The organism is Olsenella sp. An270 (genome assembly GCF_002159735.1).
In the GTDB taxonomy this organism is placed as follows: Bacteria; Actinomycetota; Coriobacteriia; order Coriobacteriales; family Atopobiaceae; genus Thermophilibacter.
This window is the reverse complement of sequence record NZ_NFJF01000009.1, coordinates 1-57,671: the sequence shown is the minus strand read 5'-3', so window position 1 is coordinate 57,671 and position 57,671 is coordinate 1. Positions and strand designations below refer to the sequence as shown.

Annotated in this window: 50 protein-coding genes and 4 tRNA genes; 38 read left to right on the top strand and 16 right to left on the bottom strand. The window is 66.6% G+C overall.

The window, feature by feature from the left end; translation table 11 throughout:
- The first annotated feature begins 8 nt into the window (after positions 1–8).
- The 5 genes from dnaN (at position 9) to gyrA (ending at position 7,688) form a co-directional block, all read left to right on the top strand.
- Positions 9–1,109, top strand: coding sequence for a DNA polymerase III subunit beta (dnaN, locus tag B5F73_RS08895; RefSeq protein ID WP_087227886.1), 1,101 nt, complete (start codon positions 9–11; stop codon positions 1,107–1,109).
- A gap of 9 nt (positions 1,110–1,118) precedes the next feature.
- The gene (locus B5F73_RS08890; protein ID WP_087227885.1) at positions 1,119–2,210 is read left to right on the top strand and encodes a DNA replication/repair protein RecF; all 1,092 of its coding nucleotides are present in this window, start codon (positions 1,119–1,121) and stop codon (positions 2,208–2,210) included.
- The gene (locus B5F73_RS08885; RefSeq protein WP_087227884.1) at positions 2,197–2,730 is read left to right on the top strand and encodes a DciA family protein; all 534 of its coding nucleotides are present in this window, start codon (positions 2,197–2,199) and stop codon (positions 2,728–2,730) included. The genes B5F73_RS08890 and B5F73_RS08885 overlap by 14 nt, the downstream gene beginning before the upstream one ends.
- Positions 2,731–2,849: 119 nt before the next feature.
- Positions 2,850–4,889: a DNA topoisomerase (ATP-hydrolyzing) subunit B gene (gene gyrB / locus B5F73_RS08880; protein ID WP_087227883.1), complete on the top strand. Its 2,040-nt coding sequence runs from the start codon at positions 2,850–2,852 to the stop codon at positions 4,887–4,889.
- Between the two features lie 57 nt (positions 4,890–4,946).
- The gene (gyrA, locus tag B5F73_RS08875; RefSeq protein WP_087227882.1) at positions 4,947–7,688 is read left to right on the top strand and encodes a DNA gyrase subunit A; all 2,742 of its coding nucleotides are present in this window, start codon (positions 4,947–4,949) and stop codon (positions 7,686–7,688) included.
- Positions 7,689–7,756: 68 nt separating this feature from the next.
- Here the strand turns inward: gyrA and B5F73_RS08870 are convergent, their stop codons facing one another.
- Positions 7,757–8,293, bottom strand: a complete 537-nt coding sequence (locus B5F73_RS08870) for a bifunctional nuclease family protein (RefSeq protein ID WP_239379855.1) — start codon at positions 8,291–8,293, stop codon at positions 7,757–7,759.
- A 139-nt stretch (positions 8,294–8,432) separates the two neighbouring features.
- Between B5F73_RS08870 and B5F73_RS08865 the strand changes: the two genes are divergently transcribed.
- The 4 genes from B5F73_RS08865 (at position 8,433) to typA (ending at position 11,323) form a co-directional block, all read left to right on the top strand.
- Positions 8,433–8,509 (top strand) — tRNA-Ile (locus B5F73_RS08865).
- A 64-nt stretch (positions 8,510–8,573) separates the two neighbouring features.
- Positions 8,574–8,649 (top strand) — tRNA-Ala (locus tag B5F73_RS08860).
- A 343-nt stretch (positions 8,650–8,992) separates the two neighbouring features.
- A complete protein-coding gene (locus B5F73_RS08855) occupies positions 8,993–9,415 on the top strand; it encodes a hypothetical protein (protein WP_087227881.1) in 423 nt (140 codons plus the stop codon).
- A 69-nt stretch (positions 9,416–9,484) separates the two neighbouring features.
- Complete coding sequence (typA, locus tag B5F73_RS08850) at positions 9,485–11,323, top strand: translational GTPase TypA (protein WP_087227880.1); 1,839 nt, start codon at positions 9,485–9,487, stop codon at positions 11,321–11,323.
- 5 nt (positions 11,324–11,328) lie between these two features.
- Here typA and B5F73_RS08845 read toward each other — a convergent pair whose 3' ends face one another.
- Entirely contained in the window at positions 11,329–12,060 is a 732-nt protein-coding gene (locus tag B5F73_RS08845) for a TRIC cation channel family protein (protein ID WP_087227879.1), read from the bottom strand.
- A gap of 135 nt (positions 12,061–12,195) precedes the next feature.
- On the opposite strand from B5F73_RS08845, the gene B5F73_RS08840 reads away from it, so the two are divergent.
- The 16 genes from B5F73_RS08840 (at position 12,196) to B5F73_RS08765 (ending at position 27,870) form a co-directional block, all read left to right on the top strand.
- A tRNA-Ser gene (locus B5F73_RS08840) sits at positions 12,196–12,286 on the top strand.
- A 39-nt stretch (positions 12,287–12,325) separates the two neighbouring features.
- A tRNA-Ser gene (locus B5F73_RS08835) sits at positions 12,326–12,415 on the top strand.
- Positions 12,416–12,523: 108 nt separating this feature from the next.
- Positions 12,524–13,510: a DUF4013 domain-containing protein gene (locus tag B5F73_RS08830; protein ID WP_087227878.1), complete on the top strand. Its 987-nt coding sequence runs from the start codon at positions 12,524–12,526 to the stop codon at positions 13,508–13,510.
- Between the two features lie 272 nt (positions 13,511–13,782).
- Positions 13,783–14,073 (top strand): 30S ribosomal protein S6, encoded by a 291-nt coding sequence (rpsF, locus tag B5F73_RS08825; protein ID WP_087227877.1) that lies wholly within the window; start codon positions 13,783–13,785, stop codon positions 14,071–14,073.
- 42 nt (positions 14,074–14,115) lie between these two features.
- Positions 14,116–14,586, top strand: a complete 471-nt coding sequence (ssb, locus tag B5F73_RS08820) for a single-stranded DNA-binding protein (protein ID WP_087227876.1) — start codon at positions 14,116–14,118, stop codon at positions 14,584–14,586.
- Positions 14,587–14,628: 42 nt separating this feature from the next.
- Positions 14,629–14,901 carry a 30S ribosomal protein S18 gene (gene rpsR, locus B5F73_RS08815; protein WP_072373695.1) on the top strand — a complete coding sequence of 91 codons (273 nt, stop codon included), beginning with the start codon at positions 14,629–14,631 and terminating at the stop codon, positions 14,899–14,901.
- 24 nt (positions 14,902–14,925) lie between these two features.
- The gene (locus B5F73_RS08810; RefSeq protein WP_087227875.1) at positions 14,926–15,972 is read left to right on the top strand and encodes a DUF2232 domain-containing protein; all 1,047 of its coding nucleotides are present in this window, start codon (positions 14,926–14,928) and stop codon (positions 15,970–15,972) included.
- A gap of 36 nt (positions 15,973–16,008) precedes the next feature.
- Positions 16,009–16,539, top strand: coding sequence for a 50S ribosomal protein L9 (gene rplI / locus B5F73_RS08805; protein ID WP_087227874.1), 531 nt, complete (start codon positions 16,009–16,011; stop codon positions 16,537–16,539).
- Positions 16,540–17,004: 465 nt separating this feature from the next.
- Positions 17,005–18,387, top strand: coding sequence for a replicative DNA helicase (gene dnaB, locus B5F73_RS08800; RefSeq protein WP_087227873.1), 1,383 nt, complete (start codon positions 17,005–17,007; stop codon positions 18,385–18,387).
- Positions 18,388–18,515: 128 nt separating this feature from the next.
- Entirely contained in the window at positions 18,516–19,796 is a 1,281-nt protein-coding gene (locus B5F73_RS08795) for an adenylosuccinate synthase (protein ID WP_087227872.1), read from the top strand.
- 13 nt (positions 19,797–19,809) lie between these two features.
- Positions 19,810–20,739: a DegV family protein gene (locus B5F73_RS08790; RefSeq protein WP_087227871.1), complete on the top strand. Its 930-nt coding sequence runs from the start codon at positions 19,810–19,812 to the stop codon at positions 20,737–20,739.
- Positions 20,740–20,779: 40 nt separating this feature from the next.
- Entirely contained in the window at positions 20,780–22,066 is a 1,287-nt protein-coding gene (purD, locus tag B5F73_RS08785; RefSeq protein ID WP_087227870.1) for a phosphoribosylamine--glycine ligase, read from the top strand.
- Positions 22,067–22,246: 180 nt separating this feature from the next.
- Positions 22,247–22,963: an NUDIX hydrolase gene (locus tag B5F73_RS08780; RefSeq protein ID WP_087227869.1), complete on the top strand. Its 717-nt coding sequence runs from the start codon at positions 22,247–22,249 to the stop codon at positions 22,961–22,963.
- Positions 22,964–23,213: 250 nt separating this feature from the next.
- Positions 23,214–24,959 (top strand): ABC transporter ATP-binding protein, encoded by a 1,746-nt coding sequence (locus B5F73_RS08775; protein ID WP_087227868.1) that lies wholly within the window; start codon positions 23,214–23,216, stop codon positions 24,957–24,959.
- A gap of 419 nt (positions 24,960–25,378) precedes the next feature.
- On the top strand, positions 25,379–26,176 hold the full coding sequence (locus B5F73_RS08770; RefSeq protein WP_087227867.1) for a hypothetical protein: 798 nt from the start codon (positions 25,379–25,381) through the stop codon (positions 26,174–26,176).
- A gap of 107 nt (positions 26,177–26,283) precedes the next feature.
- A complete protein-coding gene (locus B5F73_RS08765; protein WP_158094791.1) occupies positions 26,284–27,870 on the top strand; it encodes a DUF6273 domain-containing protein in 1,587 nt (528 codons plus the stop codon).
- A gap of 10 nt (positions 27,871–27,880) precedes the next feature.
- Here B5F73_RS08765 and B5F73_RS08760 read toward each other — a convergent pair whose 3' ends face one another.
- Positions 27,881–28,762 (bottom strand): PfkB family carbohydrate kinase, encoded by an 882-nt coding sequence (locus B5F73_RS08760; RefSeq protein ID WP_087227865.1) that lies wholly within the window; start codon positions 28,760–28,762, stop codon positions 27,881–27,883.
- 294 nt (positions 28,763–29,056) lie between these two features.
- On the opposite strand from B5F73_RS08760, the gene B5F73_RS08755 reads away from it, so the two are divergent.
- From B5F73_RS08755 to purN, 7 genes are all read left to right on the top strand, one after another.
- The gene (locus B5F73_RS08755; protein WP_087227864.1) at positions 29,057–29,335 is read left to right on the top strand and encodes a BrnT family toxin; all 279 of its coding nucleotides are present in this window, start codon (positions 29,057–29,059) and stop codon (positions 29,333–29,335) included.
- Complete coding sequence (locus B5F73_RS08750; protein ID WP_204206306.1) at positions 29,319–29,651, top strand: CopG family antitoxin; 333 nt, start codon at positions 29,319–29,321, stop codon at positions 29,649–29,651. Before B5F73_RS08755 ends, B5F73_RS08750 begins: the two co-directional genes overlap by 17 nt.
- A 63-nt stretch (positions 29,652–29,714) precedes the next feature.
- Positions 29,715–30,176, top strand: coding sequence for a 5-(carboxyamino)imidazole ribonucleotide mutase (gene purE / locus B5F73_RS08745; protein WP_087227863.1), 462 nt, complete (start codon positions 29,715–29,717; stop codon positions 30,174–30,176).
- 21 nt (positions 30,177–30,197) lie between these two features.
- Positions 30,198–31,232 carry a class B sortase gene (locus B5F73_RS08740; protein ID WP_087227862.1) on the top strand — a complete coding sequence of 345 codons (1,035 nt, stop codon included), beginning with the start codon at positions 30,198–30,200 and terminating at the stop codon, positions 31,230–31,232.
- Positions 31,233–31,278: 46 nt separating this feature from the next.
- Positions 31,279–32,748 (top strand): amidophosphoribosyltransferase, encoded by a 1,470-nt coding sequence (gene purF, locus B5F73_RS08735; RefSeq protein ID WP_087227861.1) that lies wholly within the window; start codon positions 31,279–31,281, stop codon positions 32,746–32,748.
- 35 nt (positions 32,749–32,783) lie between these two features.
- Positions 32,784–33,863, top strand: a complete 1,080-nt coding sequence (purM, locus tag B5F73_RS08730; protein ID WP_087227860.1) for a phosphoribosylformylglycinamidine cyclo-ligase — start codon at positions 32,784–32,786, stop codon at positions 33,861–33,863.
- Entirely contained in the window at positions 33,853–34,467 is a 615-nt protein-coding gene (gene purN, locus B5F73_RS08725) for a phosphoribosylglycinamide formyltransferase (protein ID WP_087227859.1), read from the top strand. Before purM ends, purN begins: the two co-directional genes overlap by 11 nt.
- A gap of 81 nt (positions 34,468–34,548) precedes the next feature.
- Here the strand turns inward: purN and rlmD are convergent, their stop codons facing one another.
- Complete coding sequence (gene rlmD / locus B5F73_RS08720; protein WP_087227858.1) at positions 34,549–35,715, bottom strand: 23S rRNA (uracil(1939)-C(5))-methyltransferase RlmD; 1,167 nt, start codon at positions 35,713–35,715, stop codon at positions 34,549–34,551.
- Positions 35,716–35,990: 275 nt separating this feature from the next.
- Entirely contained in the window at positions 35,991–36,959 is a 969-nt protein-coding gene (locus tag B5F73_RS08715; RefSeq protein ID WP_087227857.1) for a hypothetical protein, read from the bottom strand.
- A gap of 203 nt (positions 36,960–37,162) precedes the next feature.
- Between B5F73_RS08715 and B5F73_RS08710 the strand changes: the two genes are divergently transcribed.
- Together B5F73_RS08710 and B5F73_RS08705 are read left to right on the top strand one after the other, a co-directional pair.
- Entirely contained in the window at positions 37,163–38,182 is a 1,020-nt protein-coding gene (locus B5F73_RS08710) for an SPFH domain-containing protein (RefSeq protein WP_087227856.1), read from the top strand.
- Between the two features lie 12 nt (positions 38,183–38,194).
- Entirely contained in the window at positions 38,195–38,383 is a 189-nt protein-coding gene (locus B5F73_RS08705) for an Arc family DNA binding domain-containing protein (RefSeq protein WP_087227855.1), read from the top strand.
- A 40-nt stretch (positions 38,384–38,423) separates the two neighbouring features.
- On the opposite strand, the gene B5F73_RS08700 is transcribed toward B5F73_RS08705, so the two are convergent.
- The 11 genes from B5F73_RS08700 to B5F73_RS09320 all read right to left on the bottom strand — a co-directional run bounded on the left by B5F73_RS08700 (position 38,424) and on the right by B5F73_RS09320 (position 47,362).
- Positions 38,424–39,497 (bottom strand): PilT/PilU family type 4a pilus ATPase, encoded by a 1,074-nt coding sequence (locus tag B5F73_RS08700; protein WP_087227854.1) that lies wholly within the window; start codon positions 39,495–39,497, stop codon positions 38,424–38,426.
- Positions 39,498–39,508: 11 nt separating this feature from the next.
- Complete coding sequence (locus B5F73_RS08695; protein ID WP_087227853.1) at positions 39,509–39,946, bottom strand: hypothetical protein; 438 nt, start codon at positions 39,944–39,946, stop codon at positions 39,509–39,511.
- 41 nt (positions 39,947–39,987) lie between these two features.
- A complete protein-coding gene (locus B5F73_RS08690) occupies positions 39,988–40,374 on the bottom strand; it encodes a hypothetical protein (protein ID WP_087227852.1) in 387 nt (128 codons plus the stop codon).
- The gene (locus tag B5F73_RS08685) at positions 40,371–40,904 is read right to left on the bottom strand and encodes a DUF4860 domain-containing protein (RefSeq protein WP_087227851.1); all 534 of its coding nucleotides are present in this window, start codon (positions 40,902–40,904) and stop codon (positions 40,371–40,373) included. The genes B5F73_RS08690 and B5F73_RS08685 overlap by 4 nt, the downstream gene beginning before the upstream one ends.
- Positions 40,901–41,215 carry a hypothetical protein gene (locus B5F73_RS08680; protein WP_087227850.1) on the bottom strand — a complete coding sequence of 105 codons (315 nt, stop codon included), beginning with the start codon at positions 41,213–41,215 and terminating at the stop codon, positions 40,901–40,903. The genes B5F73_RS08685 and B5F73_RS08680 overlap by 4 nt, the downstream gene beginning before the upstream one ends.
- The gene (locus B5F73_RS08675; RefSeq protein WP_087227849.1) at positions 41,216–42,301 is read right to left on the bottom strand and encodes a type II secretion system F family protein; all 1,086 of its coding nucleotides are present in this window, start codon (positions 42,299–42,301) and stop codon (positions 41,216–41,218) included.
- Between the two features lie 9 nt (positions 42,302–42,310).
- Positions 42,311–43,246 carry a transglutaminase-like domain-containing protein gene (locus tag B5F73_RS08670; RefSeq protein ID WP_143803176.1) on the bottom strand — a complete coding sequence of 312 codons (936 nt, stop codon included), beginning with the start codon at positions 43,244–43,246 and terminating at the stop codon, positions 42,311–42,313.
- 82 nt (positions 43,247–43,328) lie between these two features.
- A complete protein-coding gene (locus B5F73_RS08665; RefSeq protein ID WP_087227847.1) occupies positions 43,329–43,535 on the bottom strand; it encodes a hypothetical protein in 207 nt (68 codons plus the stop codon).
- Between the two features lie 193 nt (positions 43,536–43,728).
- Positions 43,729–45,510 carry a hypothetical protein gene (locus B5F73_RS08660; protein ID WP_087227846.1) on the bottom strand — a complete coding sequence of 594 codons (1,782 nt, stop codon included), beginning with the start codon at positions 45,508–45,510 and terminating at the stop codon, positions 43,729–43,731.
- A 34-nt stretch (positions 45,511–45,544) separates the two neighbouring features.
- Complete coding sequence (locus B5F73_RS09325; protein ID WP_143803175.1) at positions 45,545–46,363, bottom strand: hypothetical protein; 819 nt, start codon at positions 46,361–46,363, stop codon at positions 45,545–45,547.
- A gap of 645 nt (positions 46,364–47,008) precedes the next feature.
- Positions 47,009–47,362, bottom strand: a complete 354-nt coding sequence (locus B5F73_RS09320) for a hypothetical protein (RefSeq protein WP_143803174.1) — start codon at positions 47,360–47,362, stop codon at positions 47,009–47,011.
- 521 nt (positions 47,363–47,883) lie between these two features.
- On the opposite strand from B5F73_RS09320, the gene B5F73_RS08650 reads away from it, so the two are divergent.
- The 4 genes from B5F73_RS08650 to B5F73_RS08635 all read left to right on the top strand — a co-directional run bounded on the left by B5F73_RS08650 (position 47,884) and on the right by B5F73_RS08635 (position 57,614).
- Positions 47,884–52,218 carry an InlB B-repeat-containing protein gene (locus B5F73_RS08650; protein ID WP_087227844.1) on the top strand — a complete coding sequence of 1,445 codons (4,335 nt, stop codon included), beginning with the start codon at positions 47,884–47,886 and terminating at the stop codon, positions 52,216–52,218.
- A gap of 17 nt (positions 52,219–52,235) precedes the next feature.
- A complete protein-coding gene (locus B5F73_RS08645) occupies positions 52,236–52,757 on the top strand; it encodes a hypothetical protein (RefSeq protein ID WP_087227843.1) in 522 nt (173 codons plus the stop codon).
- A 410-nt stretch (positions 52,758–53,167) separates the two neighbouring features.
- Positions 53,168–54,670, top strand: a complete 1,503-nt coding sequence (locus B5F73_RS08640; protein WP_087227842.1) for an ATP-binding protein — start codon at positions 53,168–53,170, stop codon at positions 54,668–54,670.
- 427 nt (positions 54,671–55,097) lie between these two features.
- On the top strand, positions 55,098–57,614 hold the full coding sequence (locus B5F73_RS08635; protein ID WP_087227841.1) for a hybrid sensor histidine kinase/response regulator: 2,517 nt from the start codon (positions 55,098–55,100) through the stop codon (positions 57,612–57,614).
- Positions 57,615–57,671 lie beyond the last annotated feature (57 nt).

Here is a 57,671-nt window from a genome sequence, read left to right as displayed (position 1 = left end):
GGGAAGCCATGAAGTTCACCGTCAGCCAGTCGTCGCTCGAGAGGGCAATCGCGGTCGTGTCGAAGGGCATGGGCGGAAACTCCACCCTCCCCATCCTCTCCGGCGTCTACCTGAGGGCCGCCGACGGCACCCTCGAGCTGCAGACCAACAACCTCTCCATCTCGATCAGGCACCTCGTCCCCGCCAACGTGGAGGAGGAGGGCGAGACGGTGGTCTCCGGCAAGGTGCTGACCAGCATCGTCAAGACGCTCCCCGATGCGGCGGTCTCCTTCGAGGAGGCCGACCACGTGGTCACGATCTCCTGCGCGAAGTCGACCTTCCGCCTCAACACCCTGCGCGCCGCCGACTGGCCGGCCTTCCCCGAGATTCAGCCCGAGCGTACGATCGAGCTGCCGAGCGAGCTGCTCACCCGCATGGTGGACAAGGTGTACCGCGTCACGTCGAAGGAGACCACGCGCCAGTACCTGCAGGGCATCCAGCTCACCGTCGAGGACAACACCATCCGCATGGTCGCGACCGACACGATCCGCCTCGCCGTGTGCGACTCCTCCGTCGAGGCCGCGCCCGACGAGCCGTTCTGCTCGGTGATCGGTGGCCAGGTCTTCCACGACGTGCTCGCCATGCCCTCGATCACCGACACCATCTCGATCGGCACGGCAGACAACCAGGCGGTCTTCTCGTTTGGGACCACCACGTTCGTGACGCGCCTGCTCGAGGGCAACTTCCCCTCCTGGCGCCAGCTCGTCTCCTCCACGTGCTCGACCGCGGTGACGCTCGACGTCGCAGAGTTCTCCGCCGCGCTCAAGCGCGTCTCGGTCATCGCCCAGCAGAACGCGTCCATCCGCTTTGACGTGGACGCCGACGGCGGCCTGGTGAGGCTCTCCGCCCGCTCCCCCGAGCAGGGTGAGTCCTCCGAGGTGCTCTCCTGCGAGGTCGAGGGCCAGAGCCTCGCGATCGGCCTCAACTACCACTACGTCTTCGACTGCGTGAACGCCGTCGCCGACGCCGGCGAGGTCCGCCTCGAGCTCCAGGGCTCCACGCAGCCGGGCATCTTCAAGAGCAACGGCAAGGTCAACTACCTCTACCTGCTCATGCCGATCCGCCTCTAGGTACGAGGGATGGGCCTTCTCGTCACAGACGTGACGCTGCGCGACTTCCGCAACTTCGAGCGCCTCGACCTCTCGCTCTCGCCGGGGGTCACGGTGCTCGTGGGACCCAACGCCGTGGGGAAGACCAACACGGTGGAGGCGGTGCAGCTCCTGACGTCGGGCACGTCGTTCCGGCGCCCGACGCCGGTCCAGCTCGTCCGTGAGGGGGCCACGTCGGCGCGCATAGACGCGCGACTCGTCGGGGACGGCCGCGTGGTCGACCACCGCTGCGACGCAACGCCCGGCGGCCGGAGATTCTCGCGCAACGGCAAGCGGTGCCGCGCCGCCGACATGCCCGAGGAGCTGCCCTCCGTGCTCTTCTCGCCCGACGACCTCGCCCTGGTCAAGCGCGGCGCGAGCCAGCGCCGCGACGAGCTCGACCTGCTGGGCCGCCAGGTGAGCCGCGGCTACGCGCACGTGCTCGCCGAGTACCAGCGCGCCGTCGACCAGCGCAACCGGCTGCTGCGCGACGAGCGCGTCGACCTCTCCCTGCTGGATGCGTGGGACGCGTCGGTCGCGCTCGGCGGCGCCACGCTGCTCGCGGCGAGGATGCGCCTGTTCGTGAGGCTGGCCGAGAAGGTCGGAGAGGCGTACGGCGTCATCTCCGGCGGCGAGGCCCTCTCGTGCTCCTACGTCTGCACCCTGGGTGAGAACCTCGAGGAGATGGGGCGCGACGAGCTGAGGGACGTCTTCCTCGACCGCCTCGAGGCTGGGCGTGCGGAGGACCTGCGCCGGCAGCAGACCTGCGTGGGCCCGCACCGCGACGACGTGTTGTTTGTGGTGGGAGGGCGCGACGCGCGGGCCTTTGCGTCGCAGGGGCAGCAGCGCTCCGTGGTTCTTGCCCTCAAGATGGCTGAGGTCGAGCTCGCCGGGGAGATCCTGGGCAGCCGGCCGATCCTTCTGCTCGACGACGTGATGAGCGAGCTCGACGAGGCCCGCCGTGCGGCCGTGGTCCGCTTCGTCGGCGAGGGGATCCAGACGGTCGTGACGACGACGAACCTCGGGTATTTCTCGCCCGAGCTCCTGGACGCGGCTAAGGTGGTGGACTTTGGAGAGCGATGAGCTGTCGCGCGAGGTGCGGCGCAGGGAGCAGGGTGGGACGAGCCTGGGTGACCTCGTCGGCGGCGAGGTCCGGCGGATCGGCACCCGTGGCCGCCGTGGCGACGCGACGAGCGTCTGGCTGGTCTGGAACAGGGTGAACGGCGACGTCGAGCGAGCCCACACCACGGGCGTCCACGTGGGGGAGCCGCGCCGGGGCGAGCGCGACCCCGAGCTCACGGTCTACGTGGACTCCGCGGCCTACCTCACCGACTTCACGGCAAACCGCGAGGTCTACCTGGCCCGCCTTGAGACGGCGGGGCTGCGCTTCTCGCGCATCTCCTTCCGCCGGTCCAGGTCCCGGGGCACCGCGTCGCAGGTCAGGGCTGCAAGGAAGGCAGACGCCGCCCCGCTGCCCGAGCTCACGGACGCCGAGCGAGCGGAGATAGCACAGCTCTGTGCGAGCCTGCCCGAGTCCCTGCGGGACAGCGTCTCTCGGGCCATGAGCGCGTCGAAGCGCGCACAGAAGCGAGAACATAGCTAATTTGTTGAGGGCGCCCTCAGAGCGCCTCTCACAGCCTCACAAGCGCTATTATCGTTCGGTCTATGCTAGTTTTGGCTTCGGCCGAGCGAAAATACGCCCTTACAGGGGAGGATGTGAGCGTGGCAAAGAAGAACGACTACGGCGGGGAGTCCATCAAGATCCTCGAGGGTCTCGAGGCGGTCCGGAAGCGCCCGGGCATGTACATCGGCACGACGTCCACCTCCGGCCTGCACCACCTGGTGTGGGAGATCGTGGACAACTCCGTCGACGAGGCCATGGCCGGCTTCTGCACCAAGATCAAGGTGACCGTCCACCCAGACAACTCGATCACGGTCGACGACAACGGCCGCGGCATCCCCGTGGAGAAGCACCCCGTCAAGAAGATCCCGACGCTCGAGGTGGTCCTCACCATCCTCCACGCGGGCGGCAAGTTTGACAACAACGCCTACAAGGTCTCCGGCGGCCTCCACGGCGTGGGCGTCTCCGTCGTGAACGCCCTCTCCAAGAAGCTCGTCGCGCAGGTCCGCCGCGACGGCAAGGTCTACGAGATGGCCTTCGAGCGCGGCAAGACCGTCCAGAAGATGAAGGTCGTGGGCAATTCCAAGGCCACGGGCACCTCCATCACGTTCTGGCCCGACGAGGAGATCTTCGAGACCACGACCTACGACTACGACACGCTCCACGACCACCTGCAGGAGACGGCGTTCCTTAACAAGAACCTCAAGATCGTGCTGGTGGACGAGCGCGAGCTGGTGCCGCGCACCGACGAGTTCTGCTACGCCGGCGGCATCATCGACTTCGTGAAGTTCCTCAACTCCGAGAAGGACATCCTGCCCGGCCTCTCCCGCCCGATCTACATCGAGGGCCGCTCCGCCGCGGACGCGCCCGAGTCGCAGATGGGCGAGGTCGAGGTGTCCCTGCAGTGGAACACCGGCTACTCGGAGCGCACGCTCTCCTTCGCCAACGACATCTACACCGAGGAGGGCGGCATGCACCTCGAGGGCTTCCGTACCGCCCTCACCAAGGTGATCAACGACTACGGCCGTCGCCAGAACATCATCAAGGAGAAGGACCCCAACCTCGAGGGCGGCGACATCCGCGAGGGCCTCACGGCGGTCATCTCCGTCAAGCTGCCCGACCCGCAGTTCGAGGGCCAGACCAAGGCCAAGCTCGGCAGCTCCTACATGCGCACGCTCGTGAACCGCATCGTGTCGCAGGGCATGGCCGAGTACCTCGAGGAGCACCCCAACCAGGCCAAGGAGATCCTCAAGAAGGCCTCCCAGGCCGCCAAGGGCCGCCTCGCCGCGCAGAAGGCGCGCCAGGCCACCCGCCGCAAGAGCCTGCTCGAGAGCGCGGCGCTCCCCGGCAAGCTGGCCGACTGCTCCGTCCGCGACCCCGAGATGACCGAGCTCTTCATCGTCGAGGGCGACTCCGCAGGCGGCTCGGCCAAGGACGGTCGTCGTCGCGACATCCAGGCCATCCTGCCGCTGCGCGGCAAGATCTTGAACGTGGAGCGCGTGGGCGACCACCGCGCCTTCTCGTCCGACACGATCCAGGCGCTCATCACCGCCATCGGTACCGGCGTGACCACCGGCTCCGGCGACGGCGGCGACTTCGACATCACGAAGGCCCGCTACCACAAGATCATCATCATGACCGACGCCGACGTCGACGGCGCGCACATCCGCATCCTGCTGATGACCTTCTTCTACAAGTACATGCGCCCGCTGATCGACGCCGGCTACGTCTACATCGCCACGCCGCCGATCTTTGGCATCAAGGTGCGCAACAAGATCCACTACGTCTACCCCGACGGCAAGACCCCCGAGGACGAGATCCTCAACCGCTCGATCCGCGAGCTCGGGCTCAACCCCAACGAGGAGGACGAGGACGGCGCCAAGTCCCAGGCTGCGATCAAGGGCTCGGGACGCCGCCGCAAGGGCTACTCGGTCCAGCGCTACAAGGGCCTGGGCGAGATGGACCCCAAGCAGCTCGCCTCCACGACGATGGACCCCAAGACGCGCATCCTGCAGCGCGTGACCATCGAGGACGCCGCCATGGCCGACCGCGCCGTGCGCGAGCTCATGGGCAACCAGGTCGAGTACCGCCGCGACTACATCGAGAAGCACGCGCACGACGCCCGCTTCCTCGACGCCTAACCGAAATGAGACAAAGGAACCTGTCCCCTTTGTCTCACCCAAAGAGAAAGGCCACACGTGGCAGACGAGAAGAACACCAACGAGGGACTCCCCGAGGACCTGCGTCGCCTGCTCGACCGCGCCGAGGGCGAGGACGTCTACGTCGAGGACGACGCTGAGTCCGAGGACGACGCCGACGACGAGGAGCTCGAGGAGAGCTTTGGCGCCAACACGCGCGGCACCGCCGCCGGCGAGACCGACATCAACGGCGGCCAGCTCCAGGTCAGCGAGTTTGGCTCCGAGATGAAGCAGAGCTTCATCGAGTACTCCATGTCCGTCATCACCGCCCGCGCCCTGCCGGACGTCCGTGACGGCCTCAAGCCGGTCCACCGCCGCATCCTCTACGCGATGAACGAGTCCGGCATCTTCCCCAACCGTCCGCACAAGAAGAGTGCCTGGACGGTCGGCGAGGTCATCGGCAAGTACCACCCGCACGGAGACTCCGCGGTCTACGACACGATGGTTCGTCTCGCCCAGTGGTTCTCCATGCGCACGCCGCTGATCGACGGCCACGGCAACTTTGGCAACATCGACGGCGACGGCGCCGCGGCCATGCGTTACACCGAGAGCCGCCTGGCCAAGCCCGCCATGGAGCTCCTGCGCGACCTCCAGAAGGACACCGTCGACTGGCAGCCCAACTACGACGAGTCGCTCGCCGAGCCCGTCGTGCTGCCGGCGCGCTTCCCCAACCTGCTGGTCAACGGCTCCTCGGGCATCGCCGTGGGCATGGCGACCAACATCCCGCCGCACAACCTGGCCGAGACCGTCGAGGCCACCTGCGCCTTCATCGACAACCCCGACATCACGGTCGACGAGCTCATGCAGGTCATGCCCGGCCCCGACTTCCCCACGGGCGCCGTCATCATGGGCTCCGACGGCATCCGCCAGGCCTACGAGACCGGCCGCGGCTCCATCACGATCCGCGCCAAGGCGCACGTCGAGTCCACCAAGACCGGCCGCAGCCGCCTCGTCTTCACCGAGATCCCCTACCAGGTGAGCAAGGGCACGCTGCAGGAGAAGATCGCCCAGCTCGTCAACGAGAAGCGCATCGAGGGCATCTCCGACATGCGCGACGAGTCCACGAGCAAGGGCATCCGCCTCGTCATCGAGCTCAAGAAGGGCGTGGTGCCCGAGGTCGTCCTCAACAACCTCTACAAGTTCACCTCGCTGCAGACCACCTTTGGCGTGAACAACCTGGCGCTCGTCGACGGCGTGCCCAAGTGCCTGTCGCTGCGCGAGATCCTGCGCCACTACGTTGACCACCAGGTCGACGTCGTGACCCGCCGCACCCGCCACGACCTCAAGAAGGCCCAGGCGCGCGCCCACATCCTCGAGGGCTACCTCATGGCCCTCGACCACATCGACGAGGTCATCCACATCATCCGCTCCTCGCAGACCGACACCGAGGCCTCCCAGCGCCTGATCGAGCGCTTTGGCTTCTCGCCGGAGCAGACCCAGGCCATCCTCGAGATGCGCCTGCGCCGCCTCACCGGCCTCGAGCGCGACAAGATCGAGGAGGAGCTCGCGGGGCTGCGCCGCGCCATTGCCTACTACGAGGACCTTCTCGCCCACGAGGAGAAGATCCTGGGCGTCATCAAGGACGAGATGCGCGAGATCGCCGGCAAGTTTGGCGACAAGCGCCGCACCGAGATCGGCGGCGCCGTGAAGAGCCTCGACGTCGAGGACCTCATCGCCGACGAGGACATGGTCGTCACGATCACCCACACCGGCTACATCAAGCGCATCCCGGTGGCCACCTACCGCTCCCAGAAGCGCGGCGGCAAGGGCGTCCAGGGCCTCAGCCTCAAGGACAACGATTTCGTCGAGGACCTCTTCGTGGCGAGCACCCACGACTACGTGCTCTTCTTCACCAACCTCGGCAAGGTGTACCGTCTCAAGGTCCACGAGCTGCCCATCGGCAGCCGCCACGCCCGCGGCTCGGCCATCGTGAACGTGCTCTCCCTCGCCGAGGGCGAGCGCACCAAGGCCGTCATCACCTGCCGCGAGTTCCCCGCGGACGAGTACCTGATGTTCGCGACCAAGGACGGCATGGTCAAGAAGACGGCCATGAGCGAGTACGACAAGAGCCGCCGCGACGGCATCATCGCCATCAACCTGCGCGAGGGCGACGAGCTGGTCAACGTGCGCCGCGTGCGCCCGCACGACAAGGTCATGCTGGTCTCCACCGACGGCAAGGCGATCCTGTTCGACGAGTCCGAGGCGCGCGCGATGGGCCGCAACACCTCCGGCGTGCGCGGCATCACGCTCAAGAACGGTGCGCGCATGCTCGGCATGGAGATCACCAACGGCAACGGCGACCTGTTCGTCATCACCGAGAACGGCTACGGCAAGCGCACGCCCGTCTCCGAGTACCCCGAGCACAAGCGCGGCGGCCAGGGCGTCTACACGATCGCGATGACGGCCAAGAAGGGCAACCTCGTGGCCTGCCGCGTCGTGGGCCCGCAGCACGAGCTCATGATCGTGTCCGAAGAGGGTGTGGTCATCCGCGTCAAGGCCAACGACGTGAGCTGCCTCGGCCGCTCCACGCAGGGCGTCAAGGTCATGAACATGGTGGCCGGCGACCACGTGAGCGCGGTGGCCCGCATGGTGGCCCGCAAGAAGAAGGCTCCCAAGCGCGACGAGGCGCAGGGCATCCTCGACATCGACGCTGCGGGCGCGAGCGCGCCCGAGGATGCGGACAGCGTCGACATCGGCGGAGACGAGGAGCTGGACGACACGCTGCTCGACGACGAGGAGTAAGAAGGAGGGCGCCCGCGGAGAGACTCCGCGGGCGCTCTTTCTCTTGCTGGCTGGTTGTGGTGGAAGGGCTACTCGCCGTCCTTCTTGTCGGGGGCGACGTTGAAGTCCTCGGGGGAGAGGCCCTCGACGAAGGCGTGGAACTCCTCGAGCTCGTGGGCCTCCTCGTCACGCTCGACGCCGCGGAAGTCGGGCATGGCGGCCGCGTCGAGCACCGACTCGTCGGCGTAGACCGAGACTCCCGCGCGCACCGCGAGCGCGAGCGCATCGGACGGGCGGGCGTCCAGGTAGACGCGCTCGCCGTCCTCGCGCTCCAGCACGACCTGTGCGAAGAACGTGGTCCCCTGCACGGCCGTGATGCGAACGTCGACGACGCGCGCCCCGAGCTCGGAGATCGCGGAGCCGAGGAGGTCGTGCGTCATGGGGCGCCCGCCCGGGCGGCTGTGGACGCCCATCGTGATGGCGGTCGCCTCGAACGAGCCGATGCGGATGGGGAGCTGCCGCGAGGCATCGTCGCCCACCTCGCCGTGCGCACGAAGCACGACGAGCGAGGCGATCGGACCCTCGCCGACGATGACGCTCTCTATGTCCATCTTCCTCAGCGGCACGGCGCTCCTCTCCAACTTCCTTGCTCGGTTATCCTACCCAATAGTCGACGCCGCGCAACCTGTCCGACAACTTCGTCAGGAAATTGCAAAAAAAGCGTTGACCGCGTGCGGGGGGCTGTGTAATATATCTCCTTGCGTTGGGCCTGTAGCTCAGTTGGTCAGAGCGTCCGGCTGATAACCGGGAGGTCACAAGTTCGAACCTTGTCAGGCCCACCACTTCCTGACAATAGTCGCCCCAGCGTTAGCCGAGTCGCCGCTGGGGCGATTATTATTACCTGTCGGGGACGTAGCTCAGTTGGGAGAGCGCGGGCTTTGCAAGCCTGAGGTCGTGGGTTCGATCCCCATCGTCTCCACCATGCAATGGTTCCGGGGCCCGCGGGCCCCGGTTTTTGTTCCTGCAGCCCGACTTTGCATAATTTGGCCGCTCGTGCTGCATTACGCCCCATCTGAAATCAAAAACCGCGTTCGTGTAGCGTAAAAACGGGCAAAACCGAGATTGTGATTCTATAGTTGATATCGTTTCCTGCGAAAACTCAGCGCGAGGGTCCTGTGAGGGCCCTCCGAGGGGCAAAACAACGCTACACGAATGGGCATTTTGTTTTCGAAACGGGGCCTTGTGCTGCACGAGCGAGGCTTTTATGCGCCGGTCCAGCCCTCTGCGGTATCATCTCAGCAGAAATCCGGGCACGAGGAGGGGACATGGCCGAGAGTGACGAGCTGCGCGATGGCGTCTCGCCGCAGACCGACGAGCTGGCGAGCACGCTCATGGGCGACGCGCTGGACATGCTCGCCGCCGGGGACCCCTTCTGTGTTCTCCTCGCCGTGCAGGACGACTCCGGCGAGATAACGAGCTACGAGTTCTCCGACGATGGCGAGGAGGCCTGCCTGGAGGCCGCACGCGCTAAGGTGGGACAGGTCGCGGGCGCCCGTCGCTGCGCGATCGTCTACGAGGGCGCGGTCGAGGCCGAGGGAGAGGGCTTCGCCGACGCCCTGCTCCTCGAGTTTGGCGAGCGCGGCTGGCGCTCGTACTCCGCGTACTCGCTCGTGGACGGCATTGGCACTGGTGATGGTTTCACGTGGACCGACCCCGCGCCGGCCGGAGAGGTGCCCCTGCTGCTGTAAAGTACCGTATGGCGAAAATACGGAACCGCCGGCCGATGTGGGCCGGCTGAACAGAGGCGAGAGGGACCCATGCGTCAGGAGAACATCAGGAACATCGCTATCATCGCACACGTCGACCACGGCAAGACCACGCTCGTGGACCAGATGCTCAGGGCCACCGACGCCTTCCGCGAGAACCAGCAGGTCCAGGAGCGCGTGCTCGACTCCAACGACCAGGAGCGCGAGCGCGGCATCACCATCCTCGCCAAGAACATCTCGATCGAGTACCAGGGCGTGAAGATCAACGTCATCGACACCCCGGGTCACGCCGACTTTGGCGGCGAGGTCGAGCGCGTCCTGCGCATGGCCGACGGCGCCCTGCTGCTCGTCGACGCAGCCGAGGGCCCCATGCCCCAGACGCGCTTCGTCCTGCGCCACGCCATCGACGCCGGCCTCGCCATCATGATCGTGGTCAACAAGATCGACCGCGAGGGCGCCCGCCCCGAGGCCGTGGTCAACGACTCGCTCGACCTCATGGCCGACCTCGGCGCCACCGACGAGCAGCTCGAGTTCGCCATGGAGCACGTGATCTACGCCTCCGCCGTGAAAGGCTTCGCCCGCCTGGACCCCGCCGACGACAACCAGGACATGTTCCCCATGCTCGACATGATCGTGAGCGACCTGCCCGCGCCCGAGGTGGACGTGGACGGCCCGCTCGCCATGCAGTGCGTGACCATCGACCACTCCGAGTATGTGGGCCGCATCGGCATCGGCCGCATCTACTCCGGCACCATCCACGCCGGCGACAAGATTCTCGTGGTGAAGAACGACGGATCGCGCGCCATGAGCCAGGTCAAGCAGCTCTTCACCTTCGACTACCTCGGCCGCAAGGAGTGCTCCGAGGCCCAGGCCGGCGACATCGCGGCCGTCGTGGGCATCGACTCCACCGACATCGGCGACGTCTACACCGACCCCGACAACCCCGTCGAGCTGGAGCCCATCGAGATCGACCCGCCCACGCTCTCCGTCGTCTTCGAGCCGTCCACCAGCCCGCTCGTGGGCCGCGAGGGCGACATCGTGGGCGGCCGCCAGCTCAAGGAGCGCCTCATGCAGGAGCGCGAGAACAACGTGACCATGCGCATCGAGGAGCTCCCCGACAAGACCGGCGTCGAGGTGGCCGGCCGCGGCATCCTGCACCTCTCCGTTCTCATGGAGACCATGCGCCGCGAGGGCTTCGAGTTCCAGGTGGGCCGCCCGCGCGTGCTCTTCAAGAAGGACGCCAACGGCAACCTCACCGAGCCCGTCGAGCAGGCCGTGGTCGAGTGCCCTGGCGAGTACTCCGGCAAGGTCATCGAGGTCTTTGGCAACGCGGGCGGCACCATGACCAGCATGGACGCCGGCACCACCCAGACCCACCTCGAGTTCAAGATCCCCACCCGCGGCATCATGGGCCTCAAGAACCGCATCCTCAACGTCACCCACGGCGAGGCTGTCTTCTACCACACGTTCCTCGAGTACGGTCCCTACGCCGGAGAGATCGGCGTCCGCCAGAACGGCGCGATGATCTCCATGAGCACCGAGAAGGCCGTGGCCTACGCGCTCGGCACGCTCCAGGAACGCGGCGCGCTCTTCGTGGGCCCCGGCGACGAGTGCTACGAGGGGATGCTCGTGGGCGAGCGCTCCAAGCCCGGCGACATGGTCGTCAACATCGCGCGCACCAAGAGCCTGGGCAACCAACGCTCCTCCACCGCCGACATCGCCGTGCAGCTCACCCCTCCGCGCACCTTCACGCTCGAGGAGGCGCTCGAGTACATCATGGACGACGAGCTGGTGGAGGTCACGCCCAAGAGCGTCCGCATGCGCAAGCGCATCCTCAACGAGACCGAGCGCCGCAAGTGGGCGGTCCGCACCGGCAAGGTCAAGAAGTAGCGAGCCTAGCGGCGCCGCTCGGCGCGGCGCCTTGTGATGCGCACGAGGCGCGCGGCCCGGCGGACCGGCGCGCTCACGCGCGGTCCGAGGTCGACGTCGGCCGGCGTCTGCACGTCAAAGCGCAGCGACCAGCGGCGCAGGCCGATCGTCACCGAGACGCACAGCAGTCCCGCCCAGAGCTTGCTCATCGAGAGCCCCATCACGGCGGCGTAGTAGGCTGCGCTGCCGGCGAGCGCGCAGACGGCGTAGAGGTTGGAGCGCTGGAAGATGCGCGGGACCTCGCCGAGGAACACGTCGCGCAGCATGCCGCCGCCGACGCCGGTCATGATGCCCATGAGCAGGCACGATGCGAGGTGCAGGCCGTGCACCAGCGCCTTGTCGCAGCCCACGAGCGCAAAGAGCGCGACCGCGGCGATGTCCAGCCACTCGAGCAGGCTCCCGGCGCGGTCGAGCGGCTGCGGGAAGAGGAAGGCCACGAGGGCCGTCGCCACGCTCGCCGGGATCGCGAACGGCGAGTCCAGCATGTAGACGCTGCCCACCTGCATCATGACGTCGCGGATGAGGCCGCCGCCCAGCCCGCACAGGAGCGCCAGCCCCACAAAGCCCACGGCGTCAAGGTGTCGCGCCCGCGCCACGGCGACGCCGCCGGCCGAGCCCACGATCACGGATGCGAGGTCGACCCACGTGGGCAGCGAGACGGCGGCCAGCTCGGGATAGGTTGAGAACAGCTCGGGCACGGGTGCTCCTCGGTGTCTGGGAAGGGTCGGGCCCGCCCATTGTCGCGCACGCGGGAGCGTTCTGCGATGGGAATTCCGATTTCCCCCTCGCGTGCCCGCGCGACATACGCTATACTGACCGCTGCACCATTTCACGGAGAGTTGTCCGAGTGGCCGAAGGAGCACGATTGGAAATCGTGTAGGCGCCTAAAGCGTCTCCAGGGTTCAAATCCCTGACTCTCCGCCAGCACTTTCCGTGGCCCCGCAAGGGGCCACGTCACCCTTCGGAGGGGTGGCAGAGTGGTTGAATGCGGCGGTCTCGAAAACCGTTTACCCCTTCGGGGGTACGAGGGTTCGAATCCCTCCTCCTCCGCCATCGCACGCAACGACCGGTCCCACGGGGCCGGTTTTTTGTTGCCGCGGCGGCTCGGGCCCGGCGCGGCTGGGGTACCCTACAGACAGGCCAACGCGAAGGGAACACACGATGAACGACGCCGACCTCGAGGGCTTCAGGCCCGACCGCTACTTCGCCCGCTCCTGGGCCCTGCTCACGCGTGACCGCGGCTGGATCAAGCCGATCCTCGCCATGATCGCCGCCACGCTTGTCCCCATCGTGGGCCTGCTCGGCGTGATGGGCTACGTCGCGGAGTGGGCGCGCCTCACCGCGTGGGGCGTGACCTCGTCGCCCAAGCAGAAGAACGTGCGGGTGGGCGCCTGCATCGCCAGCGGCTGGCGCGTCTTCGTCGTGACGGTGGTCTGGAGCATCGCAAACTCGATCATCCTGGGCCTGCTCGCCATGGTCCCGCTTTTTGGCCCGCTGCTGGTCTTCGCGTGGACGATCTTCTCGATCGCCCTCGGCATCATGATCATGGTCGCCGCCCTGCGCGCGACCATCTACCAGAGGATCGTTGCCGGGCTGCGCGTGCCCACCATCTGGCAGATGGTGAGAAGCGACGTGGCCGGCCTCGTCCGGATCTTTGGCATGCAGATGGCCGGCGCCGCGATCTTCTGGGTGGTCAGCGCGCTGATCATGCTGCTGGCGCTCGGGACGCTCATCCCGCAGATCGTCTACTTCGCCGACTACGTGGCCGAGTTCGACGCCATCATGTCCGACTCCACCCGGATGGCCGTCTTCTTTGAGATCGTCGTCACGATCCTCGGGGCGCTCGGCCCGTGGATCGTGGTGGGGTTCGTGCTGTCCGCCGCGTACTCGGTCGTGATGATGATGCTCGGCTACACCGCGGTCGCGCTCTGGATGCGCCAGTTCAACGTGCCCGCCTGGGGCCGCGAGGAGGACCCGCTCCCCGGCACGGCGCCCACGGCGCAGCCCGCCGAGCCCTCGCCCGCGCCCGACCCGGAGCCGATGGGCCTCGCCGAGCCGGTCGAGACCACGCCCGAGGAGGCCGTCACCCCCGCCGAGCCCGAGCCCGGAGAGGCCGAGAAGGACGGCGAGGACCAGCTCCCGCAGTAGTCCCATTCGTGGAGAAACCGTGTCGCCGTGCGGCGCCGCATCAGGGATGGTGCGGCGCCGCACGCGTTATGACCTTGCCGTTGTTAGCCAGATGACAGCCCACGGCACGCCATCGAGGCAGTTGGTGTCAGGTCCTGCGCCTACCATCCCCTGCAACGGGATGTGGAAGGTTTTAGCAGGTAGCCATCATGTGCTATGATGCTTCGCCGGACCTTTCCTGCTCCGGGCGTCCTTCACGACCCGGGGCCATTAGCCCAGAGGAGGTGAAACACATGAAGGCCTATGAACTGCTGTATTTTGTCGACCCCACGTGCAACGAGGAGACTCGTGCCGCCGTCATGAAGCGCATCGAGGTTGCGCTCGGCGAGACCGGCAAGGTTGACAACGTCGAGGACTGGGGCAAGCGCAAGCTCGCCTTTGAGGTCGACGATCTCACGGAGGGCGACTACACCCTCATCAACTTCCACGCAGATCCCACGGTGATCGCCGAGCTCGACCGAGTTCTGCGCATCAACGACGCTGTCAAGCGTCACATGATCGTGCGCCGCGCCGACAAGGAGTAGGCATGGAAGTGCGGGCAAGCGCCCGCAGGAGGGAGCGAGACCATGAGCATCAACAGGGTGAACATCTCGGGCAACCTGACCCGCGACCCCGAGCTGCGCGTCACCGGCGCCGGCACGTCGATCCTCTCGTTCGGCGTCGCCGTGAACGACCGTAGGCGCAACCCGCAGAGCGGCGAGTGGGAGGACTACCCCAACTTCGTCGACTGCGTCGTCTTCGGCGCCCGCGCCGAACCGCTCTCCCGCTTCCTCTCCAAGGGCTCGAAGGTTGCCGTTGAGGGCAAGCTTCGCTACAGCTCCTGGGAGACGAAGGACGGACAGAAGCGCAGCAAGCTCGAGGTCGTCGTCGACGAGGTGGAGTTCCTCTCGTCGAGGAGCCAGCAGGGTGGCGCGCCGGCGTTCCAGCAGGACGCGCCCAGCTACGTCGCCCCCGCTGCCGCACCGCAGCCGAACTACGCCGCGCCCGTCCAGACCCCGCCGTCGGCCGAGGTCTACGACGAGGACATCCCGTTCTAACCATCCGGCGGCCCCGCGTCGCCAACAGAAAGGCAAGAAGACATGGCTCAGCAGAAGCAGGATTTTCAGCGCCAGCCGCGTCGCAAGTACTGCCAGTTCTGCAAGGAGGAGACCGAGTACATCGACTACAAGGATGTGCAGCTCCTCCGCAAGTACATGACCGACCGCGGCAAGATCAAGCCGCGTCGCGTCACTGGCGCCTGCACGCAGCACCAGCACGACATCGCGCTTGCCATCAAGCGCGCCCGTGAGATGGCGCTTCTCCCCTACACGGTCCCCGTGGTCTCCAGCCGCGGCGGTCGTAACCGCGGCTAGTTCGCGGAAGATAGAACGCAGCCAATGACCGGCTGGACCAACAACGACCGACCCCCGGTGCCGCAGGGCGTCTCGGGGGCAGCGCGCGAGGGACGGGGCGTCATGCCTCGCACCGGCGGCGAGAGGAGCGGCGCTCCGTCGCTTCTCGCCGGGATCTTCTTCTGCGCGCTCGGCGGTGCGGTGGCAAGCTCGACGCTCTCCTTCGTCGGGCCCGCCTTCGTGGGCTACGGGTACCTCTCCGTCGCCCCGACGGGTGGCCTCCGCTCCCGGGTCTCGTGTCTGGCCGCCACGCTCGTCCCCGCTGCGGCGCTGGCGCTCGCGGGTGGCGTCTCGACGGTGGTCTCCGCCGTCGCCGCCTGCCTCGTCGCCGTTGCCGTCTGCGAGCTCGTCGCGGCCCGTCGGCTGACTCCCGGCGCCCTGTGCGCCACCGTCGCCGTCGCCGCGCTCGCGCTCATCGGCGCCGACGAGCTCGTCGCCCTGGCCAGCGGAACCACGCTGTCCGCCGGCATCGAGTCCCTTCTCGACGCCTACCGGCAGCAGCTCGTCGACCTGACGGGCGCCGCAGACCAGGTTGGGGCGGTGTTTGCGGTGTTGGGCCTGCTGTGGCCCGTGGCCTACGTGATGGCCGCCACCGCCTCGTGCGTCTCGTCGCTTGTCGGCGCGCTCGTCGCGTCGAGGGCCGCGAACGGCACGGTCACCCGTCCCCCGCTCCTCGCTGACTTCGACCTGCCCCTGTGGGTGGTCGCGGTCTTCGTGGCGTCCGTCGCCGGCATCGCGCTCGCGCTCTCCGTCGACGGGGCGGTGTCCCAGGTCGCGCTCGCCCTCTCGGCGAACGTCGCCATGTCCGTGAGGATCGCCCTCGCGGTGCAGGGACTCGCCGTCGTCGCCTGGGTCGCGCGCGACAAGGGCCTCGGCCCGGTCGGCACGGTGCTCGTGTGCGCGGCTGCGCTCTATCTGGAAGTACAGTTCGTCGTATTGACCATCGCAGGCCTCGTTGACGTCTGGGCCAACTTCCGCCACCTCACGCGTGGCGCCTCGCCCAGCGACGCGGGCCAGTCGATGCAGGACTAGCGGCCGGGGAGACCCGACCGAACGAAGGAGTGTCTCATGAAGGTCATTCTCTTGAGTGAGCTTCGGGGCAAGGGCGGCGAGGGTGACGTCGTTGACGTCGCCCAGGGCTTCGCGGAGAACTACCTGTTCCCCAACAAGATCGCCCAGCCCGCCACCCCGGGCAACATCAAGCAGCTCGAGGAGCGTCGTCACAACATCGAGAAGCGCGAGGCGGAGCGCATCGCCGCTGCCGAGGCCACCAAGGCCGCCCTCGACGGCAAGTCGGTGACCGTCGACGCCAAGATCGGCGAGGAGGGCCAGCTCTTCGGCTCCGTCACCCCCGCTCAGATCGCCGAGGCCATCCAGGCCCAGCTCGGCCTGGAGGTCGACCGCAAGCGCGTTGGCCGCGGCAACAACATCAAGACCTCCGGCAAGCACGCCGTCGAGGTCAACCTCTACCGTGAGATCACGGCCACGGTCAACGTCCTCGTGGGCGTGACCGAGGAGACCGCCGCCGAGCCCGAGGCCGAGGTTGCGGCCGAGGCCGAGGAGGCCGTCGAGGAGGCCGTCGAGGAGACCGCCGAGTAGTTTCGGCACTTTTCGACGAACGAATTACTGAGCTGCGGGTTTCTACAATATCCGCAGGTCAGCCAGAAGTAAGGAAACGCCCCGGTCGGCACCGCGCTGACCGGGGCGTTCTTGTGGTTCTTCAGGAGCAGACCACTTTCTACCTGCGGTTTTGCAAACTGCTACACCCTCTTATATTCATTCTGAGACTGCTTTCTGAAGCGCCCAGACGGCCTCAAAAATGTTGAAAACTAGTCGACAACGTGACCAAACAGCGCGAAAAAAATTTGTTGAAAACGTTGAAAGGGCGCAAACGCACCGGTCAGGCCGCGCACCCACGACCCCGCGCGTGTCGAAGAGGCCCGCGGCCGGAATTCACCCCTTGACAGCACTCTTAAAGAGGGGGAGCTGCGCGTTCTTCTCGGCCCGTCCCAAGCGGTGCTCGCGCTAGAATGGTCGGACGCGAGTCGGGAGGAGGACCGGACCATGAGCGACTATGACGTCAACCCCACGCGCATGACCGTGGACGGCGGCATGGCCATGCCGCAGAACGCCGAGGCCGAGGCTTCGGTCCTGTCGGCGATGATGATCTCTGTGGACGCCCTCCAGGAGTGCCTGATCTCGCTCGACCCCGAGGACTTCTACCAGCCGTCCAACCGCACGGTCTTCGTGGCCATGCGCGAGATGTTCGACAAGAACCTCCCGATCGACAACATCTCCCTCGCCGACTACCTCAAGAGCACCGGCGAGCTGGAGCGCGTGGGCGGCCGGAGCTTCCTTCTGGGCCTGGGCACCAACTCGCTGGCGCTCGTGGGCTGGCGCCGCCACGTGGAGATGCTCCACCGCGACACCACGCTGCGCAAGATGATCCACGCCTCCGCGCAGATCACGGCGCTGGCGTACGACGCGCCCGAGGACACCAAGGAGGTCGTGGACAAGGCCGAGCGCCTGTTGCTCGACGTCACCAACCGCGACGTCCGCTCGAGCGAGCAGACCATCGAGCAGATCATGGGCGACCTCTACGAGGAGCTGGGCGCCGCCGCGGCCGACAACGAGCGCGTCCTCGGCGTCAAGACCGGCTTCCCCCGCATCGACGAGTGCCTGCTCGGGCTGCGTCCCGGTCAGATGATCGTCATCGGCGCCCGCCCCGGCGTGGGCAAGACGTCGTTCGCCCTCAACCTCATGGTGAACGCGGCCTTCGAGGGCGCGGCCGTCGCGATGTTCTCGCTCGAGATGTCCAAGGTGGAGATCGGCCAGCGCCTGCTCGCCGCCAACGCGCGCGTGGGCCTGCACGAGATCCGCTCCGCCAACATCATGGACGAGCAGTGGCCGCAGATCCTGCAGGCCACCAACGAGCTCTCCCAGCTCGACATCGTCATCGACGACACGCCCGGCACCACCGTGACCGAGATCCGGGCCAAGGCCCGCCGCATCCTGCACGGCAAGCCGCTCGGCCTGGTCATCATCGACTACCTGCAGCTCATCTCCCCGCCCGCCGGCCAGCGCCGCTCCGACAGCCGTGCGACCGAGGTCTCCGAGATGAGCCGCGGCATCAAGATCATGGCCAAGGACCTCGGCGTGCCCGTGGTGGCGCTCTCGCAGCTCAACCGTACCGTCGAGAACCGCACCGGCAAGCGCCCGCAGCTCTCGGACCTGCGCGAGTCCGGCTCCATCGAGCAGGACGCCGACATCGTCGCCCTTCTCGACCGCTCGATGAACGAGGACGAGGCCGCGCGCGAGGACCGCCCTGCGATGAACGAGACCACCTTCATCATCGCCAAGAACCGCTCCGGCGCGCTCGCGGACGTCCCGCTCACGTTCCTGCCCGGCTCGACCAAGTTCGTTGAGATCGACTCCTTCCACGACTAAGCTCGACGACGCCCGACAAAGGTGCCGGGGTTGTTTGTCAGGAACCTGACAAACAACCCCGGCACCTTTGTCGGGCGCGAGTGCCGTATAATGTGGGTTCGTATGTGAATCGCGACGAAGGGGCGCACATGTCGGCATCGGTGCTCGTGGGAACTCAGTGGGGCGACGAGGGTAAGGGCAAGGTCACCGACCTCATCTCCGGCGACTTTGACGTGGTCTGCCGCTACGCCGGCGGTGCCAACGCCGGCCACACCGTCATCGCCAACGGCAAGAAGCTGGCTCTGCACCAGGTTCCCTCCGGCGTCATGTACGAGGGCACCTACCCCGTGATCGGTAACGGCTGCATCGTCGACCCCGAGATCCTCCTCTCCGAGATCGACATGCTCGCCGAGCAGGGCATCTCCGCCGACCGCCTCAAGATCTCCGGCAACGCGCACATCGTCATGCCCTACCACAAGGACCTCGACGGCGCGCACGAGAAGAAGCTCGGCAAGAACCTCATCGGCACCACCAAGCGCGGCGTCGGCCCCTGCTACATGGACAAGATGAACCGCACCGGCCTGCGCATCCAGGACATGCTGGACGAGAAGATCTTCCGCGAGAAGCTCGAGAGCGCGCTCGCCTACACCAACCCCATCCTCGAGAAGGTCTACGAGCTGCCCACCTACACCGTCGAGCAGATCTGCGAGACCTACCTGCCCTATGCCGAGCGCATCCGTCCCTACATCGTGGAGAGCAGCCTGTTCCTCAACGAGCAGATCGAGGCCGGCAAGAGCGTCCTCTTTGAGGGCGCGCAGGCCACGATGCTGGACATCGACCACGGCACCTACCCGTTTGTCACCAGCTCCAACTGCACCGCCGGCGGCGCCGTCACCGGCTCGGGCGTGGGCCCCACCAACATCGACCGCGTCCTCGGCGTGGCCAAGGCCTACCTCACCCGCGTGGGCTCGGGCCCGTTCCCCACGGAGCTCTTCGACGAGATCGGCGACAAGCTCGGCGAGGTCGGCCACGAGTACGGCGTGACCACCGGCCGCAAGCGCCGCTGCGGCTGGTACGATGCCGTCGTCGTCAACTACGCCGCGCGCGTCAACGGCCTCACCGACCTGGCCATCACCAAGCTCGACGTCCTCGGCTGCCTCGACGAGATCAAGGTCTGCGTTGCCTACGAGTGCGACGGCGTGGAGTACCACACCGTCCCCGAGCACCAGAGCGTCTTCTACCACGCCAAGCCGGTCTACGAGACCCTGCCCGGCTGGAAGTGCGACATCTCCGGCATCCGCAACTTCTACCAGCTCCCGCGCGAGGCCAAGGACTACATCGACTTCCTCGAGCAGCTCGCCGGCGTGCGCGTCTCCATCATCACCGTCGGCCCGGACCGCGAGCAGACCATCGACCGCTACTGGCACTAGGCGGGAGGCCCGCGTGGCCGAGAAGGACTTCGCGATCGTCTGCGACGGCACGTGCGACCTGCCGCTCTCGTTCCTCGAGAAGGCGGCGGTCGTGCCGCTGCGCCTGGGCGCCGCCGGCGCGGACGGCGCGCGCGACGCCCTGGAGCGCCTCTACCGCGACCTCGCCGCGCAGGGCTTTGCGCGCGTGGTCTCCATCCACTCCGCCGCGGCCTTCTCGCCCGTCGTGGAGGACGCCCGGCTCGCGGCGGCCGTCTGCGCGGACGTCGCCGACGTGCGCGTCGTGGACTCCGGGTCGGGCTCGGTCGCGACGGGCATGCTGATCGACCGCGCCGCCCGCTACCGCCACTTTGACGTCGACTTCGCTGATGCCGTCGCTGGCCTCGAGGAGCTCGCCGCGCGTGTCCGCCTGCTCGTGATCCCCGCGTCGTCCGCGCCCCTCGCGGCGCGCCGCCGCCGTCCGTCCCGCGCCGGCCTGATCGGCCGCGCCGCTGCCAGCCTGCGCATGCGCGTGACCGGCGAGCGCGGGCTCTACCTGCTCTCTCGCGGCGAGCTCACCCAGCTCGCCCGTGGCGCCGACTGCGCCTCGCTCGCCCTGCGCCTCGCCCGCGCCGCCTCGACGGTGGCCGGCAACGAGGGCGAGCTCGTCCACGCGCTCGCCGAGGCGGGCGACGTCCGCGCGCTGCGTGCCGTCAAGCGCGCGCTCGACGAGGCCGCCGCGCCAACGAGCTGCCTGGGCACCGTCCGCGCGCTGCCCCTGGGCAGGGAGGTCACGGGCGCGGGCTCCGTGGCGGTCGCCATCGCCCCGCGCTCCGCCTACTGGCGCGACGAGGCCTCTCTCCGCGGTTTGGGTTCGCAGCTCGAGGAACCCGCCTCCACCGACGCACAAACCCGCAGGTCGCAATCAGCGGCCGCGACCCCGACGAACCCAAACCGGAAACGATAGGTAGATCACGGCCCCGCGGGGCCCTGCAAAGGAGGTTCTCATGAACAAGGTCGACATTCTGCTCCTGGGCTCCGGCGGCCGCGAGCACGCGCTTCTTGCCAAGCTCGCCGAGTCCCCGCGCGCGGGCAGGCTCTACGTCGCCCCCGGCAACGGCGGCATGGACGTCATGGCCGAGAAGGTCGAGGGCCTGGACGCCGAGTCCCCGGTCGCCGTGGCCGAGTGGGCCCGCAACCACAACATCGGCCTCGTGGTCATCGGCCCGGAGGCCCCGCTCGTGGCCGGCGTCGCCGACGCCGTGCGCTCCGCGGGCATCGCGTGCTTTGGCCCCAACGGCGCCGCCGCCCAGATGGAGGGCTCCAAGAAGTTCGCCAAGCAGGTCATGAGCCGCGCCGGCGTCCCCACCGCCGCCTACCGCTCCTTCACCGACGAGGAGTCCTGCGCCGACTACGTGCGCCGCACGGGCGCCCCGATCGTGGTCAAGGCCGACGGCCTGGCCGCGGGCAAGGGCGTGATCGTGGCGAAGACCCTGGACGAGGCCCTGGCCGGCGTCCACGAGTGCTTCTCGGGCGCGTTCGGCGAGGCCGGCGCCACCGTCGTGGTGGAGGAGACCCTCGACGGCCCCGAGTGCTCGCTGCTCGCCCTCACCGACGGCAAGACCGTGGTGCCGCTCGCCACCGCGCAGGACCACAAGCGCGCCCTCGACGGCGATAAGGGTCCTAACACCGGCGGCATGGGCGTCTACTCGCCGGTCCCGGAGCACCTGGTCTCCGCGGAGCAGCTCGCCGCGATGGTCGAGGTGGAGCGCAAGGTCGTGGCCGAGCTCGCCGAGGAGGGCATCACCTACTCCGGCTGCCTCTACGGCGGCTTCATGCTCACGTCCGAGGGCCCCAAGGTCCTCGAGTTCAACGCCCGCTTCGGTGACCCCGAGACCCAGGTCGTGCTGCCGCGCATGAAGGGCGACCTCGTGGAGCTCTTCCTCGCGTGCGACAACGGCACCCTCTCCGAGGACATGGTCTCCTGGGACGACGACTGGGCGGTCTCGGTGGTGCTCACCTCCGCCGGCTACCCCGGCGCGTACGAGAAGGGCAAGGTCATCACCGGCATCGAGCGCGCCGAGGAGCTCCCCGGCGTGACCGTCTACCACGCCGGCACCGCGCTCGCCGCGGACGGCTCGCTCGTCACCGCCGGCGGCCGCGTACTCGACGTCACCGCCGTGGCGCCCACCTTCGAGGAGGCCCGCGAGCGCGCCTACGCCGCCTGCGAGCTCATCGACTTCGAGGGCAAGACGTACCGCTCCGACATCGGCATGCGCGCGATCAAGCAGTAGCGCGCCGACCCGCATAGAAGGGCATCCGCCTCGCACGTGGCCGCTCGTGAATTCACGGGCGGCCACTTTCTGTGCCAAAGCCGAGAAATACCCGCCCTCGTGAATTCACGAGGGCACGTCGGCCCCGTGCCCGTTGCCCTATCATGAGGGCGAGAAGAACCTCGCTCCCAAGGAGGACCCATGTCCGACACCGATAAGAACCAGCAGCAGGCAGCCCTCGACGACATGCGCGAGTCCGTGCAGGCCTTTACCTACGACGGCGACCGCTCGAGCCTGGACCACCTCTCCGGCGCGCCCGAGGAGCGCGACCTCGTCCTCGGAGACGACGACCCGCGCGACGCCGACCTCGCCGAGCGTCCGCTCACCGAGGACGTGGCCTGGACCGGCCGCATCTTCAACGTGGATCGCCTGCGCGTGGAGCTGCCCGACGGCCGCGTGGCCATCCGCGACGTGGTGCGCCACCCCGGCGCCGTCGCCATCGTGGCTCTTACCGAGGACGGCCGCATCTGCCTCGTGCGCCAGTACCGCACCGCGCTCGGCCGCGTGACGGTGGAGATTCCGGCCGGCAAGCTCGCCCCCGGCGAGGACCCGCTCGAGTGCGCGGGCCGCGAGCTGCTGGAGGAGACCGGCATGTCCGCCGAGAAGATCGCGTTCCTGACCACGATCGCCACCTCCGACGGCTTCTGCGACGAGCTCATCCATATATACATGGCGACGGGCCTGGAGTTCTCCCGCTCCGACCCGGACGCCGACGAGTTCATCAACGTGGACCTCGTCCCGCTGGAGGAGCTCGTGGACGCCGTGCTCGACGGCCGCATCGAGGATGCCAAGACCGTCGTGGGGGCGCTCATCTGCGACGCCGTCATGCACCGCCTCACCCCGGATCCGGAGGAGTAGCGTCGCCCGGCGCGCAGGGCATGTGATGTCTGCTTGCTGGTGTGTGCGCAGTTAGAAAGCAGATGTTTTTCTCGTCAATTCGTTGACCTGCGGAAACGCTGGTGTTGGACAGAAAATCAAATATGCGATCGTGCACATACCCGTGAGAGGAGTGCACATACCCCGCGGACCGGGATCGGCCCGTGACCCGCGCCATCGCGCGTGTTACCCTAGTGCGCCGGAACCAGACCCCAGACGACGGAGCCGCCCCATGCTCAAGCGCTTCCTCACCTACTACAAGGGCCAGCTGCACCTCTTTGTCATAGACATCGTCGCCGCCGTCACGGTGGCCGCCGTGGACCTGGCGTTCCCGCAGATCCTGCGCGGCCTGGCGGGCGGCCTGTTCACCGAGGGCCCGGACGCCATCCTGGGCGTGCTGGCCTACATCGCCGTCGGCCTCGTGGCCATGTACGCGCTGCGCTTTGTCTGCCGCTACTTTGTCATCTACTGGGGCCACGTCATGGGCGCGCGCATGGAGAGCCGCATGCGCGAGGACCTCTTTGACGCCTATGTGCGCCAGAGCTTTGCGTTCTTTGACCGCAACCGCTCCGGCGACCTCATGAGCCGCCTGGTCTCCGACCTCTTTGACATCTCCGAGGCAGCCCACCACGGCCCCGAGTTCCTGCTCATAGGTGTCGTGGAGATTGCAGGCAGCTTCGTGATACTCTCCACGATCAACGCGCCGCTCACGGCCGTCCTCGCGCTCATCGCGTGCCTGCTCGTTGCCTACAACGTGTGGGCCAACGTGCGCATGCGCGCCGTCTACACCGAGAACCGCGTGCGCATCTCCGGCGTCAACTCCCGTCTGGAGGACGCGCTCGGCGGCATGCGTGTGGTCAAGGGCTTTGCCGCGGAGGACGCGGAGGGCGAGAAGTTCCGCGCGAGCAACGACGCTTACCTCGACTCCAAGACCCGGATGTATCGCGCCATGGGCCGCTACCAGGCCGCCATTGCCGTCATGATGGGCGCGCTGAACACCGTTGTGGTGGTTCTTGGCGGCTGGCTGATAGCGCGCGGTCAGATGGAGGCGGCCGACCTCGCCACCTACGCCCTCTACATCTCGCTCTTCACGGCGCCGATCACGCAGATCCTGGACTTCACCGAGACCTTCCAGAAGGCTATCGCGGGCTTCCGACGCTTCTGCGAGGTGCTGGACGAGCAGCCGGAGATCCTGGACCGTCCCGGCGCAAAGCCGCTGCGCGTGAGTGAGGGCGCCATCCGCTACGACGACGTCCACTTCACGTACCCCGACGCCCGTGACGCCCAGGGCGAGAAGGACGACGAGGTCATCAACGGCCTCACGTTGGACATCCGCCCCGGAGAGACCATCGCGCTCGTGGGCCCGTCCGGCGGCGGCAAGTCCACCACGTGCGCCCTGCTGCCCCGCTTCTACGACGTGGACTCCGGCTCCGTCACGATCGACGGCCAGGACGTGCGCGACGTCACGCAGCGGAGCCTGCGCGAGGCCATCGGCCTGGTGCAGCAGGACGTCTACCTCTTCGACGGCACGATTGCCGAGAACATCGCCTACGGCTGCCCCGACGCCACCGCGGCCGAGATCCGCCTCGCCGCGCGCCGTGCCAACATCGCCGACTTTGTGGAGAGCCTGCCCGACGGCTACGAGACGCAGGTCGGCGAGCGCGGCAGCCACCTCTCCGGCGGCCAGAAGCAGCGCATCGCGATCGCGCGCGTGTTCCTGAAGAACCCGCCGATCCTGATCTTTGACGAGGCCACGAGCGCGCTGGACAACGAGTCCGAGCAGGCGGTCCAGGAGTCGCTCGAGGAGCTCTCGCGCGGGCGGACCACGCTCGTGATCGCGCACCGGCTGTCCACGATCCGCGGCGCCGACGAGATCGCGACCATCGAGGCCGGCCGCGTGGTCGAGCGCGGGACCCACGAGGAGCTTCTCGCCCGTGGCGGCACGTACGCGCGCTACTTCGAGATGCAGTTCGCGTAGGGCGCGCGGCCGTCCCGGAACCGCCGCTCTTGTCCGCCGCGCGTCTAGGAATCCGCGCCCTTGTCGTCAGCCCTTCTAAAGAACGCCGCCCTTGTCCGCGGACCGTCTAAGAATCGCCGCCCTTGTCCGCCCGCTGGTCGTCTGGGCCGGACAAGGGCGGCATTTTCTAGAGCCGCGCCGGACAAGGGGCGCTTTTCCTAGAGTCATCCCGGACAAAGGCGGCGTTTCCTAGACGCGTCCGTGACAAGCCCCGGATTCCTAGAGCGGCAGCCGACAAGGGCCGCGATTCCTGGATCGCGCCCCGCTCCCGCCCCGCTCCCGCCCCGCTTGTGGACGTTTCCCGCGACCTGCGCCGGGGCGCTTCTCGGCAGGTCGGCGCTGTATACTTGCGGAGCGAGGCATTGTCGGGAGGGGAGGGCATGTTCAACAGGCGCGACAACGTTCGCCCCCAGCGCGGCGCGCTCTCGGCCGACGAGGCAGAGAAGCTCTTCTCGACCGTCGACCACAGCGGCCACTCCGACGAGGAGCGCGCCCGTCGTCAGCGTGCGCACCGCCGCGAGAAGGGCGTCTCCGTCGACGTTGACCCGCTCTCCGGCGAGGACCCCTCCGGTTCCGACGTCAGCAAGGTCATCACGCGCACCGCGGTCATCTTTGTCCTGGCGTTCCTCGTCCTCGTCGTGGCCGGCCAGGTGGCCTTTGGCGTCGTCCGCCGCCTCAACACCGCCCACCTCGCCGACACCGCGAGCGTGCGCACCGTCGCAGACGCGCTCTCCGGCGGCGTCGAGTGGGGCGACGGCTTCACGCAGTTCCCCGCCGACTTCACGGTCCAGGAGGCCGACGAGAACACCGGCCGCATCGAGGTGAGCGTCATCGACACCAGCTCCTCGAGCGCGCTCGAGTGCTTCTCGACCTCCCAGGTCCAGGCCACGGCGCTGGCCGTCAACGCGCTGCTCAACCCCAACATCGACACGGTGGTCTACCACGTGAGCGTTCACGTGGGGGAGGACGGCCGCATGCAGCAGTCGACCCTCTTTGGGTTCCTCAAGCCCACCGGCGACGTGGCCTCGTTCATGACCTTCGTCTGGGAGAAGACGCAGTCCGCGACCGGCGTCAACTTCTCGTGTACGATCACAGGCATCGACGAGACGGTCCAGGGCGAGCTGCGCGACCAGGTCACTACTTCCTTCACCCCGGTTCAGGGCACCCGAACGCGCTAGTCGCGACCGCCTTGGCCCCGCTCGGGGGGGCGGCTTTGCGCCCGAGGCTCCCCATGTTGGCCGCGTCACGCTACCATGTTGACGAAACGACTGAAGGAGGGCCGTCCATGAGGTGCAAGAAGTGCGGAGAGGAGCTGCCGGAGCGCGCTCGCTTCTGCTACGTCTGCGGCGCGCCCGTGGAGGAGGTCCCCGCGTCCAAGCGCCTCGAGGAGCCGATCGACCCGCTGGCCGCCGGCGCCGTCCCGCTGGTGCCGCTGGCGCCCCCGCCGCGCGCCTACACGCTCGAGCCCCGCGCCCGCCGCGCCGCGGCGCGCGCCGACCTCCGCTCGCAGCTTCCCAGCATCAGGCCGCAGGAGCCCGTTGTCGAGCGCGTGGACGCCGACGCCCGGCCCAAGGTCCAGGAGGTCGTGGAGGCCGAGAAGGACGCGGCGACCCAGGTCGCGGAGGCGATCGATCTCGTGGAGGAGCCGGTCGAGCCCGCCGCCGAGGAGAGCGTCGCCCCCGACGCCGAGCGCGAGGACGCCCCGCAGGCGACCGAGGAGGTCGATGCGACGCAGGCCGCCGAGCCTGCCCCGACCCCGGACGCCACCGACGCCGAGGCCCCCGCCAGCACCGCCGCCCTCACCACCGAGAAGCTCAAGACCGCCGCCAAGAGCGCGGCGTCGACCACCTCCGATTTCATCGGCACCGCCGGGACCCACCTCGCCTCCGCCGGGCGCCAGCTCCGCGCGGGCGGGCGCACGGTCGCGGAGGGCTTCGAGGGGAGCCGCGTGCCCACCGTCGCCCTCGTGGGCGGCATCGCGGTGGTCGCGCTCATCGCCGTGTCGGTGCTCTTTGTGATGGGCACGAGCTGGATCGGCCCGTTCGCTCCCGCCGACGAGCAGGCGCCCGTCGTGCAGCCGCCCTCGGACGGCAGCATCCCGCCGCTCGAGGCCGACGACGAGGAGGAAGAGGCCGAGGAGGAGCAGACGGTCCCCGAGGGCGCCCCCGAGGTCCGCGGGGCCCTCGACGAGTACTCCTGGCAGGAGCTCTCCCAGATTTCCGCCCTCATCGCCGACGCGTCCTCCGACACCGAGGGCGTCAAGATCGCCGCCGAGTACAACCTCTGCGGCGCCGACGGCTCGCTCGACGCCACGCAGACCAAGGACCTCGAGCTCTCCGGCGGCACCACGGTGCCCGTCGCCGTGGCGGGCATCCGCAGCGACGAGCGCTCCGACGGCTCCGGCGTCGCGGGCCTCACGCTGGTGACGCGCGCCTCGCTGGGCAAGCAGGCGTACGGCCCCGACGGCCCCGTGTCCTGGGAGGACTCGCCGATCCGCTCCTGGCTCAACCAGACCGTGCCCGGCCAGCTGCCCGAGGGCCTGGCCGACCTGCTGGTCTCCGTGGACAAGACGTCCAACGCCCCCGGCGGCGGCCAGTGCCAGACCTCGGACCTCATGTGGCTTTTGTCCTACGCCGAGATCTGCGGCCCGGCGAGCTGGCTGTCGGTCGACGGCACCCAGTACCGCCTCTTCGCCGACCAGGGCGTCTCAACGTCTGCCAGCTCGCAGCTCGCGCTCGCCGACGACTACTGGTGGATGCGCACCGCCGGCTCAGACAGCCAGTACCAGATGACGGTCACCCCCGAGGGCGACCCCAACTACTCGCGCAACCCGGTCTACGAGTTCGACGTCATCGCCGGCTTCTGCCTCTAGACGAGAAGGGCTAGGCGAGAAGGGCGGTCACGTCCCCCAGCACGCTCTCAAAGCTCACGCCGCGCACCTCGTAGTCGGGCTGCTCGGGCGTGATCTGCATGGCGTGGCGCACGAGCTCGCTCGCAAAGCGCACGGCCGAGAGCAGGTCCTTGCCGGCGTAGACCGCCGCCACGAGGCCCGAGGCGAAGAGGTCGCCCGTGCCGTGCAGCATGTAGGGGAGCAGCTCGCCGGAGACCTCCTCCACCGTGCCGTCGCCGTCGGCCACGGCCACGTAGTTGCGGATGATCTTCTCGCCCGCGTGGACCACGCCCTTGAGGACCACCGACTTGGCGCCCATGCCCAGCAGCGCGTCGGTCATGTGGCGCACGTAGGCCTCGTCCACGTCCTGGCTCTCGTAAGGGATGCCGGTGATGATGGAGGCCTCGGTGAGGTTGGGCGTGAGAACGTCCGCGCCGTCAACCAGGCCCTTCATGGCCTCGCACATCTCGTCGGTGTAGGTGGGGTACTTGGAGCCGCCGTCGCCCATCACCGGGTCAACGAGGCGCAGCGCGCCCGGGTACTCGCGGTAGAGGCGCAGGATGGCGTCAACCTGCTCGGCGGAGCCTAGGAAGCCCGAGTAGATGCCGTCGAGCCCGATGCCCTCCTCGCGCCAGGCGTCGAGGTAGTCGGTGAGCATGGGCGTGGTGTCGTGCATGTAGAACTTGGGGAAGCGCGTGTGGGCCGAGAAGAGCGACGTGGGCACGGGGCACACGTCGATGCCGGCGGCCGAGAGCACGGGGATGGCGACCCCGAGCGAGCACTTGCCGTAGCCGCAAAGGTCGTGGACGGCCGCGACGCGCGGCAGGTAGCCGCCCTCGCGCTGGTAGAGGTACAGATTGCTGGCGTTGTTCATGGGATTCTCCTTTGTCCGCGGACTGATGGACCAGCGTACAAGGGCACAGCATAGCCCTTTTGGACGTTATGTGGGGGCTCGTAACGCGCCGTTTTTACGACAGGTTGCGTGGCGCGCGCCGCCGGGGTGCGCGACCTGCGCCGTGGCAGCCCGCGGTCACCCCGGGGCCAGCCCGGGGTCTGCCATCGAGCAACGAAGTGCAAGCGGCACCCGCTACGCTCTTCTCGGCAGGGCAAAACCACCCGTTTAGGTATTGAAACAATATCGATTCAATATCTATACTGAGGAGCAGCGATGGCAAAGATTCGCGAGTTCGAGTGGGATCCAGAGAAGAGCCGGACAAACGTCGAGAAGCACGGCATCAGCTTCTTTGAGGCGCGGGAGCTCTGGAGGGGGAGAACAGTCGAGAAGAGGGTTCGTGCCGGCAGCGACATCTCTCGCTATGCGGTCTACGGAATGATCGGCGGCAGGCACTGGACCGCGATCATCACCTATCGCAACGGCGCGACCCGCATCATCTCGGTCCGTCGATCCCGCAAGAAGGAGAGGATGGAATATGATTCGCTCGCGTGACGGCAAGAAAGTCATTACCGAAGAGGAGTTCGACGAGATGTTCGATAACGGCGAGGACATCGACGAGTTTCTCGACTACGACAGCGCGCGCCTGGTCGAACCCGATCCCGACGAGGTGTTCGTCGTCACCCTTACCAAGAAGATCAACCTCGACCTCCCGGTCGACATGCTCCGACAGATCGACGCCCAGGCGCGTCGTTGCGGCCAGCCTCGGCAGAGTCTGCTACGCACGTGGATCTGGGAGCGGCTGCGCGAGGAGCAGGAGCGCGACGTGCGCCTGGGTGTGGCGCCGGTTTCCGTGGAGGAGCGCAAGTAGGTGGTCCTTCTCGGCCGCTTTGTCCCTATACTAGGGGGCGTATGCAACGACAGAGGAGGCATCATGGCTGACCAGCCGCTCGTGGGAATCATCATGGGTTCCAAGTCCGACCTGCCCACCATGGAGGCGTGCACCAAGCAGCTCGAGGAGCTGGGCGTCCCGTACGAGCTGGTCATCGCCAGCGCGCACCGCAACCCCGACAAGGTCCACGAGTGGGCCGGCTCCGCGGCCGACCGCGGCCTCAAGGTGATCATCGCCGCCGCCGGCAAGGCCGCCCACCTGGGCGGCGTCGTGGCCGCGTTCACGCCGCTGCCCATCATCGGCGTGCCCATGAAGACCTCCGACCTCGGCGGCATGGACTCGCTGCTCTCCATGGTGCAGATGCCCTCCGGCGTGCCGGTGGCGTGCGTCGCCATCAACGGCGCCAAGAACGCGGCCATCTACGCCACGCAGATCCTGGGCGCCACCATGCCCGAGTACCGCGACAAGGTCGTGGAGTTCAAGCGCCAGATGGCCGAGGCGTAGGCGGCCCGGCGAGGAGGGGCGATGGCTTCGCACTTCAGGCAACCGGAGGACGGCCCGAAGCGGCGCCGCGTGGGCGGCAACCCGCGCACGCACCTCACCACCCGCAGGGGCGGCGACGAGTCCTACCACGCGCCGGAGGGCAACCCCCACGCCGCGGACACCCCGCACAGCTCGGCGGCCCACTACATCCCCGTCGTGTCCGGCGAGCCGGTCGACCGTCGGCGCAGGCGGTCCCACTTTGCCGAGACCGACCCGTACGACCTCTCCGGCCGCAGGAGCGGCGACCCCAAAAAGCGCGCGGGGCGGATCGTCTCGGTCGTCCTGTTCGTGGTGGGCTTTGCGCTCATCGCCACGGCCGTGGGGTTGTGGATCTTCAACCAGTGGCGCTACTACGAGCAGGACTCCATCAACGAGGAGCTGGCCACCTACGCCGACGTCTCCGATAATGGCACCACGCCCCCGCAGGTTGACTGGGAGGGTCTGAAGGCCGTCAACGACGAGGTCGTGGGCTGGGTGCAGATTCCCGGCACCGTGGTGAACTTCCCCGTCTACCAGGCGTCCGACAACGAGAAGTACCTCTCCCTCGGGGGAGACGGACGCTCCTCGCTCGGCGGCGCCATCTTCATGGACTGCGAGAACACCGCGCCGGGCATGGTGGACGGGCAGAGCCTGATCTACGGTCACCACCTGCGCAACGGCTCCATGTTCAAAGTCGTCTCGGACATGGTCGACCAGGGGATGTTCGACAGCGTGTCCACGGTCTGGTACGTGACGGAGGAGGCGACCTACGAGCTCACGCCGCTGCTGATCTACCAGACCGACGCGAGCGACGAGAACGCGCGTCGATTCGTGTTTGAGTCGGACGACGAGCTGCGTGCCTACCTGAGCGACCTTCTCGGCCGCGCCGTGGCGGAGAGTCCCGAGGCCGAGGCGCTCATCGCCCAGACGAGCCATGTCCTGACGCTGTGCACCTGCAACTACGACTACGGCGACGATGGGCGCACGCTGCTCGTGTGCGTCCCCAAGATCGAGGCGGCCTCCGAGGGGGCCGAGTGACGCTTCGCGGCTGCGCCGTCGGCGCCAGCGCGCAGAGAGGAACCGGATGAGCGAGAGTCTCCACGAGGAGTGCGGCGTCTTTGGCGTGTGGGCGCCCGGGCGCGACGTGGCGCGCCTCACGTACTTTGCGCTGCGGGCGCTGCAGCACCGCGGGCAGGAGTCGGCCGGCATCGCGGTGGGCAACGGGAGCACCGTGCTCGTGCGCAAGGACCTCGGCCTGGTCACGCAGGTCTTCACTGACGCGGACCTCTCCGCCATGCCGGGCAAGGTGGCCTGCGGGCACTGCCGCTACGGGACGGCGGGCGCCAAGGGCTGGGAGTCCGCGCAGCCGCACCTCTCGGTCGTCGACGACGTGGTCATCGCGCTGGCGCACAACGGCACGCTCGTGAACTTCGAGGCGCTGCGCCGCGAGCTCATCGAGATGGGCATCCCGTTCCGCTCTAACACCGACTCCGAGGTCGCGGCCAAGCTCATCGGGTACTTCACCCAGCGCGCGGGCCGGCTTCGTTCTGGGATCGCGCACACGATGCGCATGCTCGAGGGCGGCTACGCGATGGTGCTCGTGCGCGAGAACGCGCTCTACGCGTTCCGCGACCCGCACGGCATCCGGCCGCTCGTGCTCGGGCGGCTCGGCGACGACGGCTGGGTCGTGGCGAGCGAGACCTGCGCGCTCGACATTGCCGGTGCCACGTTCGTCCGCGAGGTCGAGCCCGGGGAGATCGTGCGCGTCTCCGACGACGGCATCCGCTCCGAGCGCGGGTGCGTGCCGGGGGCGCGTGCCAACTGCATCTTTGAGCACGTGTACTTCTCGCGCCCCGACTCGATGGTGCGGGGGTCGAGCTTCTACCTGATGCGCCACAACATGGGGCGTCGCCTCGCCCGGGAGACGCCCGTCGAGGCCGACCTCGTGATCTCCGTGCCGGACTCCGGCACGCCGGCCGCCGAGGGCTTTGCCCAGGAGCTGGGGATTCCCTTTGGGACCGGCCTCATCAAGAACCGCTACGTGGCGCGCACCTTCATCCAGCCCACGCAGGAGCTGCGGCAGATGGGCGTGCGCCTCAAGCTCAACGCGCTGCCCGACGTGGTGCGCGGCAAGCGTCTCGTGATGGTGGATGACTCGATCGTCCGTGGCACCACGAGCCGCCAGATCGTGCGCCTGCTCAAGGCGGCCGGCGCGACCGAGGTCCACGTGCGCTCGGCGTCGCCGATGGTCACGTGGCCGTGCTTCTATGGAATCGACACCGGCAGCCAGGACCAGCTCATCGCCGCGCACATGTCGCTCGACGAGATTCGCGCCCACATCGAGGCGGACTCGGTGGGGTTCCTCTCGGTCGAGGGGCTTCTCGCCTGCGTGCCGGAGGACGGCTACTGCACGGCGTGCTTCACCGGCGACTATCCCGTGGAGATCCCGCGCTCCTGGTGGGAGGAGCGGTTCCTGCCGGGGCGCGAGCCCAACAACCTGGAGCGGGCGTCGGACGCCTCGCGCACGCCGCTCGCCCAGGTTCCCGTAGAATGACGGGGAAGGAAGCCCGTCTGTCAGGAAGGACCATGATGGCCGAGAACACCAAGCACGTGAGCTACGCCGACGCCGGCGTCGACACCGCCGAGGGCGCCCGCGCCGTGGACGCGATCAAGGCGGCCGTGGCGACCACCAACCGACCCGAGGTCATCGGCGGTCTGGGCGGCTTTGGGTCGTGCTTCTCTGCCGCAGCGCTGAAGGACATGGAGGACCCGATCCTGGTCTCCGGCACCGACGGCGTGGGCACCAAGCTGGCCATCGCGCAGCTGCTCGACCGTCACGAGACGGTGGGCGAGGACCTGGTGGCCATGTGCGTGGACGACATCGTCCCGATGGGCGCCGAGCCGCTGTTCTTCCTGGACTACGTTGCCATTGGCAAGCTGCGTGCCGAGCACGTGGCCAAGATCGTGGGCGGCATCGCCGAGGGCTGCCGCAAGTCCGGCTGCGCGCTCGTGGGCGGCGAGATGGCCGAGCACCCCGGCGTCATGGCCGCCGACGATTACGACCTCGCCGGCTTTGTGGTGGGCGTCGTGGACCGTCCCAAGCTGCTGGGGCCGGAGCTCGTCCGCGAGGGCGACGTCATCCTCGGCCTGCCCAGCTCGGGCATCCACTCCAACGGCTACTCGCTTGTGCGCAAGGTCGCGATCGAGGGGCGCAGCGTGGAGGAGCTGGAGACGCCGCTTGCTGAGCTGGGCGGCGAGTCGCTCGCCGACGCCGTGATGCGCCCGACCAAGATCTACGCGGGCCAGCTGCTGGCCGCGCTGCGCGCCGGCGCGCCCGTCCACGCGATGGCGCACATCACCGGCGGCGGCATCACCGAGAACCTTGACCGCGCGATGCCCGACGGCCTTGACGCGCTGGTCTATCGCGGCGGCGAGGACGGTCCCGCGTGGGACGTGCCACCCGTGATCTCCTACATGATTCGTGAGGCGGGCCTCACGACCGAGGAGGCGTACCGCACGTTCAACATGGGCGTGGGCATGAGCGTAATCTGCGCGCCCGAGGACGCGGAGCGCGTGCGCGAGCTCCTCGCCGAGCAGGGGCTCGAGAGCTTCGTGATGGGCGAGGTCGTGCCCGGCACCGGAAAGGTGGTCTACGACGATGAGCGTTAGGCTGGGCGTCCTCATCTCCGGCAGCGGGACCAACCTGCAGGCCATCATCGACCGCATCCAGGACGGCACGCTCGACGCGTCGATCGAGCTCGTGGTGAGCTCGCGGCCGAGCGCCTTCGGCCTCAAGCGCGCCGAGGCCGCCGGGCTGCAGACGCTCACGCTCTCCAAGGAGATCTACGCCGACCCGGAGAAGGCGGACGAGATCATCGCGGCCGAGCTCACGCGCCGTGGCGTGGACTACGTCATCATGGCCGGCTACATGCGCAAGGTGCACGACCCGATCCTGGCGGCATTCCCCAACCGCGTGGTCAACCTGCACCCGGCGCTGCTGCCGAGCTTTCCCGGCGCCCACGCCATCGACGACGCGTACGCGCGCGGCGTGAAGGTCACGGGCGTGACGGTGCACTTCGCGAACGCCGACTACGACGCCGGCCCGATCATCGCGCAGCGCGCGCTCGCGGTCGAGGAGGGCTGGACGGTCGATGAACTCGAGGAGCACATCCACGAGATCGAGCACGAGCTGTATCCCGAGGTAGTGGGGATGCTCGCCGCCGGGCGCGTCCACGTGCGCGAGGACCTGACGGTGGCGATCGACCCGGCCTAGCGGCCGACCCAGGTATTCGACAGGAGGGACCCGCCCGTGAGGGCGGGTCCCTCCTGCGTTCTCGGTCGGGTCGCGGGCCGCTCAGCGGCGCTCGAGCGTGACGACGGACTCCACGTGCTTGGTGTGGGGGAACATGTCGACGGGGGCGACGCGGGTCAGGCGGTAGCCGCGCTCGCGGAGGACCTCGAGGTCGCGCGTCTGGGTGACGACGTTGCAGCTCACGTAGACGATGCGCCACGGACTGAGCGCGGCGGCGCCGGCGAGGAACTCGGGCGTGCTGCCCGCGCGCGGCGGATCCATGATGACGGTGTCGAAGCGCTGGTCGCGACCCTCGCGCTCCATCCAGGACGTGGCGTCGGCGGCCACGAAGCGGCAGCGGTCGGCGACGTCGTTCGCGTCGGCGTTGCGGCGGGCGCAGGCCACAGCGGACGATACCTGCTCCACACCGGTGACCTGCAGCTCGTTCGAGCGCACGGCGGCGCAGATGCCGATGGTGCCGGTACCGCAGTAGGCGTCGAGGACATGGCCCGAGAGGCCGGCACCATCGAGCGCGAGCTCGTAGAGCACCTCGGTCTGAGCGGGGTTCGTCTGATAGAAGCTGGTCGGGCCGATCTCGAAGCGGCAGCCGAGCAGCTCGTCGTGCATGACGCCGGGACCGAGGAGCGTGCGGCTCCGACGCCCGAGGATCGCGTTGGTGCGCCGGTCGTTGAAGTTGAGAACGATGCTCGTGACCTCGGGGCATGCGGAGCACAGCTCGTCGACCACGCGACGCTCGTCGCGGAGCTCCGGCACGCGGGAGACCAGCGTGAGCAGGACGTCGTCGGTCTTCCACCCGCAGCGGACCACGGCATGGCGGAGCACGCCGGTCCCGCGGTCCTCGTCATAGGGCGGGATGTGCAGCCGCTCGGCGACGCGCGCGACAGAGTTCAGGATGGCGCGGGCGCGCGGGTCTTCAACCAGGCACTCGTCGCAGGATACGATGCGGTGCGTGCCCGCGGCGTAGAAGCCGCAGCGCACGTGGCCGCCGCGCGCATGTGCGAACGGGGTCGCGGCCTTGTGCCGGTAGCGCACGGGCTCGTCCATGCCGCGAATCTCCTCGACGCTCGCGCCGTCGGCGGAGGCCATGTCCCCGAGCAACTCGACGACCTGCTCCTGCTTGCGGCGCAGCTGTATGGGATAGGGCACCGCGAGCCACTCGCAGCCGCCGCAGTCCCGGGCGATCGGGCAGGTGTAGGTCTTGTATCCCATAGGGCCTCCTTCGCAGCAAGCATACCCGACCGAGGCGGCGCGCGCCCCTTCCAACAGGCTCCGGGTCATTCGCGGGACCCTCCGCCCGTTGAAAGCGTCGCGCGCCGCGGCCTCCGGGGCCGATTTGCGCCTCCGGATCATCGAGTCTGTACTTTTTCGGCGTACCTTGAAGTACAGACTCGATTTTGGTGACAGAAACCGCTGGTAGGAGAACTGCTCATCGAGTCTGTACTACGCGATAGCGCCAAAAACTACAGACTCGATGAATCGAGGGCTCAAAACAGGCGGCTTGTGGGGGAAAGAAGGGTGTCGTAGAGGGCCATCTGTGCCTGCCGCTCCTCAGGCGAGTGCTCGGGCTGGTCGAGACCGAGCCTCTTCCGAAGCATCCAGGTAAAGTTCTCGAACTTCGCGAAGGTGTCTATCTGGCCATAGGTCGCCGATACGGTCTTGATCCCCATGGCCTCTATTGCGTTTCTTCGTGCCTGCGTGTGGTCGAGACGATATTGACCGGTATGGAACCTGCGGCTGTCGTATTCGAGGTCGGTGCCGAACTCGGGCAGGTAGAGGTCGCCCTTGAGAAAGCGGGAGCCGAGGAGCTCCTGTATCTGCTCGTCGATCTCGATCCTCTGGTTGGCGTGCATGACAAAGGGCCCCATCCCTCCCAGGTTCGGCGGCATCCCGTATCCCATCCCGAGGAAGACCTCCATCGGCGACGCCAGACCGTCGATGACATATGCGAGCGCCTCGCGAGCCCGTCGCACGCCCCGGGTCCCCGGAGGGAGGCGGTCAACATAGGCCCGAAGGCTCTCCACCGTGGTGAGCTGTCCCCGCTCGCCGACGTAGTCGCGGCCGTCGTCGCCAATGGAGAAGGTGGAGCAGAGATAGCATCCGATGCGCACGGTTTCGATGAAAGGCTCGGACGCGGCCATCTGTGCGTAGGTGAGTTCGGGCGAGGCTATCGTGTTGTCTCCCGAGAGGCGGCAGATGGAGCCCTCCGGCAGGGGGCGGCTTATCACGTGGGCCACGGCGCCGTCCATCCTGTGTCCCAGCCGGCGATCGGGAACGAGCAGGTGCAGCGGCCGCCGCTCGTCCGGGCCGAACGGCAGCGACTCCGCCCGCACCTCCCGAAGCCCGGCGGTCGCCCGTGCAATGGCGGCGCTGCCCGCGGGTTCCGGGAGCGCTTCGTCCGCGGTCTTGGTGAGCCAGTAGCGAAGTGAAGAGTCGAACCCGACGCTCAGTCCCATGAGGCACCTCCCCAATCGAAGAGCCCCACATCTTACGAGGCGCAACTTACCGCTAGCTGCCACATGCGCGCTCGCCCGGCACATGGCGCCGTTCGCCGCCGTCTCGACGGATTCTCCATTTGCTCAGAAACCAATGTGATATCACAATGACCTCAGTCGAGGCGGCCACCCCGGGTCCGCACGACACCAGGAAAGGAACTGCAATGACCGTAGAGAAGCAGGCCCGCGCCGGATCGGGCTGGCCCATGCTCTTCGTCACCCTCGTCGCGTACGTAGCCGCAATCTGGGGCATGGTCCAGGGCATCGTCATCCTCGCCACCGCAGAGGACGCCGGCGTGCCCGCCCCCGTTACGGGCCCCGTGCTGCTCGTGGGTGGCATCGTGCTGCTCATCGTGGCCATCATCGTCACCTGCGGCTTTTTCTCGCTGCAGCCGGGGCAGGCCCGCGTGCTCGTGCTCTTTGGCAACTACGTGGGCACCGTCCGCGAGTCTGGCTTCTACTGGGTCAACCCCTTCTACTCCCACAGCCTGGGCTCGGACGGCACCGGCGCCTCCATCGACGTCAGCCTGGAGGAGGGCACCCCGTCCGTGAAGGCCGCCGCGGCCGCCAAGGCGCTCTCCACCAAGGTCTCCCTGCGCGCCCGCACCCTCAACGGCGACCGCCTCAAGGTCAACGACAAGATGGGCAACCCCATCGAGATTGCGACCGTCGTGGTCTGGCACGTGGCCGACACCGCCAAGGCCCTCTTCGACGTGGACCACTACCCCAGCTACGTGGCCATGCAGACCGAGACCGCCCTGCGCCACGTGGCCAGCGTCTACGCCTATGACCACATGGAGGACGACGACGCCTCCAACAGCTCCATCACGCTGCGCTCCAACATCGAGGAGGTTTCTGAGTCCCTCAAGGAGGAGCTCGACCGTCGCCTCGCCCCGGCCGGCGTCTCCGTTGACGACGCCCGCCTCACCCACCTCGCCTACGCACCCGAGATCGCCCAGGCAATGCTGCGCCGCCAGCAGGCCGAGGCCATCATCGCCGCGCGCAAGAAGATCGTCGAGGGCGCCGTCTCCATGGTGGACATGGCGCTCAAGGAGCTCTCGGCCGGCGGCGTCGTGGAGTTCGACGACGACCGCAAGGCCGTGATGGCCTCCAACCTCATGGTCGTCCTCTGCGGCGAGTCCGAGGCCCAGCCCGTCCTCAACACCGGCTCCCTCTACCAGTAGGAGCGCGAACCCGTGGCCGCGCGCAAGCAATACCCGCTCCGCATAGACCCCGAGGTCTGGGCCGCAGTCGAGCACTGGGCCGCGGACGAGATGCGCAGCGCCAACGGCCAGGTGGAGTGGATCTTGCGCGACGCCCTGCGCCGCGCGGGCCGGCTCCCCAAGAAGGGCAAGGCCGAGAAGGACAACGAGCCCGAGAAGTGAGACGGGGCGGGGAGCCAGGCTCCCCGCCCCGTGTCGTTACCTAGAGGCCTGCCGCCGTAAGGCGCCGCTCGAGTGCCTCCTGGTGCACCGCGTACTGCAGCGCGACGTCGCGCGCCACCCGCCCGGACTCCACGAGCGCGAACAGGCTCTGGTCCATCGTCCGCATGCCCAGGTCCCCGCGAGCCGCGATCGCGGAGTCGATCTGGTGCGTCTTCTCCTCGCGGATGAGATTGCGGATCGCGGGCGTGCTCACCATGATCTCCCAGGCGGGCGTCACGCCGCCGTCGACCGTGGGCACGAGCTGCTGGCTCACGATGGCCTGCAGCACCATGGCCAGCTGCAGGCGGATCTGCCGCTGCTGGCTCGCGGGGAACGCGTCCACGATGCGGTCCACGGTGCCGGCCGCGCCCGTGGTGTGCAGGGTGGAGAAGATGAGCTGCGCCGTCTCGGCCGCGGTCACGGCGGTGGAGATCGTCTCGACGTCACGCATCTCGCCGAGCAGGATGACGTCGGGCGCCTCGCGCATCGCGGAGCGCAGCGCCTCGTCGTAGGTGGCCACGTCGGTGGGCACCTCGCGCTGCGTGACGATGCACGTCCCGTGCCGGTGCACAAACTCGATGGGGTCCTCCATCGTGATCACGTGGCCGGAGCGCCCGTGGTTCATGCGGTCGACGATGCATGCCAGCGTGGTCGACTTGCCGGCGCCCGCCGGGCCGGTCACGAGCACGAGGCCCTTCTGCAGCTCGGCCGTGCGCAGCACCTCCTCGGGGATGCCAAACTCCTTGGGGTCGGGCAGGCCAAAGGGGATCACGCGCACCACCGCGGCGAGCGAGCCGCGCTGGCGGAACACGTTCGCGCGGAAGCGCCCCACGCCCGGAAGCGCAAAGGAGAAGTCCACGTCATGGTTGTCCTGCGCGTCGATCCAGTCGTCGCGCAGGCCCGCGGCCGAGAAGATCGCGCGCGCCGCGGCCTCGGTGTCGGCCGGCATGAGCGGCTCGCCGCCCAGGCGGACCTGCCGCCCGCCCGCGCGGTACGTCACCGGCAGGCCGGCGATGAAGAACACGTCGGACGCCCGCTCGTCGACCATCTCCTTGAGAAAGCCCGTCAGATCCATGATGTCTCCCGTCACTTTTGGCCCGTCCAAAGGACGTCGCCGGTGTCCTCATCCCAGAGCGTGGTCGCCAGCCAGGACTCCACGCTCACCTCTCCGTTCTCGCCGATGGCGAGAACGACGTCAAGGCAACGTCCGCTCGCGGACTCAACATGCGCGCTGAGCTGCCCCTCGTTGATGCTTGCCGTCACGGCCGGCCCGTCCTCTCCGGAGCAGGCGGCGAGAAGGTCGTCCAGCCGCGCCTCCACGGCGCCCGCGCCGCGCTCGTCCGCGGCGACGCGCACGCGTGCGAGGAGCTCCTGCGCCACGGCCTCGTTGGCGTAGTCGTCGGCGGTGAAGGCAGCCTGCCGCTCGGCGAGCGAGCCGCTGGCGCGCGCCGTCGTCACGGCGAGCACGGCCATGACCGCGAGGCAGAGCGCCACGACCAGCGCGAACAGGCTGATCGGTCCCATGCGGACCTCGCCGGCTGCGGCTCGCGTTCCACGGTTCCCGCTCACTGCTCCTCACCTCCCGCCCGCGCGGTCTCCAGCCGGTAGACCTCGGCGCCCTCCGCGTCGCGCACGACGATCGTGGCGCGCAACAGCCCGGCGACCTCGTCGTCCTCGGTCACGTCAACGCTCACCGCGAGCTGGTCGACCTCGCGCTCGCCGGCGGCGTCCGCGCCCTCGGCGGCAAAGACCTCCGCCGCGTCGCGCGCGGCGACCACGGCCCGCGTGAGCTCCTCGGCCCGCGCCCCCTCGCCGCCCGCCCGGGCAAAGAGCGAGGCGAACACCGCCACGCAGCCCACGATCACCGCAAGCAGCAGGCACGCCTCCACGAGGAAGGCCGTCCCGCGCCAGGGTGCCACCTCACGCGGGCGCCGCGCGTCCCACGCGCTCATGACGCCACCCCCTCGACCTGGGAGCGGAGCGCCGTGCGGGCGGTCCCAGCGTCGCAGCTCACCGTGAGCATTCCGTCGTCCAGCTCAAAGGAGAAGGACCCGGTCTCGGCGAGCCACGTCGCGCCGTCCGTCTCGTAGGGCGCGCCTGCCACGGCGTACTGCTCCACGAGCCAGCCGTCACACAGGAAGAAGCGCGTCTCGTAGGTGCCGGTCTCCAGCCGCTCCACGAGCACGAGCGCGTCGCCCTCGGGGCCCTCGCCACGCTCCACGGAGCCGGGGGCGTCGGTCGCCCGCGCCGCGTTCACGACCACGCCCAGCGGCGAGCGCGCGTCCGCGGCGTCCGCGGAGCGCTCGTTGAGGCGCCGGTAGACGGAGGTGCCAAAGGCCACAGCGCCCAGCAGCGCCAGCAGGAACAGGACAAGAAGGACCACGGCAAAGACACGGCCCGCCCTCGCTGCGCCGCCCTGCGGCGCTCGCGCGGCCTGGACCTCGGCGACGGCGTCGAGCAGTTGGTCGGTGCGGGCGCTCATCGCGGCACCACCACCACGCTCGGCGTGACGTTGGATGCGTACGCCTCGTAGGTGACCACGTAGTCGTCATGGTTGACCGTGAGCCCGTAGTGCTCCTCCAGGTGGCGCAGCGTGTGCGGGTAGGAGCCCTCGACGGCGCAGCACTGCGCGGCCGCGCGCAGCACGGCGTCGCGCACGCTCGCGGCGCCCTGCTCGCGCAGCGCGCCGGCCACCGCCGGCCACGCCGCGACCACGAGCGCGAGCACGACGGCCACCGCCGCCAGCACCCGCGGCCACCTGCGCCGCTCGCGTCTGTCCCTGCGAGCGCCCACCTAGCCCACCGATCCCATGATGCCGATCAGCGGGAGCATCACCGAGACGAGCGTGGCGCCCACGGCCACCGTGAGGAACGCCGCGAGCACGGGCTCGGTCGCGTCGATGACGCGGTCCACGCGCGCGACGGCGCCGTCGAAGCAGGCCTCGGAAAGCCGCTCGAGCACGGCGTCGGTCGACCCGGCGCGTGAGCCGATGGAGAGCATGCGCGCCTGCGTGGGCTCGAGCACACCGCTCTCGGCGATGGCCTGCGCCAGGCCCAGCCCGCGCTCCGTGCTGGTCATGGCCGCGAGAGCGGGCTCCAGCTCGCCGCGCAGCTCCGCGCTCTCCACGGTGCCCAGCGCCTCGCCCATGGCAACGTCAACGTTGAGGCCGGCGGCCAGGCAGGTCGAGAGCGTCCCCAGGAAGCGCGAAAGCGCGAGCTGGCGCATCGCGTCGCCCGTGACGGGCAGCCGTCCCATCAGGCGCACGATCGCCGCCTGCCCGCGCACGCTCCCGCTCGCGGCCACGCCGGCGAGCGCGGCGGCCGTCGCCAGCACCACCATGACCAGCGCGACCCAGCCCACCGCAATCGACGCGCTTACCGCCAGACTGGAGCCAGCGGTGAGCGAGCCGGCCATGTCCTCGTAGACGCCAATGAACACCGGCAGGATGACCGCCACGGTGAAGACCAGCACCACGCTCATCACGCACAGCAGCGCCGCGGGGTAGCCCACGGCCGTGCGCAGCTTGTCCATCACGCGCGACTCCTCGGCGTAGTAGTCCGCCAGCCCGCGCAGCGCCCGCTCGGTGCGTCCCGCGCGCCCGGCCACCGCGAGCGTGGAGACGGCATGCTCGGGGAAGCGCCCGCTCGCCGCCATCGCGTCGGACAGCGCCTCGCCGCCGGCGACGCGCCCGTACAGCTCGTCGCAGACCCCCGCAAGCGGCGTGCCCTCCGCGCTCTCGCCCAGAAGGCCCAGCCCCTCGTCGAGCTGGATCCCGGCGGCGAGCATCGCGGCCAGGCCCTCGCAGAACGCCGCGACCTCGCTCGACGGCAGCGTGCCCGTGCCGCGTCCTTCTCGCCCGCCCTTTAGCGTCTCGCTCATCCCTGCTCCTTAGTAGACGTACCGGTCGGTGTACGACGTGCCGTCGCCCACCGTGTCGCCGGCGCCGGCCGCGGCGAACGTGAGGTCCACGCGCGACCACTCGCCCGCGCGCACGGAGAACTCCACGCTCGTCCAACTGCCGTCAATGTAGACCAGATTCCACGCGTGATAGATCCCGTCCGGAGAGACGTAGCCGGTCACGACCTTGCACGGGATCCCCAGGCTCCGCAGCATGGCGGCGGAGAGGGACGCGTAGTCAAAGCAGATGCCCGTGCCCGAGGCGAGCGTCTCGTCCGGGCTGGGCACATAGCCGCTCGTGCCCGAGAGCTCGGCGGCCTTGTCGTAGTCGTAGGCGATGTTGGAGGCGACCCACGTGCAGATGTCGCGCATGACGTCGCCCTCGTTGGCGGCGTCTGCGGCGAGATCGCGCGCCTTGGCCACGGACGCGCTCGAGTCGTCGTAGTCGCAGAACAGGTTGGGCCGCAGGTACGGCGCGAACTCGCTCTCCAGCGTCACGTCCGCATCCACGGCGTAGACCTCCACGTAGTTGTTGCCGCTCGTGTTCTGCATCACGCGCACGCGATAGGCGCCGTCGCCCATGTTGAGGGGCACCACGATCGGCGAGCCGTCCGAGGGCAGGTCGTAGTTGTAGCTCATCTCCCCGCAGACCACCTGCAGCTTGAGGCGGGCGTCGGAGGTTGCGGAGGCCGCGACGTAGCCCTCCGAGGCATGGGACGCGTCGATGACCGGGGCGTCCGCGGACGTGGCGTCGGCCGAGAAGGGCGCGAGCAGCGCGGAGGCGGGCATGGACCACGCCGGGCCGCTCGTAGTGCCGGGGTCAAAGTCGTCCGCGGAGGCCGCGGGGGAGTCGCCGGCGCACGCCGCGAGCGCGAGCACGCAGGCGAGCGCCGCCGCGGCAACGCCTCTTTTCCGGGAGAAACCCACGACAGCCTCCAGATTTGGCCAACGTGGCCATTATAGGGGAGGGGCCGCAGTTTCCCGCCCGCCAGCTAGGCAGCGGAAGACGTTAGTAGGTGCCGCTTTTTGCTGCGGCGAGGGCTTCGCTGTTCGAGCGGATGGCGGCGGTCCTCCGCATCCGGAAAGCCATTTCGGCGCCGCACTCAGCCTCGTCTTCCGGAGTGTTCCTGAACCGCGGGTCCCCAGAGACGTCCTTGTCGAGCTGATCGCCAAATAGTCGCTCTATGCGAGTTCCCAGGTATGAGCTCTGCTTCATATATGTATCCCCTCTTCAAGAGGCAGTCGAAGGCGAGTTTGGAATCGTAAACCACGGTTCCGGGAGTATCCCCCCAAAATGAAAAGCTCTTTCACGATACACGAGATGCGCACGGACTTCAAGCGCTGACCAGTACGTCACAGCTGCCCAGACTGAGAAATCCAATAGCACCATCCGCCTTGGGAGCCTCTCCTCAATTGGTGGTCCAGCCGGCCGCAGTGAGGTTCTCAAGGTATGGGTCAACGCCGGCGCCGTCACGTGGGGCGGGCCAGGCGCGCTCGAAGTCATTCGTCCTGCACTCTGGGCTACGGAAACCTATGAAGTCGGGGTAGTTCATGAGAATCGTCGATCCCGTGACCGAGTCGTTTGAGGCAGAGGTGGCGTCGATGACGATCTCGGCAAATGCGCGACGCTCATCCGGTCGCCTCTCTACGAACTCGGACCGTTCGTAGAGCTCGCAGACCCAAACGAAGTGGGGCATGGGTATTTCGGAGTAGATCAAACGCCTGAACGGCTCTTTGACCTGTCTGACGCGCTCTCTGCGGAAGTGCTTCGAGGATGCAAGAAACTGTCGCATGACAACGTCAATACAGTTCATACCTTTATTCTCTTGAAGCTCAGAGAGATACTTGCTTCCCCAATTAAGAACGCCGTTCTTGGGGTCAGCAACTATTGCGATGAATTTTTCACGCGCGTCAATGGCGTCAAGGGCCATTCTGCGGCTTAGCGGGGCAACGAGAAACGCGTTCCTCATCCTCGGGTGAATGGAAAGGGCCTGAGAAGACCTTATTGTGTAAGGAAACTGGTTGTCGTCTATGACAACGTATTCGTCATAGTAGTCCGCGGCGTCGGTAAGGCTGACCGCAAAAGGCTGGCGTGTGAAGCGGCGGGCGTGCGCGTCCGTGTCGCAGGGCTGTCCGGACCCCTCCTCCTCTACGTAATCACAGACTATCCTCGTCTCGTCTGCCCGTTCCAAGGCGGAGGCTGGGTCGAGCCGCTCCTTGTAGCCAATGCATAAGAGCGAGTGCCCGTCCTCGGTGTTGCTGGGTGCGGGGTTGACGGCAACGGGAATGCCCGACTCGACGTAGTAGTGCATGAGGCGCTGGAAAGATTCGTCTTGGCTGTCGCTCCACGAGCCCCCTCTAGGGAGGGACTGGGCCGCGTAGAGACGCGGATAAAACCCAAGGTCCGTCAAGACGCGAGTAAAGGTAAGGTAAGAGATGCCCTTTGAGGGAACGTTGCGCTCGTACGTGTAGCGCTCTTCGAGACGGCGAATCCCACTGCCCTCTACGCGAGCATAATCGGGGTATTCGTTCGAGTAGTAGCCCAAGAGATTGAGCAGCGTTACCTCGGCGCACCGATTGGACTCAACATCCTGCTTTCTATAGGGAAATGCGGAGATGTGGAACGGGTGGCCGTAGACGTTGATCTTGAAGTCGGAGACTCTCACGCGAACGCTTGCGTCATGCAGCAAAACCATCGGGTCAATGTACGTTTTGCCTACCGCCCCTTGGGACAGGGGATTTATGACGCAGGAGGCATACGGTCTCAGGGGATCGTCATCCCGTTCGCACTCGTCATGCCAGTTGTCCGGAGAAAGCTCACCGGCAAAAAACGTCAGCCGATTGGAATATCTTGGTACCTCAAAATGCTGCTGCGAAAAGTAGGTGTAGTACGAATCCCGATAGGAGGCATCGATATGAAGCCGTTCGCGAACTATGGTGAGGACGTTGTGCTCGTTCATGGCCGCCGATTCAAATAGTCTCTCGACAAGCTCTATGACAAAGGCGCAGGCCTGGCCGCCCTTGTTTCTGAGGTCGTCGAGGCTTGAAAAGTCCCTTACGGAACGCGTGAGCATGCCCTCGTCCTCAAGATTGTTGAACAGGTTGAGCAGAGAAGGCAGGCGGTCGTCTTTCTTCACGCCGTAGAAGAACCTGTAGTCTCCGGACTCCTTCCCGACTGTTAAATCTGCCACGGGCACACCTCCAACCGGCGCCGAGGGATCACATTCACTTGCGGTACAGGTACGTTCCTTCAGAGATTTCGTCAAATACGGGATATTCGCCTCCGGATAGACCTGCGAGGATCTCCGTTACATCCTGCTCCCACCGCGCGCTGTCCTGCGAGCGCTTGACTTCGAGGCGGCATACGTTTCCCGGCCCAAGGAACGAACAGTCCCATGCGGCGGCGCGTGGCTCCGCGCACCTTGGCGTGTCGTCGCCTGTGCGATACGTAACAGGAAATGCTTCTGCGAGATCTTCAAGCTTGAATTGCTGTGGTTCTCTACGGGTGAGTGGAGTTACTGCGTTGGGTCTTCCGCCAAGGCTGACTGTTGCGCCAACATATGCGACGCACAGCTGGTCCCCCTCCAGCTTCCGTGTCTTTGCCCAGGCCCTTCTGATTGCGTTTGCAAAGCCAACAACGGCGTGTTTGCAGGCGTTTCCCCAGTCGGGGCTGCCAGTGAGAGCGTCGATGCAAGTATCAAATGCGGCAGAGACGACGGCATCTTGAAGGACGCTCAGATTAAGTGGTTCTTCCGAGACGCGCTTGCCATAGAGCGATTTTGCCGCACCATATTGCCGCTCATCGTCCAGCAGCCTGTCAAGCTGCTCTCCGTCCGACTGGTTCCCTTCGGGCTCATCGAGATGATCGAGGGTCCAGTTCCAGGCCACGATGAGCTCGCTGACGAGCTCCTCAAGCTGGGCGCTAGAAAGGCGCGGCACGGGGTCCTGCGCCGATCCGCTATCCATGAGCCCCTCATTCTTCCGCCTCACTATATCTCTCAGGCGTGCCCGAAACACCTCTGAGGGTTCTAGATACACGGCCATGGCCTGTGTGCCTCCCAAGCGACTGCTGCTGTGGTCTTTACGGTGAAATCGCAAACGCGTTGATTAGTCCCACATATTGCTTTGACGTGCCTACACGTCATTCGATGTTTCGGCGGGCGGGCCGCTGAACCTTGCGGACGAGAGGTACTTCGCCCTGGCAGCTGTCGGAGGAGGCGCATCCACCACCTGCGTCGTCCGCCCATGCTGGTTTTGGGCAACACCTTTGATGTGTGCGCCAGGAATCACGTGCTTTTGCCCCTCCTGCCGTCCCAACGCCCGAGTGCGACCTGTCGTCTAACTCTGAATTCAGAGTCTTATATCTGAATTCCGATATAAGACTCGGAATTCAGATATAGCCTAGGCACAGACGAGCCCGCTCGCGCGAGAAGAACCCCGGCGCGGCCCGCTGCCCCCTGCTCGCGCCCGCCGTCGCCCGCCCGCTACCGCTCGTGAATTCACGAGCGGCACTTCGCCGCGCAGCCACCCTCGATGCGCGCGGCCACGGGGCATCCTCGCCGTAGGCCGGTCGCCCACAAAGAGGGCGCCGCCCGTTCGTTGGGTATGCTGCAGAGCGCAGCTCTCAGGCGTGCGGTCGGGGCAATCTCAATATCGCCCAGCATCGCTTCTGCGACGCCACGTCAGCCTTTATGCGCCTCCAGGAAGATGTCCGCAAAACGCGTAATCTGATGATGCGGTCGGCTTCACGTCGTCCAAGTAGCCGGCCCGCGCATGTCTTTGCCGGCGCCGATAACGGACCTGCTTGACTACCACACCGACTCTCTGCCTCATGAGATTGGGGGCATTGAGCATCGTTGTGACGAGTTTCAGCGGATAGAAGAGGCCGCGGCCGCGACGGTCGACAACATCAACAGGTAGATAGACGGCGATGGCGTTGAGCCAGAGACCGACAACGCCGAGATACGGGACGGCTTTCACGCACGCGTGTCGTGCCGCCGTCGGCCTCAGGACTGTGCCAACCGCAAAGTTCGAGCAGTTCATTGCGGCAGTTCCAGAGGAGAACAGAGATATCCTCCCGCGATCATTTCCAAAACTGGCCGCGCCCGAGTCCGTAAGTAAGACGTTGCTGGACACAAGGAGAGCTACGCCATCACCGAGCGTGTATCCACAATGCCGTTCGGGAACGATTTCATACCTCCGGCCGCGTTTATACGTGTCCGGCAGGAAAAAACACAACTCGCTTAGAAGCCTGAATGGGTTGCCTTTAGGAACATAAGGTAAACCCTCGACTCGCGCTTGAGAGAGTCAGCCGTTGAATAAAGTGCAGGTGAGCGGAATGTGAAAGAAAAAGTATCAATTATCTGAAACATAAATTACCATATCAATCCAATTAATGTTAACGTTAAACAGCGCTGGATGCACGCTCAAAACAGAATGCACCCACTCCCTCTAATGTGTGCTACGGTTACGCATATATGGGCTTACGGTGGCTGTGCCGAGAGCCCATGAGTAAGCAAGTGGACGTCATCGGGCGGCGTCCGTAGCGTGAAAGGGTGGTTCGCATGAGCGAGAGGCGCGAGGGCGGTTATCGCAAGCGTCGCGAGCTGATGAAGAAGGGGAAGGCCGCGCTCGCGGTCTTCCTGAGCATCGTGCTCGTGATGCAGTCCTCTAACATTCAGGCCTTTGCAGAGGGCCTGACCGTGGGATCTTCCGAGAGGACCGAGCAGGTCGTCATGGACACGCCTGCGGAGTCGGCTGAGGCGACTGTGACCGAGGAGCCTCAAACCGAGACTTCCCCGGTTTCTGAAATCACGGAGCCGCAGGTCACGGAGCAGAGCACGGAGCCTGTGGCAACGGAGGAGCCGGCAGAGACGACCGAGCCCGTCCAGACCGAGGTGCCTCAAACCGAGACCCCGGTCGAGGCGACCCCGACCGAGACCCCGGTCGAGACCACCACGGACGCCCCGGCCGATACGAGCGCGCCCGTCGTCGAGGACAACACCGCCACGCTGACCTTCGACGTCACTGGCGCCACGCTCACCTATAGCCAGAACGGCGAGAAGAGCGTCACCGCCGACACGGCCGACAAGACCGTGGAGCTGGACAGCACCCTTGACTTCAAGTTCACGGTTTCGCCCGATGACGGCCAGCAGATCGCTTCCGTCAAGGCCGTGACTTCCGACGGCGCCGAGTCCGACGTCACCGCCAACGAGAGCGGCGAGTACACCCTCCCCGCCGCCAACGTGACCGACGGCACCACGATCAGGGTCACCACCGAGGCCGTCCCGACGGAGGAGACCACCGAGACTGACGACACGACCGTCGAGGACGAGGAGACCACCCCCGTCACCCTTTCCGTCGAGGTTGAGAACAGCACCGTCACCCTGACCAACGCTGAGGGCGAGGAGCAGAAGGTCTCCGAGTCTCAGGACGTTGAGGTCGCGGCTGACGAGGACCTCGCCCTGACCGTCGAGCCGGCTGAGGATTACGAGCTCGAGAGCGTCACCGTGACGGACGTCGACGAGACCTCCGAGGTTTCCGGCGAGGATGGTGTCTATACCATTCCTGCCGACCAGGTTATCGAGGGATCCAACATCCAGGTTTCTGCGGTTAACGCTGCGAAGGCTCAGGGTGCGCGCGCTACGTCCCAGACCCTGAATGTCGATGATCAGGTACCCGTACATTGTACGAATAACGTCAGGCGGCACGACCATAGCTGGACGTCTTCCAACAGCCAAGTGGCAACGGTGACCACCAATAAAGATGGGCGGGGCATCTTTGCGGAGCAGCGCGCGAATCAGACGGTCACCGCGGTTGCCCCCGGCGACGCTGAAATCAAGTGCGGCGATACCGTAATCCTTAGTGTTCACGTCGAGGTCTCCGAGATCACTGTCAACTTCGACCCGAACGATGGGCAGGGCGAGCGCTTCACCAAGACCACCTCCGAGATGGAGAACGGCAATTATAGGATGTCTCTACCCACGCTTGAAGAGAGTGGGTTCAGCAGGGATGGCTACACCTTCGTTGGTTGGTCTACCGATCGGACCGGCGAGGGCCAGACGTATACGCCGCAGGAGATTACCGTCAGTGACGGGCAGACGTACTACGCTATTTGGGCAAAGAATGACGCAGAGGGCGAAGTCCGCGCGGAATTCTTCCTTCGTATCAGAGGCGACATCCCCTACGAGCCCGATGCGAATATCGGCGGCGGCGGCGCCGGCTATTTCCCTGGAGGCTGCGGCACGGGTATGTGGGGCTCCATCAAACAGGGAGTCGCAATCAACAACAACAATGCGCTTGTTGCAGCGAACATCAATGAGGCGCCGAGTGACGCTACCATTCAGACGAAAATTCAGGAGTGGAATCGAACTCATGCCGGTTCAGATAAGATGAGCTACAATCCTGGGACCCAGGAAATCGTCTGGTACGTAATCAAAAAGAGCGGTGACCATTATCACGTCGACGGCGTAATTGTTGACAAGGCCGAGCATTGGGTTTCGTACAATCCGAATGGCGGCACAAGTCACGTGCCTACCGGCAAGCAGTACATGGAGGGTGCGACCGTTGACGTCGACTTCACCGCCATTCCTAGCAAGGCCGGCTACACGTTTTTGGGATGGGATACTAACAGGAATGCTACAACTCCGACCTATACGGAGGACGGAACCAATAGCTTCGATATGCCCGACCATGACGTCACCCTTTACGCAATTTGGAGCGCAAACAACCAGACTCCGTATATAGTCGAATACTATTACGAGGGGGACGACGGAAGCTTTGAGCTCAAAAAAGAAGAAACTCGTCGCGCAAAGACCGATTCTCAGGTCTCTGTAAATGAATCCGATAAGACTCCCGATACCGGATACTACTTTGACGAGAGCAATGCCGATAATGTGCTTTCCGGCACCGTATCCGGCGAAGGCGATCTGGTCCTGAAGCTCTACTTTGCGAAGCAACACGAGATCACGGTCGAGGCCAAGTCCGACACCGTCAAGTACAGCGGCGACGAGCAGTCCGTCTCCGGCATCGTGACCGACACGTTCGTGGTGGAGGGCAACACCTACACCGTCGAGGGCCTCACCGCCTCCGCCGAGGGCACCGACGCCGGCGAGTACACCGCCAACGTGACCGGCACCGCCGTGGTCAAGGACGCCGAGGGCCACGACGTGACCGACCAGTTCGTGGTCAAGACCCAGGCCGGCAAGCTCACCATCGAGAAGCGCCAGGTGACCCTGACCTCCGCCACCGACTCCAAGGTCTACGACGGCAAGCCGCTCACCAACGACGGGGTGACGGTCTCCGGCGACGGCTGGGCGACGGGCGAGGGCGCGACCTACGACGTGACCGGCTCCCAGACCCTCGTCGGCGGCTCCCCGAACAGCTTCGACTACACCCTCAACGAGGGCACCGACGCCGACAACTACAACATCACCAAGGCCCCCGGCCAGCTGACGGTCACCGCCCGCCCGGACGAGGCCAAGTTCGAGATCACCGTGGTCGCCAACTCCGGCACCGAGAAGTACGACGGCACCGAGAAGAGCGTCTCCGGCCTCGAGAAGACCGAGTTCGAGTTCGACGGCGTTAAGTACACCGTCGAGGGCCTCACCGCCTCCGCCGAGGGCACCGACGCCGGCGAGTACACCGCCAACGTGACCGGCACCGCCGTGGTCAAGGACGCCGAGGGCCACGACGTGACCGACCAGTTCGTGGTCAAGACCCAGGCCGGCAAGCTCAAGATTACGGCTGTGCCTATTACGATTACGACGGAGTCTGCCACCAAGGTCTACGACGGCACCGAGCTCACTGCTGGCGGCAAGATTGAGGGCCTTATTGAAGGCGATGCCACCTTCACCGTGACCGGCACCCAGACCACCGCAGGATCTTCTGACAACACCTACACGCTGATCTTTGCCGCGAACAAGCGCAGCAACTACAGCACCATTACTACCAACATCGGCACCCTGACCGTCACCGCTCAGTCCATCACCCCGGGTCCGGACCCGGACAACCCCGACCCCAGCTACGTTGACGTTCAGGTCGACTACCCGGCTGACGTTCCGTACAACGGCCAGGACCAGACCTGGGAGCCGACCGTCACCAGCGGCGAGACGACCCTCGTGAAGGACCAGGACTACACTGTGTCCTACTCCACCGAGGACCGCACCAACGTGACGGGCGCCATCACGGTCACCATCACCGGCGCCGGCAACTACTCTGGCACCGTGACCCGCACCTACCAGGTCCTGCCGCTCACCATCACTGTCACGCCCGATAGCGTTAGCAAGTACGTTGGTCAGGCCGATCCGACGCTGACCTCCACGTACGATGGCTACATCCAGGGTGAGACCGCCGGCTGGACCGGCTCACTCACCCGTGAGCCTGGCGAGGCGGTGGGCACCTACGTTATCTCTCAGGGTGACCTGCAGCTCGCAGACAACCCGGACGGCAACTTCCTTGCCCAGAACTACAACCTTGTTGTCAACAACGGCGTCTTTACCATCCTTGACGCTCCGGTGACACCTGGTGACGGTGGAGGCACGCCTACCCCGACGCCGACTCCGACCCCGGTGCCTGGCGGCGGAACCCCGACCCCGGTGCCTGGGACGCCCGTGACGGTTACCACCGGTGATGACACCACCGATGACACTGTCGAGCCCGAGGAGGCCATCGAGGACGATACTACGCCGATGGCTGGTCCGACCGAGACCATCGACGACGGCGACACCCCGCTTGCCGCTGGCAAGCACGAGGACTGCTGGGTCCACTGGATCATCCTCATCGGCATGATCCTCAGCTCCGTGTACTTCGTCGGCGTCTCCGTGCGTCGCCGCAAGTTCACGTCCAGCCTGCTCGGCTACGAGAACAAGGTCCTCGACAACGACCGTGACAACGCCTAAGGAAGGAGGGGTTAACGATGAAGAAGTCCAACGTCATTCTCACCGCTCTTATCGCCGCTGCTTCCGCGTTCCTGCTGTGGCTCTGGTTTAACCTCGGCTTCAACAACGTGGACGCGCCGCTCGACCTCGTCCTGAGCGTTGTCTGGTGGGCGATCGTGCTCGTGGGCGTCGGGTTTGCCGTCAAGACGGAGAAGACGCGTCAGGAGAACGTCCGTACCGTCTACGTCGGCGACGGCCGCTACTACAACAGCGAGACCGGCGTCCGCATGATGCCCGCCGGCTCCTCCGCGTCCGACTCCATCGCCACCGTCCTGGCCAACCTCGAGTACGGATTCGACCGCGAGGACGCCCCCGACCCCAACGACGAGGAGAACCCGGCCAACTGGACGCACGTCGTCCGTACGTCCAAGTACGAGCCCGCCCGTGAGGACGACGGCGAGCACAAGGACGAGACCTGGGAGGGAGAGGTCGTTGTCGTCGAGACCGGGCGCACCATCCCGTTCAACTCTCGTGCGGCGCTTGCCCAGATCATCGGGTAGCGCGTAGCAAGAGCCTTGCTCTGGGCCGTCGGGCTTCTCGCCCGGCGGCCCTTTCTTTGTGCGTGGCTGCGGCGGGGCGCTTGTGGCGGGGCGGCACCGGCGAAGTGCCGCATATGAATTTACGAGCAGGGGTTCTTGTCGGATTTGTGGCAACAAACAGCCGCTCGTGAATTCACGAGCGCGTGGGCATGGGGCTGCGTTCTTTTAACCTCACTTCTTAACCTCACTTTACGAAACTGACGTTAGAAAGTGAGGTTAACGCTGCGTGGCTCGGCTCGTTTTCGCAGGTAAACCGTTTGATTGACTACCTCTGTTAACCTCACTTCTTAACCTCACATTGTGAGGTTAAGAAGTGAGAAGTGAGGTTAAGATGGAAGCATCGGGCACGCAATTCATGTGGGGAGGTCAACATGGCACTTCCGACGAGCATAAACACGCTTCTCAGTGGGGGCGTTGTAGAGTGGGCCAGGATTGAGTTCAAGGAGACGTGGGATCCCCAGGCGTCGCTCAAAACGATTTGTGCGTTTGCCAACGACATTGACAACTGGGGCGGTGGATACCTGGTAATTGGCGTCTCGCAGGGAAAGGATGGCAGACCAGGCGAGCTAAAGGGGGTGCCCGAGGAGAGGGCTGATACATACCTCAAAGACATGCTCAACAAGTGCAAGCTCATACAGCCTGATTACGTGCCGATCACCGAGGTCGCCTCACACGAGGGGAAGCTCTTCATAATAGTCTGGGCGCCGGGAGGCAGCGTTCGTCCGTACTCCTCTCCAAAGTACATCGGCAGAAAGCCCTCTGAGCGCATCCAGTGGATTCGTAAGATGGCAAGCACGATTGAGCCGAGTGAAGAAGCCAAGCGGGATCTCTATGCCCTAGCCAACAACGTTCCCTTTGATGACCGAATTAATCATTCTGCCGAGCTCAGCGACCTGAGTCTGCCGCTCATGCAGGCTTATCTCAAGGAGGTCGGGAGCTCGCTGTACCAGCGCTCGGAGACGATGAGCTTTGTCGACCTGTGCAGGAGCATGAACATCGTCGATGGGCCGGAAGAGTATGTGAAGCCAAAGAATGTCGGATTACTGTTCTTCTCGCTTAACCCGGAGCGGTGGATGCCGTGCACGCAAATCGATGTGGTTGAGCTGCCCGACGGGGAGGGTGGCGACCGTATTAGGGAGCATACGTTCAGGGGGCCGATTCAGCAACAGCTTCGCGAGGCGCTGCAGTATCTGGAAAACAACGTGCTGGTCGAGAACGTGGTGAAGCGCCCTGATACGGCCGAAGCGGAGCGTTTCTATAACTACCCGTTCGCAGCCCTCGAAGAGGCCCTTTCAAACGCCGTCTATCATAAGGGCTACGACTTTCGCGAGCCGATCGAGGTGCGCGTGCTTGCGGACAGGGTCGAGATACTGAGTTATCCCGGTGCAGATCGGTCCATCAGCATAGAGGGGCTGAAGGAATACAGGGCTGTTAGCAGGAGATACAGGAACAGGAGAGTAGGGGAGTTTCTCAAGGAGCTTCACCTGACCGAGGGAAGAAACACGGGAATCCACAAAATTCTGCGTGCCCTTAGGGAGAACGGCTCACCTGATCCAGTATTCGAGACCGATGAGAGCCGAAGCTATTTTCTGACAACGCTCTATGCCAGGAAGGCGGACGTCCGAACCCCTGCCGAACGTGCCAGCCTTCTTCGCGAGAGTCCCTCTGAACACAGAGCTCGTTCAATCGAGGAGCGGAGGGACAAGATTCTTCGTTATCTTTCTGAGAACCCAGACGCGCGGTTACAGGATGCCAGTCAGAACTTGGGAATTGCGCGGGGAACCCTTGATCGCGACATCCGACTCTTGAAGGAGATGGGTCTCCTGTACAGGGAGGGCACGCGAGCGTCCGGACAGTGGCGTGTCGGATCGTAGGCAAAGAGGTGGACGGGTAACCTCACTTCTTAACCTCACTTTGCGAAACTGACGTTAGAAAGTGGGGTTAACGCTGCGTGGCTCGGCTCGTTTTCGCAGGTAAACCGGTTGATTGACTACCTCTGTTAACCTCACTTCTTAACCTCACATTGTGAGGTTAAGAAGTGAGAAGTGAGGTTAAGGCAGGCCTCGTGCACGGCGTCGGCGGAGTGCCGCACATGAATTCACGAGTGGGGGTTCTTGTCGGCTTTGGGGGCAAAGCGGGGCGCTCGTGAATTCACGAGCGCCCCGTGGCCCGGCGGTCTGCGGCGCGGCGGGTCGAGGGCCGGCGCGCCCCTGCTATCATGGTCCCAAATCCAAATGTACGGGGGCCACAGTGAGACGGCGAGCGAGAAAAACGGGAAGCGTGCTGGTAGCACTCTCGCGGATGCGACTGAGTATCGCCGCTTTTGTGCTGTTTGTCGCGCTTGCCGTTACGGGGGGCCTCATCCTGCGGGACACGCTGCTCCAGAACGCCTACGAGTCAAACACGGCGCTCTCGCGCTACTACGCCTCGGAGACGGACAGCAACCTCGTGACCTACGAGGCGCTGCTCGAGTTTGGCACCGCCTCGATCGAGGCCCGCGTCTACGAGGACCAGCCGTGGGACTCCATCGAGGAGTGGGCGAGCCTGTACTGCGAGCGCCTGCGCACCGTGCTCGGGAACGAGAACATCAACCTGTACGGGGTCGTGGACGGGCGCGTGCTGGCGGTGGGCTCCGAGGCCCTGGGCGACGCCGGCGACCCCACCTCGCGCGCCTGGCACCAGGAGGCCGTGGCGCATCGCGGCGAGCCCGTCTTCACCGACGTCTACGAGGACGCGATCACCGGCGAGCCCGTGGTCACGGTCGCGGAGGCGTGCCCGGGCGTGGACGCGGTCCTGGCCTTTGACGTCTACCCGGAGAGCTTCCAGTTTCGCTTTGCCACCCCAGACCTGCCCGAGGGCGTCTCGTACTTCCTGTGCGACTCGGCGGGCGTGCCGCTCCACGCCGAGACCGACCTGCCCGAGGAGGACGTGGCCCCCTATCTCGCCGACCTCGTCTCCCGCATCGACGCGGGCGAGTTCGAGGGGCATGACGCCAACCTGACCGACTCGACCGGGGAGCTGCGCGCCGTTGACTACACGCGGCTCTCGAACGGCTGGTACTCCATCGTGACGACGCCCTACTCGCTGATCCTGGGCGGGCTGGGCACGGTCTACGCCGTCTTTGTCGCGATGGGGGCGGCGTTTCTCGTGGCGCTCGTGGCCATGGCGGTGCGCGACCGCCGCCGGGCCCGCGCGATGGAGCGCACCAACGAGACGGTGCGCGTGCTCGGGAACTCCTACTATGCCATCTACCTCGTCAACTACGACGAGGGCACCTACGAGATGATCAAGGGCTCCGACTACGTGCGCGAGCGGATCCCCCCGCGCGGCCCCTATCCCGACCTGCTGCGCACTGCGGGCGAGGTGATCGAGGAGAACACGTTCCGCGAGTTCGAGGAGAGCTTCTCGGCGGAGAACATCCGCGAGCTCGTGGCCAACCGCGTGCGCGACTACGGCGGCGACTTCCTGCGCAAGTTTGGGGAGCGCTACCGCTGGGTCAACGTGCGCGTGCTCTACGACGAGTCGCTCGCCCCCGAGGAGGTGGTGCTGTGCTTCCGCGAGGTGGACGCGACGAAGCAGCGGCAGCTCCGCGAGCGTCACTACCTCGAGCAGGCGCTCGACACCGCCCAGGGGAGCCTGGAGTCAAAGCAGGCCTTCTTCAACAACATGAGCCACGACATGAGGACGCCGCTCAACGCCATCATCGGCCTCACCGAGCTGGCGCGCCGCGACACCTCTGACGTCGAGAAGACCGCGGACTACCTGCGGCGGATCGAACAGTCGAGTCACCAGCTCCTCAACCTCATCAACGACATCCTGGAGATCTCCCGCATGGAGAGCGGCAAGGTCTCGTTCGCGAGCGAGCGCATGGACCTCGCCCAGACCCTGCGCGACACGATCGCTCCCTTCGAGATGCAGGCGCGCGAGCAGGGCAAGTCCCTCTCGGCGCGCCTTGACGTGCCCGACCCCTGGGTGCTGGGCGACCCGATGCGCCTGTCGCAGGTGATGAACAACCTGCTCTCCAACGCCCTCAAGTACACACGGCCCGGGGACTCCGTGAGCGTGACGGTGACGCAGGAGGACCGCGGGGACATGGACAGCTACAAGATCGTGGTGGCGGACACGGGCATCGGGATGTCCGAGGAGTACCTGCCGCACGTGTTTGAGCTCTACGCCCGCGAGCAGCGCTTCGGGACGGCCCAGACGGTGGGCACGGGCCTGGGCATGCCCATCACCAAGAGCCTGGTCACGCAGATGGGCGGGAGCATCGAGGTCAGCAGCACGCTCGACGAGGGCACCACCTTCACGGTGACGCTGCCCTTCTCGCCCGCGGCACCGGCAGAGGAGCCCGCGTGCGCGGCCACGCCGGCGGTGGCGGCCGGCATGCCCGAGGATGGGCAGGTTGCCGCGCTCGCGGGCACGCGGGTGCTGCTCGCCGAGGACAACGAGATAAACATGGAGATCTCCACGGAGCTGCTCTCGTCGGCGGGCGTGGAGGTGATCCAGGCGTGGAACGGCCGCGAGGCAGTGGACGCGTTCGCGGCGAGCGAGCCGGGGTCGGTCGACGCGGTGCTGCTCGACATGAAGATGCCGGTCATGGACGGCTGCGAGGCGGCCCGCGCCATCCGCGCGCTGGCGCGCCCGGACGCCCGCACGGTGCCCATCGTGGCCGTGACGGCCAACGCCTTCGCCGAGGACGTGGCCGCCACGACGGCGGCCGGCATGGACGCGCACGTCTCCAAGCCCATCGACTTCACGGTGCTGTGCCGCACGCTCTCGGGGCTGGTCGCGCGTCGGAGGGGAGGCGACCGAGCGTGAGTGACGAGAAGGGCCGCAGTGTCACGGACGCCCCCGAGGTGACGCCCGCCCCCGAGG

Bases quoted from the DNA above. Each gene is read 5' to 3' on its own strand.
- dnaN (WP_087227886.1), top strand. From the start codon at position 9: ATGAAGTTCACCGTCAGCCAGTCGTCGCTCGAGAGGGCAATCGCGGTC.
- B5F73_RS08890 (WP_087227885.1), top strand. From the start codon at position 1,119: ATGGGCCTTCTCGTCACAGACGTGACGCTGCGCGACTTCCGCAACTTC.
- B5F73_RS08855 (WP_087227881.1), top strand. From the start codon at position 8,993: ATGGCCGAGAGTGACGAGCTGCGCGATGGCGTCTCGCCGCAGACCGAC.
- typA (WP_087227880.1), top strand. From the start codon at position 9,485: ATGCGTCAGGAGAACATCAGGAACATCGCTATCATCGCACACGTCGAC.
- B5F73_RS08830 (WP_087227878.1), top strand. From the start codon at position 12,524: ATGAACGACGCCGACCTCGAGGGCTTCAGGCCCGACCGCTACTTCGCC.
- rpsF (WP_087227877.1), top strand. From the start codon at position 13,783: ATGAAGGCCTATGAACTGCTGTATTTTGTCGACCCCACGTGCAACGAG.
- ssb (WP_087227876.1), top strand. From the start codon at position 14,116: ATGAGCATCAACAGGGTGAACATCTCGGGCAACCTGACCCGCGACCCC.
- rpsR (WP_072373695.1), top strand. From the start codon at position 14,629: ATGGCTCAGCAGAAGCAGGATTTTCAGCGCCAGCCGCGTCGCAAGTAC.
- B5F73_RS08810 (WP_087227875.1), top strand. From the start codon at position 14,926: ATGACCGGCTGGACCAACAACGACCGACCCCCGGTGCCGCAGGGCGTC.
- rplI (WP_087227874.1), top strand. From the start codon at position 16,009: ATGAAGGTCATTCTCTTGAGTGAGCTTCGGGGCAAGGGCGGCGAGGGT.
- dnaB (WP_087227873.1), top strand. From the start codon at position 17,005: ATGAGCGACTATGACGTCAACCCCACGCGCATGACCGTGGACGGCGGC.
- B5F73_RS08795 (WP_087227872.1), top strand. From the start codon at position 18,516: ATGTCGGCATCGGTGCTCGTGGGAACTCAGTGGGGCGACGAGGGTAAG.
- purD (WP_087227870.1), top strand. From the start codon at position 20,780: ATGAACAAGGTCGACATTCTGCTCCTGGGCTCCGGCGGCCGCGAGCAC.
- B5F73_RS08780 (WP_087227869.1), top strand. From the start codon at position 22,247: ATGTCCGACACCGATAAGAACCAGCAGCAGGCAGCCCTCGACGACATG.
- B5F73_RS08775 (WP_087227868.1), top strand. From the start codon at position 23,214: ATGCTCAAGCGCTTCCTCACCTACTACAAGGGCCAGCTGCACCTCTTT.
- B5F73_RS08770 (WP_087227867.1), top strand. From the start codon at position 25,379: ATGTTCAACAGGCGCGACAACGTTCGCCCCCAGCGCGGCGCGCTCTCG.
- B5F73_RS08765 (WP_158094791.1), top strand. From the start codon at position 26,284: ATGAGGTGCAAGAAGTGCGGAGAGGAGCTGCCGGAGCGCGCTCGCTTC.
- B5F73_RS08760 (WP_087227865.1), bottom strand. From the start codon at position 28,762: ATGAACAACGCCAGCAATCTGTACCTCTACCAGCGCGAGGGCGGCTAC.
- B5F73_RS08755 (WP_087227864.1), top strand. From the start codon at position 29,057: ATGGCAAAGATTCGCGAGTTCGAGTGGGATCCAGAGAAGAGCCGGACA.
- B5F73_RS08750 (WP_204206306.1), top strand. From the start codon at position 29,319: ATGATTCGCTCGCGTGACGGCAAGAAAGTCATTACCGAAGAGGAGTTC.
- purE (WP_087227863.1), top strand. From the start codon at position 29,715: ATGGCTGACCAGCCGCTCGTGGGAATCATCATGGGTTCCAAGTCCGAC.
- B5F73_RS08740 (WP_087227862.1), top strand. From the start codon at position 30,198: ATGGCTTCGCACTTCAGGCAACCGGAGGACGGCCCGAAGCGGCGCCGC.
- purF (WP_087227861.1), top strand. From the start codon at position 31,279: ATGAGCGAGAGTCTCCACGAGGAGTGCGGCGTCTTTGGCGTGTGGGCG.
- purM (WP_087227860.1), top strand. From the start codon at position 32,784: ATGGCCGAGAACACCAAGCACGTGAGCTACGCCGACGCCGGCGTCGAC.
- purN (WP_087227859.1), top strand. From the start codon at position 33,853: ATGAGCGTTAGGCTGGGCGTCCTCATCTCCGGCAGCGGGACCAACCTG.
- rlmD (WP_087227858.1), bottom strand. From the start codon at position 35,715: ATGGGATACAAGACCTACACCTGCCCGATCGCCCGGGACTGCGGCGGC.
- B5F73_RS08715 (WP_087227857.1), bottom strand. From the start codon at position 36,959: ATGGGACTGAGCGTCGGGTTCGACTCTTCACTTCGCTACTGGCTCACC.
- B5F73_RS08710 (WP_087227856.1), top strand. From the start codon at position 37,163: ATGACCGTAGAGAAGCAGGCCCGCGCCGGATCGGGCTGGCCCATGCTC.
- B5F73_RS08700 (WP_087227854.1), bottom strand. From the start codon at position 39,497: ATGGATCTGACGGGCTTTCTCAAGGAGATGGTCGACGAGCGGGCGTCC.
- B5F73_RS08695 (WP_087227853.1), bottom strand. From the start codon at position 39,946: ATGGGACCGATCAGCCTGTTCGCGCTGGTCGTGGCGCTCTGCCTCGCG.
- B5F73_RS08690 (WP_087227852.1), bottom strand. From the start codon at position 40,374: ATGAGCGCGTGGGACGCGCGGCGCCCGCGTGAGGTGGCACCCTGGCGC.
- B5F73_RS08685 (WP_087227851.1), bottom strand. From the start codon at position 40,904: ATGAGCGCCCGCACCGACCAACTGCTCGACGCCGTCGCCGAGGTCCAG.
- B5F73_RS08675 (WP_087227849.1), bottom strand. From the start codon at position 42,301: ATGAGCGAGACGCTAAAGGGCGGGCGAGAAGGACGCGGCACGGGCACG.
- B5F73_RS08665 (WP_087227847.1), bottom strand. From the start codon at position 43,535: ATGAAGCAGAGCTCATACCTGGGAACTCGCATAGAGCGACTATTTGGC.
- B5F73_RS09325 (WP_143803175.1), bottom strand. From the start codon at position 46,363: ATGGCCGTGTATCTAGAACCCTCAGAGGTGTTTCGGGCACGCCTGAGA.
- B5F73_RS09320 (WP_143803174.1), bottom strand. From the start codon at position 47,362: ATGAACTGCTCGAACTTTGCGGTTGGCACAGTCCTGAGGCCGACGGCG.
- B5F73_RS08650 (WP_087227844.1), top strand. From the start codon at position 47,884: ATGAGCGAGAGGCGCGAGGGCGGTTATCGCAAGCGTCGCGAGCTGATG.
- B5F73_RS08645 (WP_087227843.1), top strand. From the start codon at position 52,236: ATGAAGAAGTCCAACGTCATTCTCACCGCTCTTATCGCCGCTGCTTCC.
- B5F73_RS08640 (WP_087227842.1), top strand. From the start codon at position 53,168: ATGGCACTTCCGACGAGCATAAACACGCTTCTCAGTGGGGGCGTTGTA.
- B5F73_RS08635 (WP_087227841.1), top strand. From the start codon at position 55,098: ATGCGACTGAGTATCGCCGCTTTTGTGCTGTTTGTCGCGCTTGCCGTT.